Source organism: Frigoribacterium sp. RIT-PI-h (genome assembly GCF_001297205.1).
GTDB lineage: Bacteria > Actinomycetota > Actinomycetes > Actinomycetales > Microbacteriaceae > Frigoribacterium.
In genome coordinates this window covers 1-57291 of sequence record NZ_LHOZ01000088.1, presented here as the reverse complement: position 1 = coordinate 57291, position 57291 = coordinate 1, and the positions used below count along the sequence as shown (strand labels likewise).

51 protein-coding genes and 1 riboswitch are annotated in these 57291 nt (G+C 71.8%); of the genes, 27 read left to right on the top strand and 24 right to left on the bottom strand.

Features of this window, described 5'->3' with window-relative positions; translation table 11 throughout:
• Positions 1-324: 324 nt before the first annotated feature.
• Positions 325-1194, bottom strand: a complete 870-nt coding sequence (locus AEQ27_RS13415; protein ID WP_054147122.1) for a tetrahydrofolate dehydrogenase/cyclohydrolase catalytic domain-containing protein — start codon at positions 1192-1194, stop codon at positions 325-327.
• Between the two features lie 119 nt (positions 1195-1313).
• Positions 1314-2630 carry a serine hydroxymethyltransferase gene (gene glyA, locus AEQ27_RS13410; RefSeq protein WP_200908372.1) on the bottom strand — a complete coding sequence of 439 codons (1317 nt, stop codon included), beginning with the start codon at positions 2628-2630 and terminating at the stop codon, positions 1314-1316.
• Positions 2631-2674: 44 nt separating this feature from the next.
• Positions 2675-2758, bottom strand: a riboswitch (ZMP/ZTP riboswitch).
• Between the two features lie 60 nt (positions 2759-2818).
• On the opposite strand from glyA, the gene clpS reads away from it, so the two are divergent.
• Positions 2819-3124, top strand: coding sequence for an ATP-dependent Clp protease adapter ClpS (gene clpS, locus AEQ27_RS13405; protein WP_082060201.1), 306 nt, complete (start codon positions 2819-2821; stop codon positions 3122-3124).
• The gene (locus tag AEQ27_RS13400; RefSeq protein ID WP_054147114.1) at positions 3121-3597 is read left to right on the top strand and encodes a DUF2017 domain-containing protein; all 477 of its coding nucleotides are present in this window, start codon (positions 3121-3123) and stop codon (positions 3595-3597) included. Before clpS ends, AEQ27_RS13400 begins: the two co-directional genes overlap by 4 nt.
• Before the next feature lie 60 nt (positions 3598-3657).
• Here AEQ27_RS13400 and AEQ27_RS13395 read toward each other — a convergent pair whose 3' ends face one another.
• Positions 3658-3843, bottom strand: a complete 186-nt coding sequence (locus tag AEQ27_RS13395; RefSeq protein ID WP_054147120.1) for a PspC domain-containing protein — start codon at positions 3841-3843, stop codon at positions 3658-3660.
• Positions 3844-3974: 131 nt separating this feature from the next.
• On the opposite strand from AEQ27_RS13395, the gene AEQ27_RS13390 reads away from it, so the two are divergent.
• Positions 3975-6029, top strand: a complete 2055-nt coding sequence (locus tag AEQ27_RS13390; RefSeq protein WP_054147113.1) for a serine/threonine-protein kinase — start codon at positions 3975-3977, stop codon at positions 6027-6029.
• A 63-nt stretch (positions 6030-6092) separates the two neighbouring features.
• Here the strand turns inward: AEQ27_RS13390 and AEQ27_RS13385 are convergent, their stop codons facing one another.
• The 3 genes from AEQ27_RS13385 to AEQ27_RS13375 form a co-directional block, all read right to left on the bottom strand.
• Positions 6093-10487 (bottom strand): FtsK/SpoIIIE domain-containing protein, encoded by a 4395-nt coding sequence (locus AEQ27_RS13385; protein ID WP_369813661.1) that lies wholly within the window; start codon positions 10485-10487, stop codon positions 6093-6095.
• 85 nt (positions 10488-10572) lie between these two features.
• Entirely contained in the window at positions 10573-11970 is a 1398-nt protein-coding gene (locus AEQ27_RS18375; protein WP_054147112.1) for an ABC transporter substrate-binding protein, read from the bottom strand.
• Positions 11967-14792 carry a hypothetical protein gene (locus tag AEQ27_RS13375; protein ID WP_054147111.1) on the bottom strand — a complete coding sequence of 942 codons (2826 nt, stop codon included), beginning with the start codon at positions 14790-14792 and terminating at the stop codon, positions 11967-11969. The genes AEQ27_RS18375 and AEQ27_RS13375 overlap by 4 nt, the downstream gene beginning before the upstream one ends.
• A gap of 161 nt (positions 14793-14953) precedes the next feature.
• Between AEQ27_RS13375 and AEQ27_RS13370 the strand changes: the two genes are divergently transcribed.
• The 13 genes from AEQ27_RS13370 to AEQ27_RS13315 all read left to right on the top strand — a co-directional run bounded on the left by AEQ27_RS13370 (position 14954) and on the right by AEQ27_RS13315 (position 26670).
• Positions 14954-15235, top strand: coding sequence for a hypothetical protein (locus AEQ27_RS13370; RefSeq protein ID WP_054147110.1), 282 nt, complete (start codon positions 14954-14956; stop codon positions 15233-15235).
• Positions 15236-15372: 137 nt separating this feature from the next.
• A complete protein-coding gene (locus tag AEQ27_RS13365) occupies positions 15373-15810 on the top strand; it encodes a hypothetical protein (protein ID WP_054147109.1) in 438 nt (145 codons plus the stop codon).
• A 293-nt stretch (positions 15811-16103) separates the two neighbouring features.
• Positions 16104-16607 carry a hypothetical protein gene (locus tag AEQ27_RS13360; protein ID WP_054147108.1) on the top strand — a complete coding sequence of 168 codons (504 nt, stop codon included), beginning with the start codon at positions 16104-16106 and terminating at the stop codon, positions 16605-16607.
• A 302-nt stretch (positions 16608-16909) separates the two neighbouring features.
• Positions 16910-17146, top strand: coding sequence for a hypothetical protein (locus AEQ27_RS13355; protein WP_054147107.1), 237 nt, complete (start codon positions 16910-16912; stop codon positions 17144-17146).
• A gap of 30 nt (positions 17147-17176) precedes the next feature.
• Entirely contained in the window at positions 17177-17737 is a 561-nt protein-coding gene (locus AEQ27_RS13350; protein WP_152970375.1) for a hypothetical protein, read from the top strand.
• Between the two features lie 174 nt (positions 17738-17911).
• Positions 17912-18712, top strand: coding sequence for a hypothetical protein (locus tag AEQ27_RS13345; protein ID WP_054147105.1), 801 nt, complete (start codon positions 17912-17914; stop codon positions 18710-18712).
• 108 nt (positions 18713-18820) lie between these two features.
• Positions 18821-19102 carry a hypothetical protein gene (locus AEQ27_RS13340; RefSeq protein ID WP_054147104.1) on the top strand — a complete coding sequence of 94 codons (282 nt, stop codon included), beginning with the start codon at positions 18821-18823 and terminating at the stop codon, positions 19100-19102.
• 111 nt (positions 19103-19213) lie between these two features.
• Positions 19214-24571: a DUF6531 domain-containing protein gene (locus tag AEQ27_RS13335; RefSeq protein ID WP_054147103.1), complete on the top strand. Its 5358-nt coding sequence runs from the start codon at positions 19214-19216 to the stop codon at positions 24569-24571.
• Between the two features lie 104 nt (positions 24572-24675).
• Complete coding sequence (locus AEQ27_RS13330) at positions 24676-25053, top strand: hypothetical protein (RefSeq protein ID WP_054147102.1); 378 nt, start codon at positions 24676-24678, stop codon at positions 25051-25053.
• 138 nt (positions 25054-25191) lie between these two features.
• A complete protein-coding gene (locus AEQ27_RS17435; RefSeq protein WP_161805548.1) occupies positions 25192-25596 on the top strand; it encodes a hypothetical protein in 405 nt (134 codons plus the stop codon).
• A gap of 182 nt (positions 25597-25778) precedes the next feature.
• On the top strand, positions 25779-26012 hold the full coding sequence (locus AEQ27_RS17430) for a hypothetical protein (protein ID WP_152970373.1): 234 nt from the start codon (positions 25779-25781) through the stop codon (positions 26010-26012).
• Positions 26013-26038: 26 nt separating this feature from the next.
• Positions 26039-26416: a hypothetical protein gene (locus tag AEQ27_RS13320; protein WP_054147100.1), complete on the top strand. Its 378-nt coding sequence runs from the start codon at positions 26039-26041 to the stop codon at positions 26414-26416.
• A 5-nt stretch (positions 26417-26421) separates the two neighbouring features.
• Positions 26422-26670: a hypothetical protein gene (locus AEQ27_RS13315; protein WP_161805547.1), complete on the top strand. Its 249-nt coding sequence runs from the start codon at positions 26422-26424 to the stop codon at positions 26668-26670.
• A 36-nt stretch (positions 26671-26706) separates the two neighbouring features.
• On the opposite strand, the gene AEQ27_RS13310 is transcribed toward AEQ27_RS13315, so the two are convergent.
• Both AEQ27_RS13310 and AEQ27_RS13305 read right to left on the bottom strand, forming a co-directional pair.
• Positions 26707-27285 carry a hypothetical protein gene (locus AEQ27_RS13310; protein WP_054147098.1) on the bottom strand — a complete coding sequence of 193 codons (579 nt, stop codon included), beginning with the start codon at positions 27283-27285 and terminating at the stop codon, positions 26707-26709.
• Positions 27286-27388: 103 nt separating this feature from the next.
• Positions 27389-27826, bottom strand: coding sequence for a hypothetical protein (locus tag AEQ27_RS13305; RefSeq protein WP_152970372.1), 438 nt, complete (start codon positions 27824-27826; stop codon positions 27389-27391).
• A gap of 116 nt (positions 27827-27942) precedes the next feature.
• On the opposite strand from AEQ27_RS13305, the gene AEQ27_RS13300 reads away from it, so the two are divergent.
• Positions 27943-29634 carry an ABC-F family ATP-binding cassette domain-containing protein gene (locus AEQ27_RS13300; protein ID WP_054147096.1) on the top strand — a complete coding sequence of 564 codons (1692 nt, stop codon included), beginning with the start codon at positions 27943-27945 and terminating at the stop codon, positions 29632-29634.
• A gap of 58 nt (positions 29635-29692) precedes the next feature.
• Positions 29693-30862 (top strand): SGNH/GDSL hydrolase family protein, encoded by a 1170-nt coding sequence (locus tag AEQ27_RS13295; protein WP_152970371.1) that lies wholly within the window; start codon positions 29693-29695, stop codon positions 30860-30862.
• A 135-nt stretch (positions 30863-30997) separates the two neighbouring features.
• On the opposite strand, the gene AEQ27_RS13290 is transcribed toward AEQ27_RS13295, so the two are convergent.
• Both AEQ27_RS13290 and AEQ27_RS13285 read right to left on the bottom strand, forming a co-directional pair.
• A complete protein-coding gene (locus AEQ27_RS13290) occupies positions 30998-31618 on the bottom strand; it encodes a hypothetical protein (RefSeq protein ID WP_082383537.1) in 621 nt (206 codons plus the stop codon).
• A gap of 276 nt (positions 31619-31894) precedes the next feature.
• Complete coding sequence (locus tag AEQ27_RS13285; protein ID WP_054147093.1) at positions 31895-33463, bottom strand: cryptochrome/photolyase family protein; 1569 nt, start codon at positions 33461-33463, stop codon at positions 31895-31897.
• A gap of 153 nt (positions 33464-33616) precedes the next feature.
• On the opposite strand from AEQ27_RS13285, the gene AEQ27_RS13280 reads away from it, so the two are divergent.
• Both AEQ27_RS13280 and AEQ27_RS18560 read left to right on the top strand, forming a co-directional pair.
• Positions 33617-34099, top strand: a complete 483-nt coding sequence (locus AEQ27_RS13280) for an Asp23/Gls24 family envelope stress response protein (protein ID WP_082383535.1) — start codon at positions 33617-33619, stop codon at positions 34097-34099.
• Between the two features lie 130 nt (positions 34100-34229).
• The gene (locus AEQ27_RS18560; RefSeq protein WP_255349713.1) at positions 34230-34355 is read left to right on the top strand and encodes a hypothetical protein; all 126 of its coding nucleotides are present in this window, start codon (positions 34230-34232) and stop codon (positions 34353-34355) included.
• A gap of 91 nt (positions 34356-34446) precedes the next feature.
• On the opposite strand, the gene AEQ27_RS13275 is transcribed toward AEQ27_RS18560, so the two are convergent.
• Together AEQ27_RS13275 and AEQ27_RS16760 are read right to left on the bottom strand one after the other, a co-directional pair.
• On the bottom strand, positions 34447-35745 hold the full coding sequence (locus AEQ27_RS13275) for an MFS transporter (RefSeq protein WP_054147092.1): 1299 nt from the start codon (positions 35743-35745) through the stop codon (positions 34447-34449).
• Between the two features lie 313 nt (positions 35746-36058).
• Complete coding sequence (locus AEQ27_RS16760) at positions 36059-36739, bottom strand: DUF805 domain-containing protein (RefSeq protein ID WP_054147091.1); 681 nt, start codon at positions 36737-36739, stop codon at positions 36059-36061.
• 118 nt (positions 36740-36857) lie between these two features.
• On the opposite strand from AEQ27_RS16760, the gene AEQ27_RS17425 reads away from it, so the two are divergent.
• Positions 36858-37247 (top strand): DUF2256 and DUF3253 domain-containing protein, encoded by a 390-nt coding sequence (locus tag AEQ27_RS17425; RefSeq protein ID WP_054147090.1) that lies wholly within the window; start codon positions 36858-36860, stop codon positions 37245-37247.
• A complete protein-coding gene (locus AEQ27_RS13260) occupies positions 37244-38683 on the top strand; it encodes an MFS transporter (RefSeq protein WP_054147089.1) in 1440 nt (479 codons plus the stop codon). The genes AEQ27_RS17425 and AEQ27_RS13260 overlap by 4 nt, the downstream gene beginning before the upstream one ends.
• A 27-nt stretch (positions 38684-38710) precedes the next feature.
• On the opposite strand, the gene AEQ27_RS13255 is transcribed toward AEQ27_RS13260, so the two are convergent.
• Positions 38711-39256, bottom strand: coding sequence for an MOSC domain-containing protein (locus AEQ27_RS13255; RefSeq protein ID WP_054147088.1), 546 nt, complete (start codon positions 39254-39256; stop codon positions 38711-38713).
• 240 nt (positions 39257-39496) lie between these two features.
• Between AEQ27_RS13255 and AEQ27_RS16755 the strand changes: the two genes are divergently transcribed.
• The 3 genes from AEQ27_RS16755 to AEQ27_RS16745 are packed head-to-tail and all read left to right on the top strand — an operon-like array spanning position 39497 to position 42347.
• Positions 39497-40612, top strand: coding sequence for a hypothetical protein (locus tag AEQ27_RS16755; protein ID WP_082383533.1), 1116 nt, complete (start codon positions 39497-39499; stop codon positions 40610-40612).
• The gene (locus tag AEQ27_RS16750; RefSeq protein WP_082383532.1) at positions 40612-41754 is read left to right on the top strand and encodes a non-canonical purine NTP pyrophosphatase; all 1143 of its coding nucleotides are present in this window, start codon (positions 40612-40614) and stop codon (positions 41752-41754) included. The genes AEQ27_RS16755 and AEQ27_RS16750 overlap by 1 nt, the downstream gene beginning before the upstream one ends.
• Positions 41751-42347: a hypothetical protein gene (locus AEQ27_RS16745; RefSeq protein ID WP_082383531.1), complete on the top strand. Its 597-nt coding sequence runs from the start codon at positions 41751-41753 to the stop codon at positions 42345-42347. The genes AEQ27_RS16750 and AEQ27_RS16745 overlap by 4 nt, the downstream gene beginning before the upstream one ends.
• A 48-nt stretch (positions 42348-42395) precedes the next feature.
• Here AEQ27_RS16745 and AEQ27_RS13250 read toward each other — a convergent pair whose 3' ends face one another.
• Positions 42396-42914, bottom strand: a complete 519-nt coding sequence (locus tag AEQ27_RS13250; protein ID WP_054147087.1) for a DinB family protein — start codon at positions 42912-42914, stop codon at positions 42396-42398.
• Positions 42915-43175: 261 nt separating this feature from the next.
• Here AEQ27_RS13250 and AEQ27_RS13245 point away from each other — a divergent pair, with 261 nt between their 5' ends.
• Entirely contained in the window at positions 43176-44150 is a 975-nt protein-coding gene (locus AEQ27_RS13245; RefSeq protein WP_054147086.1) for a hypothetical protein, read from the top strand.
• 18 nt (positions 44151-44168) lie between these two features.
• Here AEQ27_RS13245 and AEQ27_RS13240 read toward each other — a convergent pair whose 3' ends face one another.
• Entirely contained in the window at positions 44169-44798 is a 630-nt protein-coding gene (locus tag AEQ27_RS13240) for an NTP transferase domain-containing protein (protein WP_054147085.1), read from the bottom strand.
• A 156-nt stretch (positions 44799-44954) separates the two neighbouring features.
• Between AEQ27_RS13240 and AEQ27_RS13235 the strand changes: the two genes are divergently transcribed.
• Complete coding sequence (locus tag AEQ27_RS13235; protein WP_054147084.1) at positions 44955-45929, top strand: XdhC family protein; 975 nt, start codon at positions 44955-44957, stop codon at positions 45927-45929.
• Positions 45930-46002: 73 nt separating this feature from the next.
• Here AEQ27_RS13235 and AEQ27_RS13230 read toward each other — a convergent pair whose 3' ends face one another.
• The 9 genes from AEQ27_RS13230 to AEQ27_RS13190 form a co-directional block, all read right to left on the bottom strand.
• Positions 46003-48135 carry a xanthine dehydrogenase family protein molybdopterin-binding subunit gene (locus AEQ27_RS13230; protein WP_054147083.1) on the bottom strand — a complete coding sequence of 711 codons (2133 nt, stop codon included), beginning with the start codon at positions 48133-48135 and terminating at the stop codon, positions 46003-46005.
• Positions 48132-49259: a xanthine dehydrogenase family protein subunit M gene (locus AEQ27_RS13225; protein WP_082383530.1), complete on the bottom strand. Its 1128-nt coding sequence runs from the start codon at positions 49257-49259 to the stop codon at positions 48132-48134. Before AEQ27_RS13225 ends, AEQ27_RS13230 begins: the two co-directional genes overlap by 4 nt.
• Entirely contained in the window at positions 49256-49861 is a 606-nt protein-coding gene (locus AEQ27_RS13220) for a 2Fe-2S iron-sulfur cluster-binding protein (RefSeq protein WP_054147082.1), read from the bottom strand. The genes AEQ27_RS13225 and AEQ27_RS13220 overlap by 4 nt, the downstream gene beginning before the upstream one ends.
• A 124-nt stretch (positions 49862-49985) precedes the next feature.
• A complete protein-coding gene (locus tag AEQ27_RS18115; RefSeq protein WP_152970369.1) occupies positions 49986-50225 on the bottom strand; it encodes a hypothetical protein in 240 nt (79 codons plus the stop codon).
• A 115-nt stretch (positions 50226-50340) separates the two neighbouring features.
• Entirely contained in the window at positions 50341-52449 is a 2109-nt protein-coding gene (locus AEQ27_RS13210) for a hypothetical protein (RefSeq protein WP_054147080.1), read from the bottom strand.
• 70 nt (positions 52450-52519) lie between these two features.
• Complete coding sequence (locus tag AEQ27_RS13205) at positions 52520-53575, bottom strand: glycosidase (protein WP_054147079.1); 1056 nt, start codon at positions 53573-53575, stop codon at positions 52520-52522.
• Positions 53576-53749: 174 nt separating this feature from the next.
• Positions 53750-54640 (bottom strand): carbohydrate ABC transporter permease, encoded by an 891-nt coding sequence (locus AEQ27_RS13200; RefSeq protein WP_082383529.1) that lies wholly within the window; start codon positions 54638-54640, stop codon positions 53750-53752.
• A 1-nt stretch (position 54641) separates the two neighbouring features.
• Complete coding sequence (locus AEQ27_RS13195; protein WP_054147116.1) at positions 54642-55652, bottom strand: carbohydrate ABC transporter permease; 1011 nt, start codon at positions 55650-55652, stop codon at positions 54642-54644.
• Between the two features lie 11 nt (positions 55653-55663).
• Complete coding sequence (locus AEQ27_RS13190; RefSeq protein WP_369813660.1) at positions 55664-56965, bottom strand: sugar ABC transporter substrate-binding protein; 1302 nt, start codon at positions 56963-56965, stop codon at positions 55664-55666.
• Between the last annotated feature and the right edge of the window lie 326 nt (positions 56966-57291).

Genomic DNA, 57291 nt, shown 5'->3' with positions numbered 1-57291 from the left:
ATGTTTGTGCGGGGGCGGGAGGGGGCCCTTCCCCCACCCCGGCCCCAGGAGAGGGGCCCCGCACCCGGGGGGGGGCACAGCCACCAGGGGAAAACCTGGCGCTGTGCCCATCTACTGGCGTGGTGGGCCAGCGGCGGCGTTCCCCGCCACGAGGTAAACACCCCGCCACACGATTGCATGGCGGCATGTTTGGTTCGTGGCGGGATGAGGGCACTTCCCCGACCCAGCACCACGAGATGGGCACCGCACCACGGGATGGGCACAGCACCAGGGGAAAACCTGGCGCTGTGCCCATCTTCTGGCGTGGTGGGTGCAGCCGGGCCGTCAGGGTCGCTCGGCGGCCTCGACCACGTTCTTCAGCAGCATCGCCCGGGTCATCGGCCCGACCCCACCCGGCACGGGCGACTGGAAGCCCGCCACCGCGGCGACCGCGGGGTCGACGTCCCCGCGCAGCTTGTACTTGCCCGTCTCCTCGTTCAGCACGCGGGTGATGCCGACGTCGATCACGGCGGCCCCGGGCTTCACCCAGTCCGGCTTGACCAGCCCGGCGACACCCGCGGCGGCCACGACGATGTCGGCCCCGCGCACCTCGGCGGCCCCGCCGCCCGCCCGCGAGTGCGTCAGCGTCGCCGCCGCCTCGAGGCGGGGCAGCAGCAGGCCGAGCGGGCGCCCCACCGTCAGCCCCTGCCCGATGATCGTCACGTGCGTCCCCCCGATCGGGATGTCGTAGGCACGCAGCATCTCGACGATGCCGCGCGGCGTGCACGGCAGGGGCGTGTCGATCGAGCCCTTGCCACCCGGCACCGCCAGCACCAACTCGCCGAGGTTGACCGGGTGCAGGCCGTCGGCGTCCTTGGCCGGGTCCATCAACTCGAGCATGGCCGTCGGGTCGATGCCGGCGGGCAGCGGCAGCTGGATGATGAACGCCGTGACCGCGGGGTCGGCGTTCATCGTCTCGATCGCCTGACGGATCTCGTCCTCGGTCGCCGTCTCGGGCAGGTCGATGCGGATCGACTCGATGCCCACCTCGGCGCAGTCGCGGTGCTTGCCCGCGACGTACGACAACGAGCCGGGGTTCGCCCCGACGAGGATCGTGCCGAGCCCCGGCGCGATGCCACGGGATTTGAGGGCGTCCACCCGGAGGCGCAGGTCGTCCTTGACGGCGGCGGCCAGAGCCGTCCCGTCGATGGTCACCGCCGACGAGTCGTCTCCGGGGACGAATCGGGTGCGTTCGACGCCCCCCGCGCCTCCCGCGCCTCCCGCCGAGGCCCTGCCCCCGACGCCCGCCGGAGCCCCGGCCGTGACGTCAGTGCTCACGCGTAGAGCGGGAACGCGTCGGTCAGTGCCTTGACGCGGGCCGCGAGGGCCTCGATGTCGGGCGACGGCATCAGCGTGAGCGCGATGATGTCGGCGACCTCGGCGAACTCGTCGTCCGAGAAGCCGCGGGTGGCGAGCGCCGACGTCCCGATGCGCACGCCCGAGGTGACCATCGGCGGGCGAGGGTCCCACGGCACCGAGTTGCGGTTCACCGTGATGCCGACGTCGTGCAGCAGGTTCTCGGCCTGCTTGCCGTCGACCTCGCTGGCGCGCAGGTCGACGAGCACCAGGTGCACGTCGGTGCCACCGGTCAGCACGTCCACCCCGGCGGCCTTGGCGTCGTCGGCGGTCAGGCGGGCGGCGAGGGCCTGGGCACCGCGGATGGTGCGCTCTTGACGGTCCTTGAACTCGGGCTCGGCGGCGAGCTTGAACGCCGTCGCCTTGGCCGCGATGACGTGCATCAGCGGGCCACCCTGCTGGCCGGGGAACACGGCCGAGTTGAGCTTCTTGAACAGCGGCTCGTGGTTCGAGAGGATCACGCCCGAACGGGGACCCGCGAGGGTCTTGTGCACGGTCGACGAGACGACGTGCGCGTGCGGCAGGGGCGACGGGTGCAGGCCCGCGGCGACCAGGCCGGCGAAGTGCGCCATGTCGACCCAGAGGTAGGCACCCACCTCGTCGGCGATGGCACGGAAGGCCGCGAAGTCGAGTTGACGGGGGTAGGCCGACCAGCCGGCGATGATGACCTTGGGCTGGTGCTCGATCGCCTGGCGACGGACGACGTCCATGTCGATCAGATAGGTCTCGGGGTCGACCTCGTAGGCCACGGCCTTGTACATCTTGCCCGAGAAGTTGAGCTTCATGCCGTGGGTCAGGTGACCGCCGTGCGACAGCTCGAGGCCGAGGATCGTGTCGCCGATGTCGGCGATCGCGGCGAGGACGGCGGCGTTCGCCTGGGCGCCCGAGTGGGGCTGCACGTTGGCGAACTCGGCGCCGAAGAGCGACTTGGCGCGCTCGATCGCGAGGTTCTCGGCGACGTCGACGAATTCGCAGCCCCCGTAGTAGCGGCGACCCGGGTAGCCCTCGGCGTACTTGTTGGTCAGCACCGAGCCCTGCGACTCGAGCACGGCGCGCGGCACGAAGTTCTCGGAGGCGATCATCTCGAGGTAGTCGCGCTGGCGCCCGAGCTCTTGCTCGAGGACGGCCGCGATCTCGGGGTCGACGACCGAGAGCGGCTGGTTGAAGGTCGACGGCTGGCGGTCGGTCGACTCGGCGGACGAGGCGGCGGTCTGGGCGCTGGTCTGGTCGGAGATGGTCACGGAGGACTCCTTGGCACACGGGACGGACGGAGGTCGGATGTCGTGGCCCAGGCGTACGGCCACGCACGTGTGTCAGTCGCTCCCCGATGGTGACCATCTGAACGCCAGTCGCGACCCGCCCAGCATAACAAGACGACCTCCGGCCGGGAACCCGCTCGGCGACCGTGTGACACCCTGGACGGGTGAGCCCCACCCTCGACGACACCCGCACGGGAACGGAGGCCGACCCGCGCCTCCTGACCTCGCCCGACACCCCCTGGGTGACGCTCGTCTGGGACGACCCGGTCAACCTGATGACCTACGTCACCCACGTCTTCGAGACCTACTTCGGCTTCGGCCGGGCCGAGGCGAAGCGCCTCATGATGCGCGTGCACACCGAGGGCCGTGCGGTCGTCGCCACGGGCAACCGCGAAGAGATGGAGCGGCACGTCGAGGCCATGCACGACTACGGCCTGTGGGCGACCCTCGCGAAGCAGGACGAGGCGTGACGCTCGTGCCGTTCGTCCGCTCTCGGGGCGGCGACGAGGTCCGCGTGCGGCTCGACGCCGACGAGCGGGCGCTGCTCACCGACCTGGTCGGTCAGCTGGTGTCGCTGCTCGAGGCCGGGGACGAGGGCGATCCGGCCCTGGCGCGCCTCCTGCCGGCGGCGTACCGCGACGACGCCGAGGCGGCGGCGGAGTTCCGCCGGTTCACGGCCGACGACCTGACACGGCGCAAGGTCGAGAACGGCCGCGCGGTGCTGGCGGCGCTCGGCGAACCGGGCTCGACGCTCGACCGCGCGGCACAGCAGTCGTGGCTGCGCACCCTGAACGACCTGCGGCTCACCCTCGGCGAGCGCCTCGGGGTCACGGGCGAGGGCGTCCCCGCGAGCGACGACAGGCAACTGCAGGCGATGGGGCACGTCTTCGACTGGCTGGGCTACCTGCAGGAGGCGCTGCTGCGGTCCCTGCCCGAGGGCTGACGCAGCGCCCACCGCCGAGCGGCCTGCGGCCCGCGATCACGCGCGCCGCGAGGTGAGGGGCTAGCGGTTCTCCTTCGGGAACACGACCCAGAGCACGAGGTACACGAGCACCTGCGGGCCGGGGAGGATGATCGACAGCACGAAGATCAGCCGCACCAGGAAGGCACTGATGCCGAAGCGGTTCGCGAGGGCGGCGCAGACCCCGGCGATGATCTTGCCGCGGCGGGGACGAGTGAGGGAGGCCATGCCCCCGAGCATGCCAGCCACGCCTGCCCGACGCCCGGGAGCCGCGGCCGGACGGCTCGCGGCCGCCGCCCTAGGATGATGCCGGGGGCAGACAGGTCGGCCCCGTCGTCGTGTCGAGACAAGGGGAAGCAGTGGCGCAGTCGCGGTCCGGTGACGCCCTCGGCGCGTCGTACCGTCTGGTCGAGCTGATCGGGTCGGGCGCCGCCGGCGAGGTCTGGCGCGCGACGGTCGCCCCCGACGACGACGAGGTCGCCGCGAAGCTGCTCAAGCCCGAGCACGCGGCCGACCCCGGCCTGGTCGAACGCTTCGTGCGGGAACGCTCCGTGCTCGTCTCGCTGCGCCATCCCGGCATCGTGCGCGTCCGCGACCTCGTGGTCGAAGGCGAGCGCCTGGCCATCGTCATGGACCTCGTGCCCGGCGGCTCGGTCGGCGACGTGGTCGCGGCCGACGCCCCCCTGGCCGCCGCCGCCGCCCTCACCGTCGCCGCCGAGGTGCTCGACGCCCTCGCCGCGGCCCACGCCCTCGCCGGCTCGCACCGCGACGTCAAGCCCGACAACGTGCTGCTCGCCGAGACCTGGCGCCCCGGGCTGACCGGTGCGGTGCGCGTGACCGACTTCGGCATCGCCTCGGTGGTCGGCGAGCGCGCCCGCCAGACGACGGGGCTGCTCGGCACGCCGCAGTACATGGCCCCCGAGCTGATCAGCACGGGTCGATCCGGGCCCGCGGGCGACGTGTACGCGACCGGGGTGATGCTCTACGAGCTGCTCGCCGGCCGCACGCCCTTCGCCGGCCCCGGCACCGACTTCTCGATCGCCTACCGGCATGTGACCTCGAGTCCGCCCCGCATCGACGTGCCCGACGACGTCTGGGCCGCGGTCGAGGCGATGCTCGCGAAGGACCCGTCCGCGCGACCGGCCGCCCCGGTCGCCGCCGCGCGCCTCCGTCGGCTGGCGCAGGCCCATGCGGGTCTGGCCGCCCTCCCCCGGGCGACCGCCCCGGACGGCTTCGACGAGATCGAGCGACCGGCCACGATCGTCCGTGGTGCTGCGGCCGGGCCCGTCGCCGGAACCGGCCCGGACTCCCCCGACGGAGGCGCGGGTCGAGACGACCACGCACCCCGCGACGGCGAGGCCGCGGACCAGGAGGCGCGCCCCGACCTGGGCACGGACGGCTCGGCGACCGTCGTGCGGCCCCTCCGCCGCCCGGTCGTCGCCCCGGCCCCGGTCAAGGAGGCTCCCCCGGCGACCCGGGTCGAGGCCCTGCTCCGGCACCGCCCGGAGTGGCTGACCAACAGGATCGCCGCGTGGGCCGCCGGTGGCGTCGTGCTCGCCGCGGCCCTCGTCGTCGTGCTGGTCGTGCTGGTGCCCGGCTCGTCGGCCCCGAAGAAGGACGGCGGGTCCGGCGCCGAGGCGGCCCGGTCGAACCAACAGGACCCCGCCCTGCCGAGCGGTCTCGGGGTCAGCCGGACGGCGACCTCCGATTCCGACGCCGGGACGGTGACGCTCACCGTGACCTACTCGGCGCAGGCCGCGCCGCTGACCGGACCGCTGCTCGAGGTCGTGCCGGGGGCGACCGAGGACGACAGCTGTCCGCCGGTCGACTGGCGCGCGCCCTCGGGCACGGTGTCGGCCGCGCGCAACCAACCGTCGCTGACGGGGTTGACGGTGGCCTGCGGCTGGACGTTGTCCGACCTCGAGGTGCCCGCGGGCGGCCGGGTCGAGGTCGAGGCGACGGTGCCGCTCGAGCTCACCGACGCCGCGGCGCTCGACGAGTGGCTGCAGACGGCCTCGACGGCCACGGCCGACGCCGTCTCCGACCCGGCCGTGACCGGGACGGCCTACCCGGTGCAGCGCCTGGTCGACGTGCAGGTGTCGACCCCGTCGCGCACGGTCAGCCAGACGACGTTGCCCGTCACCCTGCTGCCGGTGTGGCCGAGCGGCCCCGACCAGCTCAACCCGCTCTACGCGAGCCCGAGCACGGGGTCGCCGTCCACCATGCTGACCGACGTCGCAGGAGGCGAGGCCGGTGTCCGGTTCTCGGACGGGTGCTCGGGCGCCCTGGCCGTCTCGTCGGACGGCCTGGTCGTCACCGCGCTGTCGGTCGCCCCGCAGTGCGTGGTGCGGGCCACGGTCGGCAACTTCACGAACCTCGAGAGCCCGACGTTCGGCATCACGACCCGCGAATGACCCGCGGGGCCGAGCCGACGAACGCCGGCGCGGCGAACCTCGGCGCCACGGCGCCGCAGCCCGTCAGGCGCTGGGGCTGATGGTCTGCACGAGCCGCACCGCGCCTCCCACGCAGGAGTAACCGCGCCCCGTCGTCAGGGCGACGGGTGCGCGCCTCGGCAGGGTCACCCCGAGCAGCTCGCCGTCGTAGTCGACGTCGGGCTGCAGCAGGACGCCGCAGCGGGCCTTGCGGACGGTCTTCGTCCAGTGGCTGTAGAGGGTGCGCAGGTCGGCCGAGCGCCCGGCGGCGATCACCGTGAGCTTCGACCGGTTCGACGACAGCAGCGACGCGATCGCCTGGTCGGTGTCGTCGAAGCGCTCGGCGTCGTCGATCAGCAGCACGACGGGGCCGCGTTCGAGGCGCAGCGAGGCGAGCAGGGCCGGCACCTCGTCGGCTCCGACGGCGACCCGGTCGAGGTCGGCCGAGGCCAGCGGCGAGCGTCGGTCGACGATGGCCCAGAGTGCGGGCCGGCCACCCGGCGAACCTGCGGCCGAGCCCCCCGGCAGCGACCGGATCGACTCGGCGAGGGCGCACAGCACGGTCGACTTGCCCGACCGCGCGGGCCCGGCGACGAGGACGTGCTCGCCCTCGTAGACCTCGAGCGTCGCGGGCGTGAGGTCGTCCTCGCCGAGGCCGATGGGCAGCAGCCACGGCTCGCCCGAGAAGTCGGGGGCGACGTCGAGCTCGTCGACGCGCACGTCGTCGGGCAGCTGTCCGATGGCGTTGGCCTTCTGCGGCGTGCCGGCCCAGCGCTCGCGCACCCGGGCCACGGCCTGCTCGAGCGTGCCCGGGGGCGTCGCCACGTGCATCTGCAGACCGGTCAGCGCGCTCACGCAGCGCCCCGGAACGGCCGCGGGGACGCTGCCGCCGCGGAGGCCGTACGTCGCGTAGTCGTACTGGTCGGCCAGGCGGAACAGCCACTTCTGCGTGGTCACCTCGTCCATGGCCGACGGCACGGCCTTGGCGCGCGTCGTCGAGACCGCGAACGAGATGCCGAGCCCCGGACCGTCGGCGTAAACGCGGTACAGCACGTCGAGCAGCTGCTGACCCTCGTAGTCCTGGTACTCGTCGCGCAGGGCGGCGAGGCCGTCGAGCAGGACGATCGCGCGCCTCCTGGTCCCCGGTGCGGCACGGCGCAGCTCGAGCTCGGTGCGTAGGTGCCGGAGGAACCGCGCCTGCTGCTCCTTCGCTCCGGCGCCCGTGCCGACGTAGGCGACGGTGTGCGGCAGGTCGGCCAGCGGGGCGAGCCCCCGAGAGCCGAGGTCGAGCACGTAGAGGTCGAGCTCGTCGGGCGGGCTCTCGAGCGCCGTGGTGAGGGCGATCGTCGCGAGCGTCGTCGTGGTGCCGCTGCCGGCGATGCCCATCAGCATGAGGTTGCCCTCGTCGAGGCGCCAACCGGCCGGACTCTGGCGTTGCAGGTCGGGCTCGTCGACGAGGGCCGCGGCGACCAGGGGGCCGCGGACTCCCCCGACGACGGGGACCGGGGCCGAGGCCGGGGCCGTCTCCGACACGGGCCCGTCGGGCGTGCCCTCGCCGGCCTGCGCCGTCTCGAAGCCCGCCAGCGCGACCCGCTCGCCCAGCGCCTCCGGCCAGACCTTGCGCGGCGGCGCGAAGCCCGCCTCGGCGTCGGCCTGCACGATCGCGTCGATCAGCAGGTCGAGGTCGTTCGCGTCGGACGCCCGGGCCTTCGGAGGCGCGGGGGGCCGGTCGGGGACGCCGAACGTCCCGATCGGACGCACCTCGACCGGCTCGGCCGCGACCGTCTGGGCGCGGCCGGTGACGAGGGCGGTCTGCACCGGCGTGATGTCGTCCTGGCCGAGCTTCACGTAGGCGCGACCGGTCTGGGCCCGGCCGATGCCCGCGGCCGCGGGGACGCCGATCACGTTGCTCGAGTCCTCGCGGCTCTGCACCCGCAACGCCACGCGGAGGTTCGTGTTGGCCAGGATGTCGTCGTTGACCACGCCGGCGGGCCGCTGCGTGGCGAGGATCATGTGCACGCCGAGCGGGCGCCCGACGGCCGCGACGCTGACCAGCGAGGTCAGCACGTCGGGGAAGTCCTTGGCGAGCATCGCGAACTCGTCGACCACCAGCAGGAGGCGCGGCATCGGTTCCGCAGGACGCGTCGCCAGGAACGCGTCCAGGGTGTCGACGTCGTCGCCCGCCTGGGCGAAGACGCGCTGGCGGCGCTCCATCTCGGCCTCGAGCGAGCGCAGGGCGCGGTCGGCGAGCTGCTCGTCGAGGTTGCTGATCGTGCCGATGGTGTGCGGCAGGCGTTCGCAGGCCTTGAACGCGGCCCCGCCCTTGAAGTCGATCAACACGAAGTTGAGGCGGGTCGGGTCGTTGCGCGCCGCGAGGCCCGCGACGAGCGACCGGAGGAACTCGCTCTTGCCCGAGCCGGTCGTGCCGCCGACGAGCCCGTGCGGGCCGTCCTTCACGAGGTCGAGGGTGAGCACGCCGGTCTCGGCCGAGCCGATCGGCGTCGAGACGCCGGACGGTTCGGACCACAGGGCGCGGATCGCCGCGGCGTCGGGTGCCCCCGTCGCCTCGGCCGCCTCGGTGCCGAGCAGCTCGGGCAGGCGCACGAGGGAGGGCAGCGAGGCACCGGGCACGATCAGCTCGGGGTCGTCGAGGTGGGCCAGGTGGCGGGCGCAGTCCTCGGCGTCGGCCAGGGAGACCCCGGCCAGGACGACGTCGTCGACGCGGGAGCGGTCCTCGGGGCGGTGGACGGTCGCGGCCGCGTCCTCGCCGACGACGATGACCGAGGTGCAGGCCGCCGGAAGCTGCTCCTCGGTGGTGGCGATGACGATGCCGCTGACCCGGTGCGGGCGCTCGTGCGGACGCAGCGTGAGGCCGGGCACCGAGCGGCCGTGGCCGAGCAGCGACCGGGCGGGGGCGTCGCGCCCCTCGGTCAGCACCTCGCTGTCGAGGACGACGAGCAGGGCCGGGGTCGGCAGCTCGTCGACCGACTCGCGCAGACCGCGCAGGATCGACGCGCTCGCCTCGCGCTGGTTCGACATCCACCGTTCGCCCGTGCTGCTGCCGGCGCGACGGGTGTGCGGCAGCCAGGACGCCCACTCCCAGTCGGCCTCGCGACCGCGGTCGCAGAACACCCCGACGGTGAGGTCGGCGGGGCCGCCGTGCACGGTCGCCTGGGCGAGCAGGCTGCGCGCCAGGGCGAGGGCACCTGCGCGGTCGCCGACGATGCCGACCACGCCCGCGTCGGTCAGGTCGACGACGACCGGGGCGGCCGGCAGACGGCCGGCGGCCAGCGCCTCCTTGACGGCCTCGTCCTGTCGCGAGACGCCGCGGTCGTCGACCTGCGGACGCCAGGGCACGTCGCCGATGCCGGCGTGTAGGGCGAGGAAGTCGTCGTCGGCCGCCCGCCGCTGCCAGAGCTGCGTCGTGGGCAGGGCGGCGCGACGCAAGACGGTCGCGGGGTCGGGTGCGAGCTCCTGTCGACGCCGGACCTCGTGGGCGGCGGCCGTCGCGATCTCGCCGCGGAAGTCGTCGACGGCCGCGTCGAAACGCTCCTCTTCTTCCTTGAGGTTCTTCTTGCGGCGCTGCTTCTGCTCGAACCACATGCCGATCGCCATGACCGGGCTGAGCAGCGCGAAGAGCGCGAACCGGGCGTCGCCGAGCAGCAGGACCATCGCCCCGGCCAGCACCAGCGGTGCGGCGACCGTGATGATGCTGAACTTCGAGGCGGGCGGGACGTCCTTGCGCGTCGGCGGGAGCACCGGCTCGGTGTCGTCCACGCGACCGGGGCGGGGCGGACGGTTGAAAGGCGCGGTCGCGGCGGGGGTCAGGTTGTGCAGGGCGCCGGGTGCCGGGGCGGGCGTCTCGGCGAGCTCGGGCCGCACGATGAGCACGGCACCGCCGACGAGGACGGTCGTGGCCTCGTCGACGTGCACGCCGTCGGCGTCGACGCGTTCGCCGGCGACCACGGTGCCGTTGGTCGAGCCCGCGTCGCGGATGCGGACGCCGTCGGTCGCGGCGCGGTCGCCCGCGCCGGCGTCGTCGCCCGCGTCGGCGTCGCCCTGGTCGAGCTCGATCGTGCAGTGCTCCCACGACGCGCTGGCGGTGGGCAGCACGAGGTCGGCCTGGGGCGCGCGACCGACGACGAGCGGTCGGCCCCGGGGCACCTCGACGACCGGGCCGACGGTGAGTCCCCCGGCGAGGGTGACGCTCCAGCCGGTGACGCGGGTCGGTCGGCGGCTGGGCGTGCGGGCGACGCGCGACCCCTCGAGCAGCGTGAGCTCGCGCAGCGGGGTCGCCACCGGGACGGCCGAGCCGTCGACGTAGAGGTCGCCGTCGGCGGCGACCGTGGCCCCGGTCGACTCGACCAGCTCGCCCAGGGTGGCTGCACCGCGCCACCGGTCGACCGCGACGCTCTGCCGCTGGTCGGCCAGCTCGATCACCAGGCGCGTGCGGGTCGTCCTCTCGTGCGGTCGGGGCGGCGTCGGGGCGACGCGCTGCGGGTCGGCCGACCGGCCCGCGGGGGTGTCAGTTCGTGGCCGGGTCGGCGAACCAGACGATGCGCGACTCGCCGTCGGCGGTCGGTCGCAGTCCGAGCGGCTGCGACGAGGCGTGCAGCACCTCGAGCTCGCCGCCGCCGGCGGCCGTGCCCGCGGTGAAGTCGAGCGCGGGGCCCGCGACGCCGTCGGCCGCACCGAGCGAGAGCGACGACAGCGCGGGGGGCACCTCGGCGGGGGCGACGCAGGCGGCGGTCGCGGCGGCCCGGCCCAGGGCCGCGGCGGCGTCGGGGCTGCGCGGGTCGGCCGGGGCGGCGACCGCCGAGAAGGGTTGGTCATCGGTCAGGTTGGTCGCCGCGTCGTCGGAGGCGAGCACCCGGACGGCGCCGAGGTACGCCGACATCGATCGCCCCGCGGCGTCGGAGCGCAGCGCGACGGCGTCGTCCGAGTCGACGCCGACCGTGACGAAGCCGCTCGAGAGACTGCCACCGCCGGCACTCAGCGCCGTCGAGAAGGCCGGGCTCGTCGCATCGGGGGTGAGCAGGACGGGGACGCGGAGGTCGGTGGCCTGCAGCGCCGAGACGAGGCCCGCCTGGCGAGCGGCCGAGCCGCTGAGCACCACGGCGTCGGACGGGTCGGTGACGGGCTCGGGAGCCTCGGTCGTGGCGTCGGGGTCGTCGAGCGGCGCCGCGGAACCCGTCAGTCGGGCGACCTCGTCGGCGACGGCGGTGTCGTCGCCGATCGTCGAGGCCGTGAGCACGCGGGCGACCTCGACGCCGACCGGTGAGCCGCCTCCGAGGTCGACGACGAGCGTCTTCCGGGCGTCGCCCAGGGCCGCGGCGAGGGCCGCCCCGGTGGTGGCCTGCGACGGAGCGGTGGACCAGGCGCCCGAGACACCGTCGGCTTCGTCGGACGCGCCGTAGGGCAGCACGACGGGGACGCCGGCGTCGCTCGCCGCGTCGAGGGCACCGGACACGTGCGAGCCCGAGGTGGCGAGGGCGATGCCGGCGACACCCTGGTCGACGAGGGATTCCACGGCCGCGCGGGCGCCGTCGGTGGTGCCGCCGTCGTCGACGGTCACGAGCGAGACGTCGGCACCACCGAGCTCGAAGCGGCGTTCGGCGACGCGGGCCCCCTGGGCGGCCCCGTTCCACTCGGAACCCTCGCCCTGCCCCAGCGTCAGGACGACGCCGAGCCGGGTGTCGTCGGGCAGCCCGGAGGCGGTCAGTGCGACGGGCACCGAGGCCGGCACGGGGGCCGCCTCGGGTTGGCGGTCGGCGCGGACGGCCACGCCGGCGGCCACCGACGCGGCAGCGACCACGGCCACCCCGGCCACGATGGCGACGATGGTGAGGCGCGGTGTGCGCCGACGACGCGTCGCCGCGTCGCTGGGCGTGTCGGTCGTCACGTCGTCGGCCGCGTGGCTCATCGGGTCGCTCCGATCGTGAAGGCGTACAGCGTGGTCGACGTGGCACCCGAGGGCACGTCGAGGTGGAACGCGGGCAGGCTCGCGGCCGCCTCGACCGACGCCGTGAACTGTGCCTGGCGCAGCATGATGCCGGCGATGTCGTCGGCTCGGACGTTCGCGTAGCCCGAGGCGTTCTTCGACGCGAGGGCCAGCTGGTAGTCGGCCGTGTCGGCCTTCGCGGCGCTGGTCGCCATCGCCCCGAGGATGCCCGAGCCGTCGACCTCGCGGTCTCCGAGGTCGAGCAGCACCGCGGCGAGGTCGGCGGCCAACAAGGTGCGGGCTCCCTCGACGTCGCGGGTGGACGACGCCGTGCTCTGGCCGATGCGCTCCAACGACGCGACGGTCTGCTGGTCGAGCGCCGCGGTCAGGCCGTCGGTCTGCTCGCCGAGGGCACCGCGCTGCTGCTCGATCGTCGCCTTGGAGTCGCCCATGACGACGTCGGAGGTCGACTCGAGGCCGGCGATGGACCGGTCGAACGCGTCGACCACCGTCTGACGGCTGATCGCGCCCTGCTCGGAGACGACGCGGACCTGCTGTCCGACGACGGCCTTCACCTGCTCGTCGGCCTCGCTGCCGGCGTTCTCGAACGCGTCCTGCACCTGCGCGGCGAGGGTGTCCTGCTGGGTCTTGACGTCGTTCAGGCGGTCGAGGAGGCGCGCTCCGTCGGTCAGGGCGGCATCGGTCTCGGCGCGCAGCCGGTCGACCGAGCCGCCGACCGAGCCGTCGTTGCCCTCCACCGCGTCGTGGACGTCGTCGACCGCGTCGCGCAGCGTCTGGATGCGCTCGTCGAGGGCCGTCAACGAGGCGCCGAGCCCCTGCGTGGTGTCGCGGGTGTCCGTCGCGGTGACCACGGCGTCCCACGCCGCGGCCTGGTCGGCCAGGCGGGCGTCCATCGGTTGCGAGTACGGGAACGGCGGCCGGAGGGTGGCGGGCTCGGGAGCGGGTTCGCCCGACCCGTCGTCGGCCACCGGGCAGCCCTGATCGGTCAGGTACGACCGCAGGCGCTCGACCTGGTCGAGCGAGAGACCGGTCTCGTCCCCGTCGGCGCGCACGACCTCGCAGAGCTCGTCCGCGATCTCGGCGTTCTGTGCCTGCATCGAGCCGAGCGTGTCGGCGTCACCGATCTGCTGACGGGCCCGCGAGGCACGGTCGTGCAGGTCGCTCACCTGGCCGCGGACCGTGCCTGCACCGGTCGCGACCGACTCGACGGCCGTGTCGAGGGCGGCCAACGACGTCGCCACGTCCGCCCGCGAGGGGTCGGTGGCGAGGCCGGAGAGCTCGGTCTGGATCGCCGTCAGGTTCGCCTCGAGGTCGGTGTACCGGTCGATGGCGTTCTGGGCGAGCTCGGGCTGAAGCGAGTCGGCGAGGTCGGTCCCCTGGTCGACGAGGCCGATGAGGGCGTCCGTGACGAGGTAGGACGACGCGAACAGCGAGCAGGTCAACGACTGCTGGTCGACGCACGACTCGAGGTCGGGCTCGGCCGGGCCCACCGTGCGGTCGAGGGCCGCGGCGACCTCGTCGCGGCAGGCCTCGTTCGACTGGGCGTACCCGTCGAGCTGGGCCGACACCTGCAGCAGGCTGCCGTAGACGCTGGAGGCCTGGGCGGGCGGGGCGACGACCGTCGCGCACCCCTCGCCGTCGAGCGTCACGGTCGGGGCCGTCGCCGTCGTGTCGCCCAGCAGCGAGTCGACGCTGGCGACCGTCGTCTGCAGCTGCGACCGGACGGTCGACTGGGTCGACGTGACCGTCGAACCGAGGTCGGATTCGAGTGACGTCAGCTGACCGGTGAGCCCCTGCATCGTGCTCGCCAGCGACGAGCTGCTGTCCCGCAGTTGCTCGGCCGTCCGGACACCGAGGGTGTCGGACGTGCTGACCAGGTTGGTGCGCACCTCGGTGATGGTCTCGCCGGCGCGGCTGAGCACGAGGTTGACGTCGGACACCAGGTCGATGGTGCGCTGCTGCAGGGCCAGGTCGGAGGTCGGGCTCGAGTCGAACGCCGACGCGAGCACGCCGTCGACCGAGAGGTCGGTCGACAGGCCCGCCTGTGCGGCGAGGTCGAACGTGGGAGCCGCGAGGTCGTCGGCGTCCACGACGAGGGGCAGCGGCGTGCTCGCTCCCGAGCGGGGCGGGGCCAGCAGGGCGCCCCACTGGACCACGGCGTCGCCCGAGGCGTCCGCGCTGACGATGCCGTCGGGCGTGGCACCGCCGGCCGCCGAGTCGGGCACGACGGCGCTCGGCGAGCCACCGGGCAGCACGGGCGCGGCCGCGGCGCTGCGGGGGGCGCCCACCCGGGCGGGGCCGGCGCGCGCGGTGCCCGCCGCGTCGTGGGTGAGCTGCTGCGGGGCGACGGTGAGGTTCTCGACGGTGAGGTCGATCTCGACCCGGCCGTCGTGCCCCTCGAGGTCGGCCAGGTCGGAGCCCGAGCCGTCGGCGGTGCGGTACGACGTGGTGACGCGGATCGGCAGGGCGTCGGCGACGTCGGACGGCGTGTGCACGGTGGTCGCGGACGTCGACGTGCCGGTGCTGTCGTCGACCGAGATCGCGGTGCTGTCGACGGCGGTGATCGACCCGTCGCTCGACAGCGATGTCTCGACGGTCTGCAGGACGCGGGTCGGGGTGGCCCCCGCGGGCGCGGCCGAGGTGCAACCCGTCGCCACGGCGGCGACGACCCCCACGACGCCGACCAGGGCGATCGCCCGGCCGTGTCTCCGTGGCGCGACGACGCCGTGCGTCGCTCGGTTCGAGCGCGCGACGGCGTTCTTGTGTGGTGCTCCCCAGGTCATGACGACCAGTCCCCTCGTGATGACAATCTTGCCGCCACCCTACTGGACCCCCTCCACAGACGGATCGGTCAGGTACCCCCAACATGAGGTACTGTCGGACGCGTTCGAGCCCCCGGGGGAGGTCTGACGCGGGGGCGTCATCAACCACAGGGGAGTCCCACATGTCACGCGTTCTTTCGACCGAGCAGGCCAAGACGGCCATCAACCAGGTCCAGGGCATCATCAACGGCGGTTTCACCGACCAGATCAGCCAGCTCGACGCGCAGGGCCGCATCCTGTCCGACCCCAACGTCTGGGACGGCCCCCTCGCCGCGACGTTCCGTGGTTCGACCTGGCCCGAGACCAAGGCCGCCCTCGACAAGGCCAAGACCGAACTCGAGCAGCTGCGCACCCAGCTCGACAAGATCTCGCAGGACATCTTCTCCGCCGGCGGCGGCGCCTGACCGGAGAGCACCACCCGGCGCGCAACACCGCCAGCACCACGCACCACCAGCACCACCGGACGTCCCCGCCACCCGACGCAACACGCTCGGGAGGCGGGGACGTTCGACCACGGGACGGTCTCTAGGGGGAGAACACCATGGCTGATCCGGACGGCAACGAGCCGGTCCCGTTCGACGACGCGACCGCCGACGCGCTGACGGAGGCCTTCGACGCCGCGGCCGACGACCTCGACGCCCAGACGGCATCGCGCGCGAGCCTCATCACGACGGCGTCGACGGACTTCCGCGGACTCTTTTCGGAGCTGTTCGCCTCGAACGCCGACACGGCCCGGCAGGGCGCGTCGAACCTCGCCGAGTGCCTCCGCACCGTCGCATCGTTCGCCGGCGACCTGAAACAAGCCGCGAAGGAAGAGAACACGCGTCGCCGCCTCGCTCGCGAGTGGCAGCAACGGATGGACGGCCGCAACGGGGTCGAGGTGGTCCTGCAGGACATCTTCGGCAGTGAACCCCCGCCTCGCGGCGAGCAGAGGCGGCACCGGTCATGCCCCCGGTCGACGTTCGGGCGGCTCGCGTGAGCCGCCGGCGCCCGGTCCGGGCGGGGGCGGGGGGGGGGGTGCCTCGTCCGCCCGCCCCGACGACCTCCGCTCGTTCGCGACGGGCAGCGTCGGCCTCAACGCCCAATTCTCGGGCCGCCCGGGCGAGCTCGACGGCAAGCTGGCCGACTTCGCCTCGCAGTGCGAATGGGGAGCCATCGACGCGAGCGGGGTCACCTCGGCCTTCGCGACCAAGTCGAATCCGGACGGCCTCTTGTCGAACAAACGTAACGAGATGAGCCGCCAGAGATTCTTGGCTGCTGGAGGTCCGTCCTATGAAGTTGACCCAGGGTGACTTGTTCACCATTCCTGTGGGTGACGGCACGGTATACGTTGCGCATGTCGTTAGCATCCTCAGGAAGAAAAACTTCTATTTTGTCGTCTACGACTTCCGAACTGACGAGACCTCGGCCGAACGCGACGCTGAGGAAGCGCTTCAGCACGACGTGGTTCTCGCTGGTCAGACAATGAGCACTTTGTTCGTCGACATGGGTTGGCGGGTCGTTGGAACAGCCCCCGTCGATGCAGACAGATGGCTTCCCGCGTACAAGGTGACCATCGGCGATGCCGACTCGTGGTTCGTGGTGGATTTTTCCGAAGAACGTCGCCGGCCTGCGACAGCCGAAGAAGTCGAAGATCTGCAGTTCCGGACGACGAGAGCCCCGGCGGGAATCGCTGCAGCTGTCCGCGCTCTGGCAGGCAAGGCACCCTGGGAGGATCGCTTCGACGAGCTGCTCCCCGCCGACGCCCGGCGCGCAGCCACCGTCTTCCGAGATTGAGTCCACCTGCCGAAGTCGCCGTCCACGAAGATGGCACACCAGACGCCGAGCGCTCCCGCGAGTACGTCGCCTTGGTCGACGACAGCCGAAGGCCCGCCAAGCGGATGTCTTGACGAGCATCGAAAGACCTCTTCACCGCCGGCGAGTGACCCGCCCCCGACGTCGCGTGGAGTTCTGGAGTAGAGGTCAGGATGGACGACAGGCGAGAGTGCGCACCCACGAGGCGACTGATCGGACCGGATGATGAACGACGACGAGACGCTGCGTGCCTTGCACTCGTTACTCATCACGAAGGAGAGACCATGGAGCTGACCAGCGGCGCGGGGGCTTCGTCCCGTGACGACGACCGCAAAGCTTACGCCGAGCGGACGATGGAGAAGGCTAGGCGGCTGACCGCCGAGGGCCACCCCGACCTCGCTCTCTCACACCTCGAGAGCCTGGCGCATCAGGTAGTCGACGAGTGGCCGTTCGACTCGGCACTCGGCGTCGAGATCCTCGCGGCGACGCAGGCGGCACGACAGAGGACGTCGAGCCCATGACGGGAGCGTCAGAATGATCGGGATGCGCAGTTGACCGAAGAAGACCACGCTGAACGCCGCCGTCCTGCGACGCCGGCGGAGGACGGACGCGAACCGACACCTGCAGGTCTCGTCTTCGAGATCCCCGTGGGTGACGGCCGGGCCTACCTCGGCCAGGTCGTCACCGAGCACTTCGCGGGCATCTACGTGGTCGTCTTCGACCTCGTCGTCGGCGGGGTCGATCCGGGGCAGGACTCCCTCGACGAGCTGGCCACCGCCCCCCCGCCCTTCGCCGCGCTGCCCCTCAGCAGCCCCCCCGCCCGGGGTTCGTGGCGGGCCGCGGGGCGCGCCGCCGTGGCCGCGGAGCGGTTCCTGCCGGCCTACAAGATCACGTCAGGCGACCCGGTCCGGTTCTTCGTCGAGGATTTCCCGGGAGCACGTCGTCGATCGGCGACCCCGCTCGAGATCGAGACGGTGCCCTTTCGGACCACGTCGAGCCCGGCCTACCTCGACCGGGCCGTCGCTGCACGAGAGGGACTGACACCGTGGCTTCCGGCTCTGGACCGCGTGAGGGCCGGCGGGGTCATCCTGGCGACCGACGTGTTCCGCTGAGCGACCCCGGAGCACCTGCCGCGCGGGCGCCGACAGCGACCCGCGCCAGGACAGGACGGAGAGGCACCCCGACAGACCTGTTCGTGCCAAGATCGTGTCCGGGGGCGGCTCGACACGGGCGAGGTCCTGACGAGCACGGACGCCCCGGCCCACGGCCGGGCACCCAGGGGGACCATGAGCACCGACCGCACCTCGGCACCGACCGAGACGAGACCCCGCCGGCTGACCCCGACGACGGCGGTCGCGATGCCGTCGTCCACGCGCCTCCTTCTCTCGACCCTGGGATTCGTCGCCGGCGTCGCCATCGCCCTCGTGGGCGGTGCCACGCCGGGGCTCGTGATCACCCTCGGGCTCGTGCTCCTCGCCGCGTCGTTCCTGCTGGGCCGGCTGCGCGATCGGGCCCGGGCCACCACGATGCCGATCGTCCTGGCCAGCACCGCGAGCATCCCGATGGTCTCATCGGGACCACCGAACATCCTCATGGTGCTGACCTTCGCCGGTTCCGCCGTCCTCGGCCACGCCCTCGGCACGGCCAGCCGCGCCCGACACGAAGCCCGTGAACCCGCCGCCCCGCCGACCGACCCCGCCACCGTGGCCGGCCGCACCGTGTTGCTGTGGCGCATGGGCCGCGAGCAGTTCGAGGTGATCGACCCGACCGAGAAGCGGCTGCGCACCGTGATCCGGGGGCCGAAGGGCAACGTCCCGAGCAGCATCGAGCTGCGCCGCGACACCGCCGGGCTCGACGTCCTGCGGCCGGCCGACGTGCCCGTCGCCGTGCTGCACACGATGGACGTCCGCACGGGTCCCTGGTACGAGATCGTCGACGCCGTCGCGGCCCCGGGCCCCGGACAGCCGGTGCCGGCCAACCCCTCCCTCGCGGCGTACCGAGACCGGGCCGTCGAGGCGGCCGTCCATTTCAGCCGGACCGGCGGCCCGCTGCCCTCGGCCCCGTGGGCCCCGACCGCCCGCGGCTGAAAGACCAACAGACTGTTCTGCACCCTCGGCACGATTTCAGGCTAAAGTCGAGCCGTTCGAGCCTCGGGGGCGCGTCTCGCTCACCGGCCAATCCATCAGGGGGTAACCATGTCACGCGTTCTTTCGACCGAGCAGGCCAAGACGGCCATCAACCAGGTCCAGGGCATCATCAACGGCGGTTTCACCGACCAGATCAGCCAGCTCGACGCCCAGGGCCGCATTCTGTCCGACCCCAACGTCTGGGACGGCCCCCTCGCCGCGACGTTCCGCGGCTCGACCTGGCCCGAGACCAAGGCCGCCCTCGACAAGGCCAAGACCGAACTCGAGCAGCTCCGCACCCAGCTCGACAAGATCTCGCAGAACATCTTCTCCGCCGGCGGCGGCGCCTAGGCATCACCGAAGACACCGGCTGCTCCCCACGGGAGCGGCCGGTGTCTCCTGCCTCCGCGGCCTGGGGACGCGGCGGCTGACCGATCCATCTGTACCGGGGGAAACGACGACATGACCGATCTGCACGGCAACGAACCGCTGAAGTTCAGCTTCTGGGCGGCCGACAACCTGAAATCGGCGTTCACCAACGCCGCGAGCGACGTCGAGGGGCAGACGGCGTCGCGCGCCGCGGCGGTGACCACGGGTTCGCAAGAGTTCGCGGGGCTGTTCGCCGACCTGTTCAAGGAGAACGCCGACACCGCCGCGGTGGGTGCGTCCGGTCTCTGCCAGACCCTCCGCGAAGCCGCGGACTTCGTCGACCAGATCATGGAGTCGGCCAAGCGGGAGAACGCCCGCCGTCGAGAGGCGCGGGAGTACTACGAACGCCTCGAGGCCCGCAGCGGCTGGGACAAGTTCATCGACGGCTTCGACGGCGTCGAGCAACCCCCCACCACGAAGAAAGAGGACCAGCTGGTCCTCAGTTCGACCTACGTGCCGCCGGCACGCGAGGTCCCCACGGGCGGCGGCTCGGCCGGGCCCACGTCGTCGGCCCTCCCTGCGAACCTCCGGTCCTTCTCCTCGACGACGACGGCCCTCGACGGCGAGCTCGCCTCGCGGCCGGGCACGCTGACAGCGGCCCTCGACACGTTCGCGACCCAGTGCGACTGGGGCTCGTTCACCGCCGACGGCCTCGTGCGAGCCCTCTCGGACTGGCTCGGCGCCAACGCCAACGATGCAGCGTGGGCCACCACCGTCGCCGACAAATTCGCCCAGGCCGGTGGTGAGGGATCGGTCTCGACGCTGTCGAACGCCGCCATCGCGGCCTCCCTGCAGGCCTCCGGCATCGCGCTCGGCCGCGACGACCTCCTCATCGAACCGACCCAGGCCTTCGGCGGGGCCCCCACGAGCGGCTACTCGGTCGACCCGGTGAACACGACCACGGGCAACTTCCTCGAGACCGAGGTCGACCTCGCGTTCTCGGGCGCGAGCAGCACACTGCGCCTCAGCCGCATGTACAACAGCCTCGACCCGCACGTCGGCCTGTTCGGCCCCGGCTGGGCCTCGGTGCTCGAGACACGCCTCACCCTCGACGACGAGGGTGCCGCGTTCACGATGGCCGACGGCCGCCAGGTGCTGTTCCCGCGGCTCGGCGAGGGCTGGGACCGCGGAGTCGGTGAAAACTTCTGGCTCGCCGCCGAGGGCTCGACCCTCGTCGTCCGCGACAACGCCGGCAGCCGGTGGCGCTTCACCCCGTCCGGCGTCTGGCTGGGCAGCGAAGGAGGCGCGGGTACGGCCGTCGAGGTCGCCCGCCACCCCGACGGCCTGCCCGCGCGCCTCACCCACGACCGCGGACGCTGGATCGAGATCGACTACGTCGACGGCCGCGTCGCGGTCGCCACCGGCTCGGACGGCCGCCGGGTCGAGTACGCCTACGACGACGCCGGCCGCCTGGTCGGCGCGACGAGCGAGGTCGGCACCCGACGCTACGGCTGGAACGACGCGGGGCTGATCGAGAAGGTGACCAGCGCCTCCGCGGTGGTCGAGGCCGTCAACACGTACGACGACCGCGGACGCGTCGTCGAGCAGCTCACCCCGCACGGACGCACCGTGCGCTTCGCCTACCTGCGCGGTCGCGTGACCGTCGTGTCGGACACCGACGGCAGCCGCTCGAACACCTGGATCTCGGACGCCAAGGGCCGCCTCGTCGGCGTGCTCGACACCGACGACCACCGCCAGTCGATGAGCTACGACCCGCACGGCAACCTCGTCTCGGTCGTCGAGCGCGACGGGTCGACGACCGTGAACGGCTACGACCAGCGCGGCCGCAAGGTGCGGACGGTCACCCCGGCCGGTGCCGACCTCACCTGGGGGTACGACGACCTCGACCGCGTCACGACCCTCGTCACGGAGTCGGGCTCGGTCGTGCAGTACGAGTACGACGGCGACGACCGCGACCCGTCGGTGATCGTCGACCCCGAGGGCGGGCGTTCCGAGCTCGTCTGGCGTGACGGTCTGCTCGAGCGCGTGGTCGACCCGACCGGGGTCACGGTCGTCTGCGCCTACGACGCGTTCGGCGACCTCGTCTCGACCACGAACGCGGTGGGCGACGTGGCCCGGATCGAGCGCGACCACACCGGACGACCGGTCGTCCCCACGAGCCCGTCCGGGGCGCGGACGACCTTCACGTACGACGCCGCGGGGCTGCTGACCGGACGCCGTGCCCCCGACGGTGCCACCTGGCGGTTCGAGCACGGGCCCGGCGCCCGCGTGACGGCCGTGGTCGACCCCCTCGGTGCGCGCACCGACTACGGCTACGGCCCCCACGGCGAGCTCGAGACCACCACGGACCCGCTCGGTCGCGTCGTCTCGCGGCGGTTCGACGACCAGGGCAACCTGTCGGCGATCGTCCTGCCCGACGGTGGCGAGAACCGCTTCGGCTGGGACGCTCTCTCGCGGCTGCGGACGGTCACCGACCCGGCCGGGCACGACTGGACCCGCGAGTACGACGTCACCGGCGCCCTCACCGCGACCGTCGATCCGACGGGCGTGCGTCAGGAGGCGCGGGTCGACCAGATGGACGGCACCGGCACCCTGCGTGACGCGTTCACCACGACCACCGTCCGGTTCGACGAATACGGCCGCCCCGTCGCGACCGAAGCGCCCGACGGATCAGCCGAGCTGACCACCTACGACCGGTGCGGACGCGTCGTCGAGCTCGTCGACGGCGAAGGCGGCCTCACTCGCCTCGAACGCGACCTCGCCGGACGCGTGACCGCCGTCGTCACCCCGACCGGCGCCCGGCCGACCTACGAGGACGACGCCTGCGGACGCCCGGCGGCGAGCACCGACCCGCTCGGCGCCCGCACCACCCTGAGCTACGACGCCGACTCCCGGGTCGTCGCCCGCACCCTGCCCACCGGCGAGGTCGAACGCATCGACCACGACGCCGCCGGACGCATCGTGGCCCGGCGCGTGCCCGGCCAGGGCACCGCCCGGTTCGGCTACGACGCCGCCGGACGACTCACCTCGACCCAGGACACCCGCTACGGACGACGCCGCTTCCGCTACGACGCCGCCGGCCAACTCGTCGAAGCCGTCAACGGGCTGGGCGGGGTCACCCGCTACGAGTACGACCTCCGCGGCCGCGTCGTCGCGATCACCGACCCGCTCGGTGGTGTCACGCGTCGCGAATACGACGCGGTCGACCGTGTCACGAGCGTCGTCGATCCCCTGGGCCGCACGACGACCGCCGAATACGACGCCGCCGGACGGCAGCTGAAGCAGCGCGACCCCGACGGGCACGTCACCGAGTGGCTGCACGACGCCGCCGGACGACCGGCGACGACGCGCGTCGACGGACGCGAGACGAGCACGGTCAGCGTCGACCCCGTCACCCGCGCGATCACGGTCACCGACCACACGAACGGAGCGGGCCACGACGTAGAGCACCGGCTCGAGTACGACCGGCGCGGTGGGCTCGTGCGTCGTTCGCGAGGCGACTCGGCGATCGCGTGGGAGTACGACGCCGACGGCCGCCGCACCGCCCGGGTCGACCCGGCGGGCACCCGCACCGAGTACCGCCGCGACACCGCCGGGCGGGCCGTCTCGATCGTGCACGCCGGGGTCGAGTCGACCGTCTCGTACGACGCCGCAGGCCGCATCGTCGCCTCGACCGGTGGTGACCTGCTGCAGGCCTGGCGCTACGACGACGGCGCGCTCGTCGAGCACACCACGACCAGCGCCGACGGTGCCGTGACGACCACGATCACCCGCGACGCGTCAGACCGCATCGCCCACATCGACGGCCCCTCGGGCACCGTCGCATACGGCTACGACGACGCCTGCCAGCTCACGTCGCTGCGCACGGGCTCCGGCGGCCTCGCCACCTGGACGTACGACCTGGCGGGCCGTCTCGTCGCCGAGACCCGCGACGGGTCCACCACGACGTCGACCCATGACGCCGCAGGGCAGATCACCAGCCGCGACCTGGCGGACGGGCGACGGGTCGAGTACGTCCACGACGGCCTCGGTCGGCGCGTCCGCGAGATCGCCGACGACGGCGCCTACACCGAATACGCCTGGTCCGACCTCGGCTGGCTAGAGGCCGTGGTCCGCCACGACGCGGACGCCGTCGTCCTCGAGCGCACCTCGCTGTGGGTCGACGCCCTGGGCGAGCTCGCCACCGTCGACGGAGCCGACGTCTGGTGGGACACCGCCAGCCCCCTCCCCTCACTTGTCTCGCTCGGCGGCTCGTCCGTGACGACGCTCCCGGGAGGCGCGACCCGCGTCGGCGAGGACTGGCTCGCCCCGGCCTGGCGCGGGGCCCATGCGACCGACGCGACGGACCCCCCGGGCGCCGACCGCGCCTCCTCGGCGCCCGGACCGGAGCTGCCCGGCGGACTGGCGCTCACGGCCACGGGTGGTCTGCAGGTCGCCGGCCTCGACTGGCTCGGGGCCCGGGTCTACGACCCGACCGCCCGAGGGTTCCTCTCGGTCGACCCGCTCGCACCGGTGACCGGTGCGGCCTGGGCGGGCAACCCGTACTCGTACGCCGGCAACGACCCCCTGCACGCCCTCGACCCCCTTGGACTGCGCCCGGCCACCGACGCCGACCTGGCCGACTACGCGAAGGCCACCCAGGGCGCCTGGGCCAACGCCGGCGACTGGTGGGGTGAGTACGGCGATTACGTCATCGCCGGCCTTGCCATCGCGGGCGGAGTCGCCCTCATGTGCACCGGCATCGGCGGCCCGGCAGGCGTCGCCCTCACGGCCATGGCCTCGGGAGCTCTCATCAGCGGCGGGGGGAACGTGGCGGAGCAGAAAATGACCAAAGGCTCGGTGGACTATGGAGAAGCGATGGTCCAGACCGCGATCGGAGGCGTCACCGGCCTGGTCGGAGGTGGAGTGGCCACGGGACTCGGGAAGATCGCCAGCCCCCTGGCCGCCCGAGTGGCGACTCCGGTGGCACAGCGGGTGGTCACCCCGGCGCTCAGCAAGGCCGGTCAGGCGGCGATCTCGGCGGGCACGGGCGGTGCAACAGCCAACGTCCTCGACTACGGCATCAACGGAACGAACCAGACTCCTCTGGGCTATGCAGGAGCCGCCGCGACCGGTTTCGTGACCAGCGCTGCGTTCTCGGCCGGGTCGCACGCGGTGAGTTCCAGCGCGTTGTCGAAGCTGGAGATCACACCGCACATCCCCGATGGCCTTCGAGCGCACGTGCAAGCGCCGAATGTGACCTGGGGAAACCGGGTGGTGTCCACGACCATCGACAGCTTCGCAGGTGGGTTCCAGGCAGCGGCCAACGAGTACATTCGTCCCGGCGGCAACGTGAACGACATTCCGTCGCAATTCGTGACGGGGATGCTGTCCGGTGCCGAGGGGCCCGTGGCTCCTACCCCGGCGCACCGAGCTGTACCTGCTGGATAGCTGACGAACGGAAGGCCGCAAGGCGACACATGAAGCCCACGAGTTCTGCATCGGATTCCAAGAAAGCCAGTAGACGAACGACCCTGAGAAACAGGGCGTATCTGGTGGTGGTGCTGTTCGTCGTACCCGTGATGGGCATCGCACTCTTCGTTGTCGGCCCGACCGTCCTGAGCAACTACGACACGAGCAACCGTCTCACGGTCGACTGCGAGGTGACCACAGCCACGTACGGAGTCCGTTCCTCCGTCAACCGCGTCGGTGCAGGAAGTTCGCGAGCACAGATCGAGATCGTCACGCCCGATTGCGGAACACTTCTGCTGCGCGAGGGAGTGAACGAGAAGGACGGCCCCGAACTAGCCGCAGCTCTGGCCCCGGGAACCAGCTACGAGTTCTCGGTCGGCAAAGGTTCATGGGCGATCCGCGGATTCCTGAATTCGATCAAGAAGTACCCCTTCACCTACGGGTATGAACCTGCGGCCTGACACGGCCGGTGGGCAGAGGCACATCGAGATCGACCACAGCCGAGCAGGAGGGTTCATGGCGAACTCGACAACACCTGGGTTCGGCGGAGCCTGGTCGCCGCTCTCTAGGATCAGAAGGCAATCGTTCATCATGGACACGTGAGATGCAAGAGAGACCGGACAGCGCCCCAGGCCCGAGACGACGCGGCCGAGGCATTCCGCCTCCGCAGTCGGACGTTGGTCGTCGGAATGCGGGCAGCGATGCTCGTGGGCCTGGCTGTGGATCTCGTCGTCGCTCTCTACGTCCTGACACAGGTGCCACCAGGAACGACGATCTCGTACACCCGACTCTCGCGAGAGTGGCGACTGCCCATCGTGGCACTCGGACTTTTTCCGGCACTGATCCTCAGCTTGTGGGTTCGGTCTCGCAAGGCACCCGATGAAGATCTACCCCCCGTCGAGCGAGTCATCCTGGTCGTCGGCCTGCCCCTCCTGTTGCTCGTCTTGGTCGGCGGGCAGTTCGTCCTCGGTCATGCCTACCTGCAGGCTGGCCAACCCACCTAGCCGGGACGAGACCAGGGCGCATGCGGGAACAGAGCACCAACAGGGAGGCGTCAGCGATGGCCACAGCCGATCCTGACGATGCGGCCAGGGCCAGGAGAGCCTTCGTGCTCGGCCGCAGGGCTCTCGCCGTCACGTGTTGTGCACTTCTCGCCCTGGCTCTGGGCGTGTTCACCCAGGTCCCCATGTCCACGACTCTCGGCTACAACCGGCTGAGCAGCGACTTCCGCATCCCCGTCGTCGGCCTGCTCGTCGTTCCGGCCATCTTCGCCATTGCATGGCTCCGAGGCAGGAAGCAAGATCTCTCCGCGATCGTCCCCGCCGAACGCCTGGTGATCTACATCGTCTACCCCATCATGATCGCTGCCTTCACCTGGGCCCAGGTGACTCTCGCCACCGCGTTCCTCACCCACGGCTGACGAAAGAGCACGGAGGTACTGGAGCCGTGGCATCCCCGAACAGATCCCTGACCGACGACGAGATCGCGAAGGGCACGGTCGTCGCGACCTGGGTCCGTCGAGCCCTAGTCGCGGGACTCGCGGCGTCCGTGGCGGTCGCCGTCGTGGTCGCGTTCAGCGTCCCCCTCGACACTACGATCTCGTACCGTCGCAACAGCACGGACTTCGGGCTGCCCATCGTCGCGCTGTTGCTCGTGCCTGTGATCTTCGTGGTCGGACTGTTCAAGTCCCGGGGGCCGGACGCGGGCAAGGTCCCGACGGCAGAACGCCACTTCCTGATGGTGGGCTACCCGATCTTCATCGTGCTCGCGATCGCCGCCCAGCTCTACTTCGCACGCCAGTTCTTCGACGCCGCCGGGGCGTGAGCGACATGCCCTCGCCCGACCACCGTTTCATGAACCGCATCAGGCTCGTGAACGGGATCGCGGCGCTGATGGACACGGCCCTGCTGATCGTGGTCCTCGTCCAGGTCCCCTGGACGACCACCGTCACCTACAACAGGCTGGCGAGACAGTTCAGCATGCCGGTGTACTCGCTCGTCGCGATCCCGATCGTCCTCACGATCACGTGGTGGCGAGGAACGACCCCGGCGAGCGCGACCGCGACGCGAGGTCCGTGACGGTCTGGCACGCGTCGGGCCGTGCCGCGCCGGTTCTCAGCTCAACGGCTCGTAGGGCATGACCGTCCCGTTGCCGCACCGGACGGAGTCCGACGTGCCGCTGACCGAGTAGATGACGTTCGGGTACCAGCCGGTCGGCTCGACGTCGGCCAGGGCTCCCGTGCTCTTCGGGTAGACGGCCGTGACGACGTCACCCGAGGCCGTGGCCGCGTCGGGCACGTCGACCCGCTCGCCGTCGACTCCGACCGTCACGGTGGCCGAGCGGAAGGTGCCGGCGCTGTAGTCCGACGACAACACCGTCTCGTCGTCGCCGCTGAGGACGAGCATGAACGTCGCGTTGTCCGTGTCGCCGTCGACGGGCAGTCCCGTGAAGACGACCTCGTAGGCGTCGGCCGTCTCGGTCAGCTCGACCGTCCCGGTCACGCCACCCTCGAGGTCGCACGACGCCTGGCCCGGAGTCGCCGCCGGGGTCGAGGCGCTCGTCTCGGCGGCGTCACCCCCTCCGGCCGCCTCCTCGGACGAGCCCGCCGAGCACCCGGCGAGCAACACGCTCAGCGCCACGGCCCCGATCGCCCCGAAGGCCCGCGTTCGCGTGTTCGTCGTCGTCGTCGACATGGTGGTCTCCCCTACAGGTGGCGTGTCGCGGCCGGATGCCGACCGCCCCGTTGACGCTAGCAGCCCAGGACAGACCGGTCCGGTGACGACAGAGGACCCTCGGTCAGGACGGCAACGCCGCGACCCAGGCCCGGAACGACTCGAGTTCGGCCCCGCGCAGCACGACGCTCGGCGGGGCGTCCACCGCAGCCCCCAGGAAGGCCAGCCCGCCCGGGGCCTCGCCCTCGAGCACGTCGCCGACGGCCGTGCCCGACCGCTTCGGCCACGCCTGCGTCCACACGGCGTAGAGCGTCGGCCCGTGGGTCGACTCGAGCACGACGCTCTCGTCCCCGAGGAAGCGCACGAGCTCGTCGAGTCGCACCCCGGCGCGCCCCTCGGGCACCGTGACGACCACGCCCGGCACGCTCGGCCGGCGCTTCGAGGGCACCGCGACCGGCACGGCCTCGGCGGTCGCGCCTCCTCCGCTCCACGGCGCCACGGGCACCCGCGGCCACGGCTCGGCGGGCACCGCATCCGATCGGTCTCGTCTGAACAGCCCCATGACGTCATCCCCTCTCGGCCCCCGGCGGGCGGGACCCCGGACCGACCCTAGCGACACCGACCGCAGGAGGCGCGGGTGACGCCACCCGCGCCTCCTCGGTACGCGAGAATGGCCCGATGAGCGCTTCACTCGTGGCCAAGGGCCTGGCCGGGGGCCACGGGCACCGCACCCTCTTCGACGACCTCGACCTGACCGTCGCCCCGGGCGACGTCGTGGGCGTGGTGGGCGTCAACGGGGCCGGCAAGTCGACGCTGCTGCGCCTCCTCGCGGGGGTCGACGAGCCGCAGGCCGGCACGATCACCTTGAACCCCGGCGACGCCTTCGTCGGCTGGCTGCCACAAGAGCATGAGCGCGTGCCCGGCGAGACCGTCGCCGACTACATCGGTCGCCGGACCGGCAGCACGCAGGCCACCACCGAGATGGACGCCGCCGCGGCAGCCCTCGGCGACCCCGACCCGGCCCCACGTCCCGACGGCCTCGAGCCGGCCGACGTCTACTCGACCGCCCTCGACCGGTGGCTCGCCAGCGGCGCCGCCGACCTCGACGACCGTCTGCCGCAGGTGCTCGCCGACCTCGGTCTCGACCGTGACGGCGACGGAGCCGTCGGCCCCGACAGCCCCATGACCGGCCTCAGCGGAGGCCAGGCCGCCCGCGTCGGCCTCGCCGCCCTGCTGCTGAGCCGCTTCGACATCGCCTTGCTCGACGAACCCACCAACGACCTCGACCTCGACGGCCTCGAACGACTCGAGCGCTTCGTGCAGGGGCAGCGCGGGGGCGTCGTCCTCGTCAGCCACGACCGCGAGTTCCTCGCCCGGTGCGTCACGAAGGTGCTCGAGCTCGACCTCGCGCAGTCGTCGAACCGCGTCTTCGGCGGTGGCTACGACGCGTACCTCGACGAGCGCGAGACGGCCCGCCGTCACGCCCGCGAGGCCTACGACGAGTTCGCCGAGAAGAAGGCCGACCTCGTCGGTCGTGCCCGGACGCAGCGCGAGTGGTCGAGCCAGGGCGTCCGCAACGCGATGAAGAAGGCGCCCGACAACGACAAGATCCGCCGCAAGGCCTCGGCCGAGTCGAGCGAGAAGCAGGCCCAGAAGGTCCGCCAGATGGAGAGCCGCATCGCCCGCCTCGACGAGGTCGACGAGCCCCGCAAAGAGTGGCAGCTCGAGTTCACCATCGGCGCGGCACCCCGGTCGAGCTCGGTCGTCTCGACCCTCAGCGGCGCCGTGTTCCGCCAGGGCGACCCCGCCACGGGCGAGTTCGTGCTCGGTCCGGTCTCGCTGCAGGTGGACGGCGGCGACCGCATCGGCATCACCGGCCCGAACGGCGCCGGCAAGTCGACCCTGCTGCGCGGCCTGCTCGGCCGACAGGCCCCGAGCGAAGGAGGCGCGAGTCGCGGAGCCAGCATCGCCGTCGGCGAGATCGACCAGGCCCGCGCGCTCCTGGCCGGTGACGTGCCGTTGGCCGACGCATTCGAGGCGCTCGTGCCGGACTGGCCCCAGGCCGAGGTACGGACGCTGCTCGCCAAGTTCGGGCTCAAGGCCGACCACGTCTCGCGCCCGGTCGACGAACTCTCGCCCGGCGAGCGCACCCGCGCCGGCCTCGCCCTGCTGCAGGCCCGCGGCGTCAACGTGCTCGTGCTCGACGAGCCCACGAACCACCTCGACCTCGCCGCCATCGAACAGCTCGAGCAGGCCCTCGAGTCGTACGACGGCACACTGCTGCTCGTCACCCACGACCGGCGCATGCTCGGGACGGTCCGCCCCGACCGCCACTGGAGGGGCGGGGGCGGCACCGTCACCGAGTCGTGAGCCCGTGGACGAAGCCGCCGGTGAACGACTCCCACGCCCCTCGACTACCGTCGTCGTCATGACCCGAACCACCCGACTGGTCGCGGTCGCCGTCGCCCTTGCCCTGCTCACGGGCTGCACCGCGAACCCGACCACCCCGAGCGAGCCCACGGGCGGCGCCTCCGCCGACGAGACCTTGTCGGCCCTGCCGACCCGCGCCTCCTCGGAGCTCGCCGACTGGGCCGTCGCCCTCGACGATCGTGACGACTACCCCGCCCGCTGGGTCGCCGTCGGCGACTCGATCTCCGAGGGCATGGGCGCTTCGACCGTGGACTCCCGCTGGATCGACCTGACCCTCGACGGCCTGCGCGAGCGCTACCCGACCGACGACGTGCCGGGCGGGGTCGGCTACCGGCCGGCCGCGTTCGCCGTGGCTCCCCCGGCGTCGACCTGGGCGCGCTGGGCCTCGAGCAGCGAGGGATCGGTGTCGGCGTCGTCCCGCACCGCCGACCTCGGCTACCGCTCGGTCACGCTCGGCGCCGGCGCGACCACGACGTACCCGTTCACGGGCACCGACCTCGACCTCTGGTGGTCGAGCGGCCGCGGCACCTTCAGCTACACCGTCGACGACGGCGACGCGGTCGAGGTGGACACGCGCGACTCGATGGCCACCAGCGGCATCTCGTCCGTGACCGGGCTCGACGCGGGAGCCCACACCGTGACGATAAATGCCGAGACGCCCGTCGACATCGAGGGCCTGACCGCTTTCGACGGGGATCGCGACCGCGGCATCACGCTCTTCGACTCGTCCCGCTCCGGCGCGACGGCCCGCACCTTCACGGCCGACCTGCCCGGCTACCTCGACTCGATCGCCGCGACGAAGCCCGACCTCGTCACGATCACGCTCGGCGCCAACGACGCGTTCAGCCGCACGCCGGACCAGTTCGAGGACGACTACCGCACCCTGATCGAGGGTCTGCAGAGCCTCGACGACCCGCCGTCGGTCATGCTGATGGGCGAGTTCGTGCCCGGGACGAACCTCACCGAGGGACTGGCCGGGGACGCGTCCGAGTACGACGCGGTCGTGCAGCGCCTCGCCGACGAGACCGGCAGTGCCTACATCGACCTCGCCGACGCCCTGCCGGCCGACGGGGTCGCCTCACTGCTCTCGGCCGACGGGGTGCACCCGAACGACGCCGGCCAGCGCGTCATCGCCGACTACGTGCTCGACCAGCTCAGCGTCCGCTGACCCGCGGCCCGTCGAGTGGTCCCGAATCGTGGTTCGGCCCGCGGGCGAGGACGTTTCGGGACCACTCGACCGACGCATCGAGGCGGACGAGGAGGCGCGGGCGCGTCACCAGGACGACGCCCGCCCCGGCGCGGCTCAGTCGAAGAGGCCGTAGGCGGCGTCGAGGGTCTCGTCGGTGCTGAGCGGGGCGGAGTCGCCCGCACCCGTCGCCGTGACGGCGATCAGTCCGTGCGGCGAGAGGATGGTGCTGGCCGAGGCCGTGATGCCCTGCTGCGTCACCGACTGCGAGAACGCCTGGCCGCCGAACGCCCCGACGCGCGAGTCGTCGACGGTCTCGACGCCCTCGGTGCCCTCGATCTGCGAGGTCTGGGCGCTGATGTCGTCGGCGCTGAACTCCTGGCGCTGGGCGAGCACGACGATGGCCGTCACGTCGGCGGCGTCGGTGGCCTCGGTGGTCGGGGTCGCCCACTGGCAGTTCGCCTGGTCGCCCGAGAACGTGCTGTCGTCGCGCAGCTCGAGGCCGCCCCCGGCGCCGCGGAGCGCCGGGCCGGCGTCGTCGCAGCTGGCGAGGTCGTCGAAGGTGCCCCCGCGGGACGCGGGCGCCCCCGGGCCGCTCGAGCCGGTCGACGACCCGTCGGATCCGGCGTCGTCGCCGCCACCCGCGCCTCCTGAGGTGCAGCCAGCGAGCAGCAGGCCGAGGGCGAGCACGCCCGTGGTGGTGGCCGTCACGGCCGTTCTGCGCATGGTCGTGGTCATCGGGAGCTCCCTCGTGATCTGCCACGGGCTCGCTGCGCCCGGTGCTGTCGTCACCCTAACGAGGAGCGCCTCCGGGGACCCCGACGGGGCCGACTCGACCGCCGTCGCCCCCACCACCGCCAGCGCCACCGCCGCCACCGTCACCGCCACCGCCACACCGCCGATGTGCCGTCGAACCACAGATGTGCGTGGTTCGACGGCACAGGGGTGGTTCCACTCCGACCGGTGCTCGCGAGGGGAGGCGATGGCCCGGCCCCGACGCCGACGCGCCGCCGCTCACCAGGTCGTGCGGGTGCGCTCCTGCTCGACGACGGCCTCACGGTCGGAGAGCCCTCGCAGACCGGCGAACTGCTGGCCCATCCGCGGGTTGCCCGCGAGCACCGGCTCGACGCGGTCGAGGAACGCCCAATACCCGGCGGTCACCGGGCAGGCGTCCTCGCCGAGCCGCTTCTTCGGGTCGAACCGGCACGAGCCGCAGTGGTCGGTCATGCGGTTGATGTACGCGCCACCCGACGCGTACGGCTTGGTCGCGACGATGCCCCCGTCGGCGTGCTGCGACATGCCCACGACGTTCGCGGGCATCACCCAGGGCGTGCCGTCGACGTACATGTCGACGAACCACTGGTTGAGGGCGGCCGGGTCGACCCCGCGCTGCAGGGCCCAGTTGCCGAGGATCATCAGCCGCTGGATGTGGTGGTTCCAGCCGTGCCGTCGCAGACCGTCGAGCGTGTCGCCGAGGCACTCGGCCTCGACCGCCTCGACGTCGAGCCCGGCGAACACCTCGGGCAGGGGCTGCGTCGCCCCGAGCGCGTTGCTCGTCGTCGCGAAGTCCTCGCCGAGGTGCCAGTAGAGGTGCCAGACCCAGTCGCGCCAGCCGACGATCTGCCGGGTGAAGCCCTCGACGCTGCGCAGGGGGGCGTCGCCGGCCTGGTACGACGCGACGGCGGCCTCGACGACCTCACGCGGGTCGAGCAACCCGAGGTTCATGGGGGCGCTGAGCAGCGAGTGCGCCATCGTCCAGTCGCCCGACAGGGTGGCGTCCTCGAACGGGCCGAAGTCGGGCAGCCGCACCTCGACGAAGTCCGCGAGTGCGGCCGTCGCCTCGGCCCGGGTCGCGGCGAACCGTCGGGGCGCGTCGTCGCCGACGAGCCGGACGACCCCCTCGCGCTCCCAGCGCTCGAGGTCGGCCCGCACCTCGGCGTCGATGTCGTCCTCGGCGGGCCACTCCGGCGGCGGCAGGCCGGGCGTCGCGGCACCCTTCGGCGGCTTCTCGCGGTTGTCGTGGTCGTAGTTCCACTGGCCTCCGACGGGCTGCGGACCCTCCATCAGCAGGCCGGTGCGCTGGCGCACGGCCCGGTACCAGTCCTCCATCAGGAGGCGCGGTGCCGGTCGACCGCCGGACACGCCGGGCGGTCGACCGGCGCCTCCTCGGCGGGGGTCGTCGGCGTCCGCCGCGGCGCCGCCGGACCGACCCGAGCCGCGACCGCCCTGGCGGCCGGCGGCCCACCCGGCGCACTCGGCCGCGCTCGGGACGAGGCCGCGGCGCGGCAGCGCCTCGGCGCCGGCCGACCGCACGGGGCGGCGGGCTCGGTGCGAGGTGGGGTCGACGACCTGCAGGTCGTCCCGCCCCTCGAGGGCCTCGGAGTAGTGCTCTACCTGCCGGAAGTCGACGCGGCCGCCCGGTTCGGCCGCCCGGTGCCGGATCGCCGACAGGATCAACTGCAGCTTGGCGCGGTGCAGGGTGCGACCCTGCCACGACGAACGGCTCTCGATCAGCAGCATCGGGTCGCCGTCGTCGAAGTGCGGGCCGAGCTGGTCGAGGAAGATCCACCGGGTGCGCTGCATGCCCCGACAGTAGACGCGGGCACTCAGGGGGTTGCCAGCATGTTCACCGTGACGAACGGGACGGGCACGGCGTCTCATTGACGTGCAGCCCGGGTCACGGCCCGCTCGCACGACGACCACCGCACGACTCCCCCAGCCGAAAGAGGACCCGAGATGTCGAACACCGCCACTCCCACCCCCGCCACCACGAGCTCGCGCGTCGACGGCGTCGCCCGCGTCGACGGTGCGTCCACCGTGTCGTCCGACGCCGCGGGCACCACGCAGATCGCCGACGGCGTCGTCGCCAAGGTCGCGGGCATCGCTGCCCGCCAGGTGCCCGGCGTCCACTCGATCGGTGGCGGTGCCTCGCGTGCCGTGGGTGCGCTGCGCAACGCCGTCGGCCAGCAGGACCACGGCCAGGGCGTCAAGGTCGAGGTCGGCGAGACCCAGGCCGCGGCGGACCTCAGCATCGTCGTCGACTACCCGCTGTCGGTGCAGAAGGTCGCGGACGACGTCCGCCAGGCCGTCGCCGACGCCATCACCCAGCTGGTCGGGCTCGAGGTCGTCGAGATCAACATCGAGGTCAGCGACATCTTCATCGCCGGCCAGGACGACGACGACAAGGGCGACAAAGCCGACGCGCAGCGGGTTCGGTAGACAGCGAGTTCACTAGGACGTGCGGCGGTCGTCCCGACACGATCGTCCCCCGCAGCACCGCGGGCCGCACCCCACCGAGCCGACCGGCTCGATCGCACGACCCGTGCACCACAGCCCCAGGAGGCACCCCATGGCATCACTGCTCCGACGCTTCGCCCCGCTCATCGTGGGCTTCGTCATCAAGAAGATCATGAACAAGCGCGGCGGCGGCAACGGCCAGGCCGGCGGCTACCAGCAGCCCGGTCGGCGCCGCTGACCCACCGCACGCCCCGCAGCGCTCAGGACGCAGGAGGCGCGACTCACGCGAGTCGCGCCTCCTGCGTCTTTCGTCGTCCCGGCTCCAGGGCTCAGGCGACGCGGCGGGCCGAGCGGCGCGCGAGCAGACGGTCGCTCGCGAGCACCGCGACCAGCACCACTGCGGCGACCACGATGTAGAGCACGGGCAGCGAGTCGAGCCCCGACCCGTCGAGCACGAGCGCGCCGATCAGCGCACCTCCGCCGATGCCGGCGTTGAAGCCGGTCGTGTAGAACGCGCTCGCCAGGTCGCGCATCCGCTCGGGGGCGACCTGCAGCATGCGCGTCTGGAACAGCGGCGGCAGCGCCCCGAACGTCACGCCCCACAGCACGAACGCCACGAGCGACGGCACGAGCATGCCCTCGAACAGCAACATGCCGGTCACGGCGAGCCCGACCACGGCCACGCCGATCGGGATGCTCACCCGCGGCCGCGCCCCGAGGAACCAGCCGACCATGCCGAGCCCCACGGCCCCGGCGATGCCGAACGCGAAGAGCCAGCCGGCGAGGCCCTGCGCGGGCACCCCGGTCGACCGCACGAGGTACGGCGTGATGTAGGTGAAGAACGAGTAGTGACCGATCATGAACACCGCCGTGATGACGCAGCTCAGCACGACACCGAGCACGCTCGGCTTCGGCAGCGACCGACGACGACGAACCGCGGCACCCGTAGGAGGCGCGGTGCCGTCGACCAGCGTCGGGACCGCGTCGGTCACGGGGTCGGGGGTCGGCTCGTGCGCCGTCCCCGGTCCCACCGGCGGCAGGAACTTGTAGACGAAGACCGCCCCGAGCGCCATGAGCCCGGCGAGGATGCCGAACGCCTCCCGCCAGCCGAGGGCCTGACCGAGCGCCGTGCCGAGCGGGACGCCCAGCACGAACGCGAGGGTGCCGCCGCTCATCGCCACGGCGAGCGCCCGGCCGACCTCGGCCCGAGGCACGAGGTGCCCGGCGTAGGCCCCGCCGATGGCCCAGAACATGCCGTGGGCGAGACCGCCGAGCACGCGGCTCGCGAGCACGAGCTCGTAGGTCGGCGCGACGGCCGTGAGTCCGGCGCTGATCGCGAGGACGACGATCAGGCCGACGACGATCAGGTGCCGGGGCAGGCGTCGGGTGAGATGGGTCAGTCCGGTGCTCGTGAGGACGACCGTGAAGGCGAAGACGCTGACGAGCAGGCCGATGCTCGACTCGGTGACGCCGAGGTCGGCGCTCATCTCGGGCAGGAGGCCGGTCGGCAGCATCTCGCCCGAGATCGAGAGGAACGTGGCGACGGCGATGGCGATCAGGCCGGCCCACGGGAAACGGGCGGACGGGGTGGACGTGGGCGCCGTGGGGCGCGGGGGTGCGAGTGTCATGGAACCTGGGGTGGTCGGCGGGCGCCGTTCTCTCGACCCGATGGCGGCCACGGGCCGGCTGATCGTGACGATCTGTCGGCGGCACGGCCCTCGCGACTCGTGCCGCTGGTGACCGTGGGTGGCTCGGGGAGGATGGTGATCCCGACTGCGCGCTGTCGTGCACGCCCGGGGCCGGGAGTACCGCCCGACCGAGGTCGAGTGTACCCGCTGCCGTCCGGCCTGGCCAGGGGCCCGGTGTGCGGCGGCGCACCGCGTTCCGTGCACCGCACCTCGAGTGATCGCGGTGCGGTGCACGGGACGCGGTGCGCTGGTGTCAGGAGGCGCGGGGTGGGTCGGGGTCGGGGTCGCGGTCGCGGTCGCGGTCACGCTCGCGCTCGCGCTCGCGCTCGAGGAAGCGGGCGCTCGGCGGCTGTGTCTCGCGGGCGAGCAGGAACACGACGACGATCTGGAGGAACGGGATCAGCGCCCCGAGCCAGAACCAGCCCCACCCCCAGGCCCGGGCGCCGTGCAGGCGCCGGATGGTCAACGTCGCCATGGGCACGAAGGTCATCAGGCACCACAGCCCCCAGACCAGGGCGACCCAGGTCATGCCTCCCCACGCCGGGCCCGCGGGCCCGAACGGTCCGATCGAGAACTGCCCGACCTCGAGGGAGGCACCCTGGCTCAGACTGGCGCCCGGGCCCGCACCGGCCGGGCGACCGAGGACGACGACCGGCCAGGGCGCGAACAACGACGAGCCGTAGGCCCCGACCGACCACGAGACCACGCTCGCCCCGCGCACGAGCGACCCGACGCCGACGTTGACCACGAGCCCGAGCACGGTCTGGAAGAGCCAGATCCACCAGAACTCGGCGCGGCCAGCCCGGGCGTGCACCACGTACGCGTTGCCGACGAACCGGCGCACCGCCTGCATCGGCGTGGCCCCGGGCAGCGGCAGCCGGTCGACCTCGAACCACGAAACCCGGGTGCTGCCTGCCGTCGTGACCCCGCTCATCCGTACGACGCTACGCGGACCGGGCCCGCGCCTCCATCCCCCGGGCGGCCGAGATCGTGCGGACGGGAACCGAGCGTCCCCGGGAACGCTCACCGCGCCTCCCGCGTTGACTGTCAGCATGAGCGCCGCGACCCCCGACCCGAAGACCTGCCGATCGTGCGGACGCACCATCGAGTGGCGCAAGAAGTGGGCGTCGAACTGGGACGAGGTCGCGTACTGCAGCGATGCCTGCCGCAAGCGCAAGGTGACGGCGCAGGATCGGGAACTCGAGCAGCGCATCCGCGACCTGCTGGCGGCCCGGGCGGCGACCTCCACCATCTGCCCGTCGGACGTCGCGCGCTCGCTGCACCCCGACGACGAGGACGCCTGGCGCGGCCTCATGGAGCCCGTGCGCCGTGCGGCCCGACGCCTGGTCGCCGCGGGCGAGGTCGACATCACGCAGGGCGGGTCGGTGGTCGATCCGTCGACGGCGAAGGGTCCGATCCGCATCCGCCGCCACCGGTCGTGAGCCGGGCGCCGCAGGCCCGGGAACACCAGGGCCGCGCCTCGCGCGTCGCCCGCACCTCGCACGACGCCCGCCCGTTCGGGCCGCGCTTCGTCGTGCCCCTGCTCTTCGGGCCGCTGCTGAACCCGATCAACACGACGATGATCGCCGTGGCCCTCGCCCCGATCTCGACCGACCTCGACATCGGTGCCGACCAGGCGATCTGGCTCGTCGCCGCGCTCTACCTGGCCAGTGCCATCGGCCAGCCCACCATGGGCAAGCTCGCCGACCGCGTCGGACCGAAGAAGGTGTTCGTCAGCGGCATGGTGATCGTCATGCTCGCCGGCGTGCTGCCCGAGCTGCTGCCGTCGTTCGGCGGCGCGGTCGCGGCCCGGGTGCTGATCGGCATCGGCACCTCGGCCGCCTACCCCGCGGCGATGACGGCGATCCGCAACCAGTCGGACCGCTTCGGCGTCGCGACGCCCCCACTCGTGCTGGGTGGCCTCTCGATCTCGTCGCTCGCGTCGGCGGCGGCCGGCCCGGCCCTCGCCGGCGCACTCATCGGCCTGTTCGGCTGGCACTCGATCTTCCTCGTGAACGTGCCGCTCGCCGGCGTCGGGCTCGTGCTCTCGCTGCTGTGGATGCCGAGCGACTCCCTGCGTCCGCCCCGCGACGGCCCGGCCACCCGGCTCTCGTTCGCCCGTGCCGTCGACCTGCCGGGTCTCGCCCTCTTCGCCGTGACGATCGCCGCGCTGCTGGTCTTCCTGCTCGACCTGCGGCAGGGCTGGTGGTGGCTGCTCGCCGTGGCCGTCGCCGCCCTGGCCGGCCTGATCGCCTGGGAGCTGCGTGCCGTCGCCCCGTTCATCGACGTCCGCGTGCTCGCCCGCAACGGACCGCTCACCCGCACCTACCTGCGACTCTTCCTCGTCTACGGCATCGCCTACACGGTGACCTACGGCTTCTCGCAGTGGGTGCAGCAGGTCGGGGGCATCGGCAGCGCGCAGGCCGGACTCATCCAGCTGCCCGGTGCGATCGTGGCGGGGGTCGTGTCGTTCGCCTTCGCCCGGCGGTCGGGCGTGCGGCTGCCGTTGATCGTGGCGGCGACCGTCCCGATCGCGGGAGGCGCGCTGCTGCTGGCCACCGCCTCCGGGTCGCCCGTCTGGTTGCTGGTGCTCGTGCCGGCCCTGTTCGGCCTCCCGCAGGGCCTCGCCTCGGTCTCGAACCAGGCCGCGCTCTACCGCCAGGTGCCGTCCTCGATGATCGGCACGGCCGCCGGGCTCTCGCGCACCGCGATCTACGTCGGGGCGATCGGCGCGTCCAGCCTGATCGGCGGCGTCTACGGGGACGCACCCACCACGGTCGGGCTGCACACGCTCGCCGGCGTCGTGATCGGGCTCGCGGTCGTGGCGACGGCATTGACCGTGTTCGACCGGTCGCTGCGGACTCCGACCCGGGGCTGAACGCGTCGCGGTGTCGTCGGGAGGCGGTCAGACGGGTTGCAGGGCGGACCAGGGCTCGGCGGGCAGGTCGACGCCGACGGGGTCGCCGGGGCGCACCTCTCCCCCGGCGAGCACCACGCCCATGACCCCCGCCTTGCGGACGAGCTCGCCGGCCTCGTCGCGCCCGACCACGGCCTTCAGCAGGCCGGACTCGAAGCGGTCGATCTGCAGGCACGGGTTGCGGAGTCCGGTGATCTCGACCCGCGCCTCCTGACCGAGGGTGAGCACCGTGCCGACGGGCAGGCCGAGCAGGTCGACCCCGTGGGTGGTGACGTTCTCGCCGAGGTCGCCGGGCCCGACGTCGTAGCCGACGGAGGCCAGCTCGGCGAAGAGCTCGGCGTGCATCAGGTGCACCTGCCGCAGGTTCGGCTGGCTCGGGTCGCGGGCGACGCGGGAGCGGTGCTGCACCGTGCGCCCGAGGTGGGCGTCGCCCTCCACGCCGAGCCCGGCGAGCAGGGTGACCCGCTCGACGGGCGGCTTGCTGAACCGGTGGGCGTCGTCGACGTTGACCGAGAGGACGGAGGCGCGGGTCATGTCGCCATCGTGGCCCGGCCGTGAGCGCATGTCGAGTCCCGACACACGACTTTCGTGGGTGGCGTATCAGGGGGGCGGAAGCTTCTGACTGACGATTTTGTGTGCGATCGCGCTGGCCTTGCTTTTCGCTCGCACTCACTCTCAAGACAGTCCTACTGACGGCGTTAGTTCGCCTCTGCCCTGTCAACCTCCCGCCCAGCATAGGAATGGCCATAGGTTCGTCTGTAACCGGGAGGAATCATGCTCAGCAAAACCGAGGTCGAACAAGCGATCAGACGGGGTGAAATCCGTTTGACCTACACGAGCGGACTAGAGAATATCTCTGAGACCGAATACATGACGAACGGCGTGGACCCGGGCCAGGTCGACTCACTTGCGGGAAAGGCATTTGGACAGAATTTCTCGGGCAACCGTCTTTCACTAACCCTGGGTCCACTCGTTTACTCGCATAATTACAAGCGCAAGTGGGGACGCAAAAAGTACAAGGACACCCCGCGGGTATTTGACTTGCGGTCATCAAAAAATACTGTGATCGTGCAGCCAGGCGAGAGCATGACGGTCAACACGGCTGAGGAAGTCGAGTTCGATAAGCACATTGGCGGGCTGACTTTTCCACGTCTCACGCATGCGACCGCAGGTTTAGTCTTGAGCGCCTCCTATATCGACCCACTCTGGTCGGGGCTTCTTGTTCTCGAATTAGCTAACCTCAGCGACAGCCCTATCGAGCTTAGAATTGGCGAAAAAATCGGGGCACTGCACTTCTACCGGGTTGATAACACCTCATTATCGCAAAATGATAAGGATGTTTTTCAGAGCAAGAGCCACCACTTTGGCCTCACTTGGCAGGGAATCCTCCGAGACGGCCGCGAACCATTTCCATTCAAAAAGCGGCCATCGCCGGCAAACACCCTGCGGCAGGTTAGAACTTGGGCTACGGCACACTTACCAACCATAATTACAGGTGGGTTCGTGCTGGCCCTGTTCACAGGTACGTTCTGGCTCGGCCAAACATCCCAAGATGTCGCTGAAGCTCTGCGAGCATCTGAGACGGTTCCTTCTCTAGAGGCGAGAGTCGAAAAGGTCGAGAAATCCCAGCCGCTGGCCGGAACAATTACCGTTGTGATTCCCGCAGGGCAAACAACGGCTACGGCGAATCAAGAGCTTGAGACAGGAAATCGTAAGTCAACGATTCTCACGAGCCTCAATCAGGGCTATGCCGACGTCGAAGCCCGGGCGAACGTCAGCTCTGGCACCGAGCCAAGTAGGACTAAGATATCCGTTCAACTTACGGTGCCGGAAGCTTCACTGCTAGACAGGCCAGTGCCAGTCAACTTCGTTATAACAGGGGACAATTGATGCCTGGTTATCAAATGCGCCTAGTACCGACGGGGAACTTACACCACCGAGAGGGCACCTGGACGGACTCGGAATTCTTAAGTTTGCGCTCGAGCACCCTGTCGATACTGGTCTATCAGGAGCAGCAGGTCGGCCAAGTTCTGGCTATAGAGGCACCGAGTGGAGACGCGTTTTCCTTATACGGAACATATGTTAGTTTTTCAGACCGCGCATTGCAGTTCTTATCTGACGGTCAGGCTAGCAGCGAAATGCAAGACCTTCTCCTCGAGCGCTTCAACGGTCCAATCCTTGCTCGAGTGGCCTCCAGCGCCCCCCACGTAGCCAACATTCTGGAGGTGCATGGCTTCCGCTGGTGCGAGTCCAGTGAGGACTATCGGTATCGCATCCTTGAATTGGCTCAACCCGTTAACGCTGGTCTTCAAATGAGCGGGTCCTCATTTGCTGTCAACCCAGACTTCCCAACTATTCACCTGGCAACCGGAAGCGCTGTAAAGAAAAGTCAATATGCACATCTCTTCCGACGTTGGGGCCTTAACACGCAAATTTCAAACTTATCTCGCTGGGCCTATGAGCCCCAGGTTGATGGGGACGGCACAGACGAGGAACGGGCTCTTGTCGAGGCACCCCTTCGTCACATCGCAAAGTTATCAGCGCGTGCTAACAGTTTTCCCATCGTCGTCGAAGACACAATGCTTTTTATCGAACATTTTAACCGGGACTACTTGCGACCCCTGCTGCCCGGACCGGACACGAAGAGGTGGTGGGGTGCCCTAGGATCTGACGGACTGCTTGACTTGATGCGGGGATCTAAGCGGCGTCGAGCTCGCTTTGTGGCGCAGCTGGGGATCAGCTATGAGAGCGGCTCTTATCAAACCTTCAGAGCAGAAGTTGACGGTTTCATTAGTGAACAGTCGCGCGACTCTGAAGCCCAACAGCGGAATTTCCCATTTTCCAACCCGTTCAATTTCCACAACATTTTTGTTCCTATAGGATCTGAACTGGCTTACTCAGAAATGGACCCGGGAACATTTCGACGCCACGATTATCGCACGGCTTGCGTTGACAAAGCGGCTCCCTCGATACGAGCAAGAGTCCTGGGTAACAGGCCCACGCAGGTTGCCTTCGACTGGGACGAACTATGATCCTCATCATTTCCGGCCCAACTGCGGTCGGCAAAAGTCACCTGTGCGCGCACATCGAGCAGCTGGGCGTGCCCTTTATAACTCCCTATACGACTCGGGACATGCGGCCGGGCGAACGTAATGGCAGGGACTACCACTTCGTTACCAAAGTTGAGTTCCAAGCCATGGTTACGAGCCGACAAATTGGCAACTGGGACTACGCCATGAGCAACTACTACGGAACTAGTCGAGCAGAACTCATAGCCGCTATCGGGTCGGATGAATTGTACGTCGTTCACTGTCTAGCTCGAATGGCCGTGCGGATACTTCATCAATGGCCTCAGCGTGTGTGGTCTGTATCGCTGATGCCAGAGTCGAAGGACATGCTCCTCACCAGGCTGGCAACGCGCGACATGACAGGAAGCGAGAGACTGCAGCGAGAGTTGCACATCAAAGAAGAGTCTGAGCATGCCGTTATGTTTGATCAAGTTATACCAACAACGAGCGACAACTCCGCCCAAGCTCTGCTCAGCCAGATCGTGGAGGCCGTACTTCGAAGTAGTTCGAAGGCTCCTGCGTGGTCCCAGGCAGTCACCCGTCTTCAGCTTCCTTAGCTGGTTTTACCTTGGCCCAGGCAGCTGAGGGGAGGACAGCGCCTGGCATCAGCGGCGGACGTCGTGCAGGTGGTGCACGGGGTCGTGCACGAAGTAGCGGGCGAGCGAGTCGACCGTGAAGGCCGAGCCGTCGCTGCGCAGGCCGGTGCGACCGAGCTGGTCGTCGGGCACCGACTCGAACGCGTCGGCCACGACGGCGGCGGCGGCCGCGAGCTCGTCGGCCACCACCGCGGGCTGCTGGGCGGCGTAGTCGTCGTCGAGCGCCGTGGCGTCCTGGTCCCAGTTCGCGAAGGTCGGCGCGTCCTCGGCCAGCATGAGCCGGAGGCGCGTGTCGAAGACCCGGAACACGTCGCGGACGTGCGCCGCGTACTCGAGCGGCGACCAGGTGTCGTCGTCCGGCCGGGTGCGGGCGTCGGGCCGGGCGAGCTCGGCGAGCCAGGCGGCGGCGTTCTCCCGGACGAGGCGCGGCACGTCGCGGAACGCGACCTCGGCGGGGTCGAAGCCGCAGTCGGCGCAGGGGCGTTCGAGCACCCAGGTCCAGTTCTTCGTGTCGGGAGTGATCGGCATGGGACCGACGCTAGGACGCACGGCCCGGCACGCACCATCGAGATCCTGCCGACGTCGGTGCCCCCGGCGCCAACCGCGACCACGCGATGAACCCGGTCTCGAACCCTGCACCCAGTTGCTACCGGGTGCGCGGTTCGAAACCGGGTTCATGGCGGGGCGGGGGCGTGCTCGCAGGACGGCGGCTCGTGCCGGGGCCGTCGCACGACCGACATCCGCCTCCGGGATGACGTCTGCCCCGCGACCCGCCGCTAGCGTCGACCCATGACGAACACTCGGCAGGAGGGCCGGCTCGCGGGGGCGGCGGCGAGCCTCGGGCGGCGGGTCGACCGCCGTGAGGTGGCCTGGGTGATCGGCACCACCGCGGCCCTGTTCGTCGTCGGCGGGGCACTCTTCACCGTGACGGCCTCGGCCGGCCGCGTGGTGGCGTCGTTGCTCGAGCTGCCGGCCGCGCTCGCGCAGACCACGCTCGTGCCGTTCGTGGTGTGGTCCGTCCTCGTCGTGGTCGTCGCGTGGCGGTGGTCCGACGTCCCCGCGTCACGCCGGGCCTGGCTCTCCGTCGCCGCGGCGGCCGTGGCCCGGGCTGGCGTCGAGCTCACCGTCGGGTCGGGCGTCACGTCGGGCCTGCGGGCGGGGTTCTCCCTCTACACGCTGCCCACCGTGGTCTTCGTCAGCCTGCCGTTCGTCGCGACCGTCGGCCTGGCCTCCTTCGTCGTGCTCGCCGCGCGCTCGGGCCGTGGCAGCCGCGACGGGTCGTCCGACGCCGGAGCACGTCTGGCCGAGCACGCGTCCGTCCACGCAGCACCTCCGGCCGACCGCGCGCCCGCCGACGCACCCGCGGCCCGGGCGTCCCGACACCTCGTGCACCGCGTCGCCGTGATCGTCGAGGCGCTCGCCCTCGCGGCGGGCATCGTGCTCACGCTCTCGCTGGCCGGGCAGTGGTTCTCCGCCGAGTTCAGCCTCGTCGGTTCCCCCGTGACCGTCAGCGAGGAAGCCGCGCAGAGCTGGCTGACGACCCTCGTCGCCTGCCTGGCATGCCTGGTCGTGGCGCTGTTCGCCGCGATCACCGCCGGGCACCGAGGCGTCGTCGTGGCGACCGTCGTCGTCGCCGGGCTGGTCGTGATCGGTGCCGTCGGCGCACCCGTCCCCGGCGACCGGTGGGAGCCCACCACGCCGCGCCAGGAGCCCCTGCCCGCGAACTACACGCCGTGTTACAGCGGCAGCGGGAAGTGCAACTGACCCCCGGGTGCAGCCAGGTCAGGCGGGCGCGTCGACGTCGCGGCCGTCCCAGAGGTCGGAGCAGTCGACCGGCTCGGCGGCGTGAGCCCGCAGGTAGGGGCCCGCCCCGCGATCCCCGGTGAGGGACGCCGCGAGTGCCGACCAGTGGGAGCGACCGACCACGACGGGGTGACCCGGGCGTCCGTGGAAGACCGACTGCCGCAGCGCACCCGGGCCCAGCGGCACGTCGGCGGCCGGGGGCGACAGCAACCGCGCGACGGCGGGCGACGGCAGACCCGGGTAGTCGACCAGCGTGATCACGGCCAGCCGCGCCTCCTCGGGGTCCCCCGCGGAGAGCGCCTCCAGCCCGGCCCGCAGGGACGCCGCGAGGCCGTCGGCCCAGTCGTCCGCGACGACGACCGACACCCTCGCCCGACCGTCGACCCCGAGGAGGCGCGGGTCGGCGGCCAGCAGCGCTCGCGCCTCGGTCGCGCCCGCACCGAGCACGACGACGACGCGGTCACAGCCCCCGTCGAGCAGCGTCCCCACGGCCCGGGTCAGCCCGGGCCCGTGCTCGTCGACCACGAGCGCCTTGGGGCGGCCCATGCGCGTCCCGGCACCGGCCGCGAGGAGGAGGCCGACGGACGTCGAGGAGTCGTCACCGGGCATGAGGTCAGGCTAGCCAGCCCCCGAGAGCACGTCGTCCGCGTCGACGGCGTCCGACGTCTCGGTAGCTTGCGGGGCCGAGGCCGTGACACCATCAGAGCCTGGCTCCACCCGACGCCACCCGCTCGCCCGCCCGCCCGCCCGCACCCCAGGAGCCCCGTGTTCGAGATCGCCGACCGCCTGCTGGCCCGGCTCGACGCCGGCGAGCGCCTCGCCGTCGCGACGGCCGTGTCGGTCGTGGGCAGCGCGCCGCGCACGGTCGGCACGTCGATGGCCGTCACCGTCGACGGCACCGGCGTCGGCAGCGTCGCGGGCGGCTGCGTCGAGGGCGCGGTCTACGAGATCTGCACGCAGGTGCTCGACGACGGCACGCCGCAGCTCGAGACGTTCGGGTTCAGCGACGAGACGGCGTTCGAGGTCGGGCTCAGCTGCGGCGGGCGCATCGAGGGGCTCGCCCGGCTCGGCACCCCCGATGACACCGAGACGATCGCCGCCCTGCGCGCCGCCGCTGCCGGGCGGGAGGCGTCGGCCCATGTCGTGCTCGGCCCGGTCCGCACCGGCGAGGTCGTGCCGACCGTCGACGACTGCGAGGGTCTGCGGGTCTTCAGCGAGCGCTCGGTGCCGCCGCCGCGCCTCCTCGTCTTCGGGGCGGTCGGGTTCGCCGTCGCCCCCCGCACCGCCGGGGCCGTCCTGGGCTCCCGCGTGACGGTGTGCGACCCGCGCCCCGTGTTCATGACCCGCGCGCGTTTCCCGTCGGCTGACGACGTCATCGTCGAGTGGCCGCCGAACTACCTGGCGCGCACCGACGTCGACGAGCGCACCGTGATCGCGGTGCTGTCACACGACGACCGGTTCGACGCCGACCTGGTCGAGGCGGCACTGGCGTCGCCCGCCGCGTACGTCGGGGCGATGGGTTCGCGGACGACCCACGACCGTCGCATCGCCGCGCTGCGGTCGCGCGACGTGGGCCCGGACGCGCTCGCACGTCTGCACTCCCCCATCGGGCTCGACCTCGGCGCGAGCACGCCCGAGGAGACCGCCGTGTCGATCCTGGCCGAGGTGCTCGCCGTGCGTTCGGGTGCCTCGCGGGCCCCGCTGCGCGACCGCGACGGCAGCATCCACCTGATCCGCTGAGGCGAGACCCCAGGTACTCGCCGAGACCCCCGTGCGCGCACGGGGGTCTCGGCGAATTGCTGGGGTGTCGGCGCTAGTACCGCGTCGGCAGGCCGGCGAGCAGCTTGTCGGGCTGGATCGGCAGGTCGCGCACCCGGATGCCGGTCGCGTGGGCGACGGCGTTCGCCACCGCGGCGGCCGCGCCGACGTTGCCGATCTCGCCGATGCCCTTGCCGCCCATCGGGGCGAGGTGCGGGTCCTCCTCGTCGAGCCACTCGACCTCGATCGAGCCCACGTCGGCGTTGGCCGTCACGTGGTACGTCGCGAAGTCGTGGTTGCCGTAGTCGCCCTGGGTCGGGTCGAGCATGCCGTGCTCGTGCAACGCCATCGACAGGCCCATGGTCATGCCACCGATGAACTGCGACCGGGCCGTGCGGGCGTTCATGATGCGCCCGGCCGCGAAGACGCCGACCATGCGCGGCACGACGACCTCACCCGAGTCGAGGTCCACGCGCGCCTCGACGAACTGGGCGCCGTAGGCGAAGCGCGAGTGGTCGCTCATCGCGGCGATGTCCTCCTCGATGTCGACGACGACCTCGAGACCTTCCGGAGGCACGGGCTGGCCCTGCGAGAGCAGCTCGGTCACCTGCCGACTCGCCTTGGTCACCGCCCACCCCCACGACGCCGTGCCCGACGAGCCGCCGGCCACGCCTGCGGTCGGAAGCCGGCTGTCGGCGATGTGCAGGTCGACGAGGTCGAGGGGCACCCCCAGCTCGGCCGCGGCGATCTGCGCCATCACGGTGCGGGCCCCCTGGCCGATGTCGGTCGCGTTGACGCCGACCTCGAAGCGACCACCCGGCAGCGCGGTGACCCGGGCACCCGCGGGCATCACGCTCGCGGGATACGTCGCGGCGGCGACGCCCGTGCCGACCAGCCAGCGTCCGACCCGGTGCACGGCCTGACGCGGGTCGCGGCCGTCCCAGCCGAACAGCTCGGCCCCACGCCGCAGGCAGTCGACGAGGTGCCGGCTGCTGAACGGCTGCCCGGTGTGCGGGTCGACCTCGGGCTCGTTGCGGACGCGCAGCTCGACCGGGTCGAGGTCCAACTTCAGCGCCAGCTCGTCCATGGCGGACTCGACGGCGTAGATGCCGGGGGCCTCGCCGGGCGCACGCATCCAGCGCGGCGTCGGGACGTCGAGTCGGGCGAGCCGGTGCGTCATGAGACGGCTGGGCGCGGCCCACAGGTGCCGGGTCGGCTCGGCCGTCTGCTCGGTGAACTCCTGCAGCGTCGACGAGTGCGACCACGTCTGGTGCGACAGCGCCGAGAGGTGCCCCTCGGAGTCGGCGGCGAGACGGATGCGCGAGATCGTCGGCGTGCGGTAGCCCGCGATCGCGAACATCATCTGACGCGTGTAGGCGACCTTCACCGGACGACCGGTGAGCATGGTGCCGATCGAGGCGAGGACGACGACCGGGCGGGCCGAGCCCTTCGAGCCGAAGCCGCCGCCCACGTGCTCGGCACGGACGCGCACGGCGGACGGGTCGAGCGAGAACAGCGTGGCGAGAGACGTCGCGACGCCGCTCGTGCCCTGGTTCGAGTCGAGCACGTCGAGCTCGCCGTCGGACCAGGTGGCGACCGTGGCGTGCGGCTCCATCGGGCTGTTGAACAGGGCCGCCGTCTCGTACGTCTCGTCGATCACGACGGACGAATCGGCCATCGCCGCGTCGACGTCACCCTGCGAGGTGTCGGTCTCGAAGCCCGCGTTGACGGTCTCGGGGGCGTACAGCGACGGGTGGTCGATGCTCAGCACGACGTCGATGCCGCCCTCGTCGTACTCGAAGGCGAGCGCCGACGCGGCCTCGCGGGCGGTGTCGAAGGTGTCGGCCACCACGAGCGCGACGGGCTGGCCGCGGTAGGCGACCTCGGCCGACTGCAGGACGAGCAGCTCACCGTCCTCGGCGTCCTCGAGGTGCGGAGCCTGCTCGTACGTGATGACGTCGTGAACGCCGGGCATCGCGAGCACCTCGTCGCGGTTCGAGCCGGTGATCGTGCCGGTCGTCACCGTCGACTGCACGATCCAGCCGTACAGCACGCCGTCGGGCGTGTGCTCGTAGGCGTACCGGGCGGCACCCGTCACCTTGTCCCGACCCTCGAGCCGGGCGACGGGGGCGCCGAGACCCGTGGGGACGCTCGTGTCGACCGGCGTGACGACGTCGACGGCCGTCACGACGCGCTCCCCTCGGTGCCGGTGGCATTCCGGGTGCCGGGCTCGACGTCGGCCGCGACGCGACGGGGCGACCCGTTGGCGCCGGTCGGGCGGAACGGTGACGGGTCGACGTCCTCGGCCGGGTCGTCACCCTCGTGGTCGAGGCCGGCGAGCTCGCTCAGCACGCCCACGACGAGCCGGGTCAGCAGCGGCACCTTGAAGGCGTTCTGCTCGGTGGTCGTCGCGGCGGCCAGCTCGAGTCGCGCGGCGGCCGCGAACGAGGCGAGCGTCGCCGGAGAGCCGACCAGCGCCTCCTCGGCCTTGCGGGCACGCCAGGGCACGGGCGACGCGGCGCCCAGGGCGATGCGCACGTCGGTCACGAGACCGGCCTCGTCGACCGAGAGGGCGGCGGCGACCGAGCCGAGGGCGAAGGCGTACGACCGGCGGTCACGCGCCTTGCGGTACGTGGAGTTCGTGGCGACCGGCAGGGACGGCAGCTCGACCGCGGTGATCAGCGCTCCGCCCGGCAGGTTCGTGTCGCGGGTCGGGTCGTCGCCCGGCTCACGGAAGAACTCGTCGATCGGCAGGCGCTGCTCGCCCTCGACGGTCTCGAAGACGACGACCGCGTCGAGCGCCGCGAGGGCGACGGCCATGTCGCCCGGGTGCGTGGCGATGCACAGGTCGTTGACGCCGAGGATGCCGAGTTCGCGTGACAGCCCCGCGATCGCGCCGCATCCCGTGCCGGGTTCGCGCTTGTTGCAGGGCTTCGTGGTGTCCATGAAATAGGTGCAGCGGGTGCGCTGCAGCAGGTTGCCGCCGGTCGTCGCCTGGTTGCGCAGCTGACCCGAGGCCGCGCTGACGAGGGCACGGGTCAGGGCCGGGTAGCGGGTGCGGACGAGGGGGTGCGCGGCGAGGTCGCTGTTGCGGACCCCCGCCCCGATGCGCAGGCCTCCGTCGGGCAGCTCGTCGACCCCGCCGAAGTCGACGCGGCTGACGTCGACGAGCAGGTCGGGACGCTCGACGCCGAGCTTCATCAGGTCGACGAGGTTCGTGCCGCCGCCCAGGGGCTTGGCGTTCGGGGTGCGGTCGAGGGTGGCGACGGCGGAGGCGACGTCGGTCGCGCGCTCGTACTCGAAGGTCTTCATCGGGTGGCTCCCCCGGTCGCGTCGGCGTCGTGCGCGCAGGCCGCGTCGTGCACGGCCGGGACGATGTTCATGTAGGCCCCGCACCGACACAGGTTGCCGCTGAGACGTTCGCGGACCTCCTCGTCGTCGAGGTCGATCTCGCCGTTGGTGATGTCGGTGGTGACGTGGCTCGGCATGCCGGCCCGCGCCTCCTCGAGCATGCCGACCGTCGAACAGATCTGGCCCGGCGTGCAGTAGCCGCACTGGTAGGCGTCCCGGTCGAGGAACGCCTGCTGCACCGGGTGCAGGGCGTCGCCGTCGGCGAGCCCCTCGACGGTCGTGACGTCACTGCCCTCGGCGCTGACGGCGAGGACGAGGCAGCTGTTGGTGCGTCGTCCGTCGACCAGGACCGTGCAGGCACCGCACTGGCCGTGGTCGCAGCCCTTCTTCGAGCCCGTCAGGTCTAGGCGCTCGCGTAGGGCGTCGAGCAGCGACGTGCGGTTGTCGACCTCGAGCCGGTGCGGGCTGCCGTTCACGTCGAGCGTGATCGTCGTCGTCGGGACGCCGGGCGGGTTCGCGCCCGCGCTCGGTGGACTGGTTTCTACGCTGACCTGGGACACCATGCGTGCACGGTATGCCTGGGGGCAGGCGGGGGCCCGTGTGCTGTCCCGTTTGCGAAGCCCGGGGGGGCCCCACCGGGGAGGCGCGGGCCGGCCGCCGCGGACGGCCCGCCGCCCGGCCCCCGCGTCAGTCGGCCTTGCCCGGGCGGACCTTGGCGGTGTCGGCGACGTCGATGCGGGTGACGCCGTCGCCGCGGTCCTCGGTCGTGATGCGCGGGGCGGCGTCCGACTCGTCCGACTTCGGGGCGCGGGTCAACTGGTCGTGCCGCTTCTCGTCGTCGGTCATGCCGGTCGGGTCGTGGTCGACCTCGTGCCCCGGGCTCGTGTCGCGGTCGGCGGGCCCGGGGGCCTGCGTGTCGTCGCTCATGCGCTCGACCGTCCCCGCGCCTCCTCGGGTCACGGCGCGACGAGACCCCAGGAACCTGCCGAGACCCTCGCGCGCGGCGTGGGGTCTGAGCGGGTTCCTGGGGTCTCGGGGCGCGCTACCGGGTGACGACGGCGAAGCCGCCGGGCTTGACCAGCACGATGCTGCGGCCCTGCACGTCACGCTGCTGCACGAGACGGCCCTGCGCGTCGTACGACGAGGCCGACGACCGGGTGCCGCGCACGCCGACCGAGGCCGGCAGCGGCAGCCGCGAGGTCGACGACAACAGCTCGGTCGTCGTCGCCCGCCCGTCGGCCGCCGTGCCCGCGAGCACGAGTCGCTGCACGAGCGGCCGCACGATCAGGGCGTCGACCACGGTCGCGTTCCGCCCGGCGGTCACGGTGATCGGCGTCCCCCCCGCGCCGATCGGCACCGGCAGCGTCTGGGGCAGCCGCACCCCGGAGGCGGCCGTCCCGCCCCGCGCCCCGGCCTGCGTCGTCAACGTCCCCAGGGGTACGCGCCCCGCCTTCCAGGCCGACGTCGACCGCACTCCCTCGGCGGCCAGCAGCACCGGCTCGACGTGCCGCAACCCGGAGCCCGCGGGCACCGTGATCGTCGCGCTCTGCCCGGGCTCGAGCCGCAAGGCCGAGCCGCCGCTGTACTGCGACTCGCCCGTCCACGCCGAGTCGGGCGTGACGACCGTGCCCGTCGTGGGCGCCGCCGTCTCGGCCTCGACCACCGTCAGGCCGTCACGCGAGGTGACGCTCGTCAGCCCCTGCGCCTCGGCCGAGACGTCGGGAGCACCGTCGAGGGCGATCATCGACAGCAGGCCGTGGATCGTGCTCTCGGCCCCGCTGTTGCGGTTCACCGTGCCGTCGGCCTGCACGCCGTCGAACGTCACGCCGGTGGCCGGGTCGTACACGGGGGTGCCCGAGCGGTTCGTGCCGAAGTACCAGCTCGCGGCGACGGCCGCGATCCGCTTCAGGCCCGGCGCACCCGCACCGGCGCCGGCCACGGCGAGCGCCGACTGCAGCCGCGAGTCGGCCCCGTAGGCGATCTGCGTCTGGTCGACGGGCGTCGGGTACCAGGCGTTGTCGGGCCCGCTCGCGCTGAGCAGCGTCGTCGTGAACGAGGTCTGGTCGAGCACGGCGGGCTTCAGCAGGTCGGGTCGGCCGAGCGTGGTCGACGCCCGGGCCAGGGCGACGGGCATCTGCGACGACCAGGCGTGCCACATCGAGCGGGACTTCGCCCAGGGCAGCACGGCTCCGTACGGCCAGGTCTGCCCGTCGCCGGACGACATCGCGGCGACGCCCTCGGCGAGCTGCGTCAGCGCGGTGCGCGAGGCCGCGTCACCCGGCACGACGGCCGAGTAGGCGGCCAGCCCGAGGACGGCCTCGGCCGAGGCGTCGGCACCGGAGCCGATCAGCCACGCGGGCACCTTCGCCCCGTCGGCCACGTCGTACTGCCCGTAGCGGGCGAGCGTCTCGCGGTTCAGCGCCGTCACGCCGAGTTGCAGCCGCTGCTGCAGGAACGCGGCGAACTCGGGGTCGTCGTCGGCGAACGCGGCGTATCCCTCGCCGAACGCCCAGATGCTGCGGGCCAGCCAGTAGCTGTTGCCGCTGTCGGAGGGGTCGGGCAGCTCGACCGGCACCGGGCTGCGGTTGAAGGTGCCGTCGGGCTGCATCCAGAGCACGACGTTGCCGGCGTCCTCACCGGTGGTGGTCTGGAAGTACGCGGTCGCGCGCAGCAGCTCGTACGCCTTGTCCCGGCTCGCCTCCGAGCCGGTCTGCCGCCAGTCGCGCAGGTACACGACGGCCGTCCGCGAGACGTCGTCGCTGTTGTAGGCGCCCTGCCCCCAGTACCCGGTCGCGGGGTCTAGGGGGCCGCCGCCCACCCGGGCGAAGGTGCCACCGTCACGGGCGTCGGCGTAGGTCCACGGCACCGTGAGCGTCGGCTCGCTGCTCTGCCGGTAGGTCGAGTGGCCGGCCTCGGGCGCGGGCGTCGTCCGGTCGAGCAGGAAGTCCAGGTGCGCCAGGTTCGTCAGCGGCGCCACGGCCGGTGCGGCCGTCGGCGGGGCGGTCGGCGCGGTCGGCGCGGCCGTCCCGCTCGGCGCGGACGCCGGTCCAGGAGGCGCGGCGGCAGCAGGCAGCGCCCCCGTCACCCCCAGCACGGTCGCCAGGGCCGCGGCCAGTGCCGCGCCCGTCCATCGTGAGTTGCGTGCGATCATCGTCGACCGCCTCCTTCTTGTCGTGGTCTGCTGTCGTCGGGCCGTGCTCGACGTCGGTGTGTGAGGGAGCTCAGGCCCGGTCGAGGCGGGCGACGCCGATCTTCGAGTCAGCCATGCCGTAGAACACGTACCGGACGCCGTCGACCTCCTCGATCGCGGTGGGGAACACGACGTTCGGCACGATGCCGTCGCGTTCGTCGGCGGTCTCGGCCTCGAGCAGCGGCACCTCCGACCGGGTGACGACGCGCGACGGGTCGTCGGCGTCGAGGATGATGCCGCCCGCCGCGTAGTTCACGTTCTGCTGCTGGGCGAACGCGTCCTCGATCACCCCGGTGACACCGTGGTGCAGCAGCAGCCAGCCCTCGTCCACGCGCAGCGGGGGCGGGCCGCCACCGATCTTGAGCTCTTCGAACGGGAACTCCGGCCCCGCGACGAAACGGTGCTGCCCCCACCGGGCCAACGCCCGCGGGTCGGCGGCGACGGCGTCGACCGGCACGTAGCTGATCCAGATCGAGTGCCGCCCGTCGGTGACGCCGGCCGGCAGCGGGCTGCCCTCGCCCGGCACCGTCGCCCCGATGTGCCACATCGGCCGGTGCAGCACGGCGAAGCTGCGCACGCCGTCCGGCGCGGTGACCGGCGACGGGAAGAACACGGTGTCCTTGTTGTGGAACAGTCCGAGGTCGGTGTCGAGCTCGTCGACGTACTCGAAGGTGGCCGGCCCGAGTCGTCTCCAGTCGCGCAGGTCCCCGCTCACGGCGACCGCGGTGCGCGGCCCGAGCGGTCCGTAGGCGACGTAGGTCATCACGTGCAGCCCGAGCGCGTCGATCCACGTGACGCGCGGGTCCTCGACGCCGGCGTGGGTCGCGCCGCGTTCCCACCCGCGGTCGGGGGCGAGCACGACGCCCTCGCGGGTGACGCCCACGGGCACGCCGTCCTCGACGACGACCCGGGCCAGCCCGATCCGCGACACGTTGCCCGTGGCCACGAGCCGCGGCAGCAGGTAGAGCTCGCCGTCCGGCCCGCGACCCGAGCCGGGGTTGAGCACCCCCTCGGCCTCGTCGGGCGAGTCGGGGTCGGGGGTCATCACGACGCCCAGGCGGGTCAGTCGGTACGGGAAGTCAGCCATGGGAGGCCCTTTCGAGAGGCGGGAGGCGACGGAGGCGCGGCGCGAGGGGGGATCGGACCGCGCCTCCTGCGGTGGGGGCCGCCGGCACGGCGACCCGGTCTGAGGGTGGGGAGCCGAGGAGGCGCGGCGAACGGTGGTCGCGCACCGCGCCTCCTCGAGGCCGGGGGTTGTCGGTCAGCCCTTCACGCTCGAGCCGACGTCGGTCGAGATGAAGTAGCGCTGGAACACGATGAACAGCAGCACGACCGGTGCGGCCAGGACGACGGCGCCCGCGAGGGTCGCGCCGAACGGGTTCGCCGCGGTCGCCGCCACGTTGCTGATGTAGTTCGCCAGCGACACGGCGAGCGGCTGCATCGACGCCTCCTTGGTGATGAGGAACGGCCAGAGGAACTCGTTCCACGGGCCGATGAAGGTCAGCAGCAGAGCCGTGACCAGCGCGGGTCGCACGAGCGGCAGCGCGATGTTCCACAGCAGCCGGAACTCACCGGTGCCGTCGATGCGTGCCGCCTCGAACAGCTCCTTCGGCAGCTGCAGGAAGTACTGCCGGAAGATGATCACCGCCGTCGAGTTGATCGCGAACGGCAGGATCATGCCGAGGTAGTTGTCGCTCAGCCCGTAGTTGCGCGCGATGAGCACGTACAGCGGGATGATCAACAGCTGGAACGGCACCACCTGCACCAGCAGCGCCAAGGCGAAGGTGACCCCGCGACCGCGCCACTGCAGCACGGCCAGCGCGTACCCGACCAGCACGCCGAACACGAGGGTGCAGGCGAGCACGCCGACCGTGAAGATGCCCGAGTTGAGCAGGCCGCTCAGCAGCCCGATGCGGCTGTCGATGGCGGCGTAGTTCTCGACCGTCAGGTTCGACGGGTGCGGGAACGCCCCGGCCACGGTCGGGTCGGGCTTGGTCTGCAGCGAGCCGATCACCATGTAGTAGAACGGGAACAGGAACGCCAGGGCGCCGAGGGCGAGCACGACGCCACGCAGAGTGGTCTGGGCCCGGGTCAAGGGCGGCCTCTTCGCGATCCGCCGGGGGCGGGCGGTGGTCTCGTCGGAGACGGTCATGTCAGTCCTCCTTTCCGCCGGCGAACCGGTTCTGCAGCAGGGCGATGACCAGCACGAGGATCACGAGCACGACGCCGATCGCGGCGGCCTGGTCGGGGTTCCCCTGCTCGATGCCCTTCTGGTACATCAGCAACACGGGCGAGGTCGACGCGCCGTTCGGCCCGCCTCCCCCGGTCAACAGGTACGGCTCGGTGAAGAGGTTCGCCCCCGTGACGGTCGAGACGAGCAGCACGAGCACGGTGGCCGGCCGCACGCCCGGCACGGTGACGGTGAAGAACGACCGGATCGGGCCGGCGCCATCGCTCGAGGCCGCCTCGTACAGCTCTTTCGGCACGTTCTGCAGCGCCGCGAGGTACAGCAGGATGTAGAACCCGAGCTGCTTCCACGTGACGAACAGCGCGATCGAGGGCATGGCCCACGCCGAGTTGATCAGCCACGACGGCGTCGGGGCCAGCGGTCCGAGCAGGTTGTTGACCAGACCGTCGCCGTTGAACAGGAACAGCCAGACCGCGACGACGGCGACGCTCGCCGTCAGGTACGGCACGTAGAACGCCACCCGCAGGAAGCCCCGGAAGTGCGCGACCTTGTCGAGGGCGGTGGCGAGCACCATGCTCAGCACCACGGTCAGCGGCACGTTGATCACGAGGAAGACGCCGACGTTGCCGAAGGACCGGATCACGGCGGGGTCGGTGAACGCGGTGACGAAGTTCTCGAGGCCGACGAAGGGCCGCGCGACGACGGCACCGGGCGCCGTGAAGAAGTAGTCGTGGAACGCGATGTAGACCGCGTAGACCAACGGGTACGCGAACACCGCCAGCACGAACACCAGGTAGGGCGCGCTGAACAGCAGGCCGAGCGGGTGCTTGCCGAGCAGGCCGCCCCGCCGACGCCCGCGCGGGTCGTCACCTCGGCGACGGCCCGCCCGGTGCCCGGAGCCGGGACCCCCCGAGGAGGCGCGGTGCGCCTCCTCGGCTCGTCCGGCGGTCGGCGACGCTGCCGCCGCCTCGTGCACGGTGGACACGATCAGCCCTGAGCCGCGAGCTCGTCGATCTTGTCCGCAGCGTCCTTCAGCGACGAGTCGACGTCACCCTTGCCGAAGATCACGCTGCTCGACCACGCGTCGCGGAACGCCTGCAGCTCGGCCACGGTGTTCGGGCCGGCCGGCACCTCGACGGTCCGGGCCGCCTGGTCGCCGAAGAGCGCGTACGAGGGGTTCGCGTCGAAGTAGTCGGCGTAGGTCGAGGCCAGGTCGGTGCGGATCGGCATCTGGCCCGTGGTCTCGAGCAGGGCGCGGTCCTGGTCGCTGCTGGTCGAGAACTTCAGGAAGTCCCACGCCGTGCCCTGGTTCTCGCAGGCCGTGTACATGCCGACGTTCTTCGCGTCGCTGAACGTGTAGGTCTCGTCGGCGCTCGTGCCGTCCTTGGTCGGGACGGGCACGGCACCCCAGTTGACGTCCTCGTACACGGAGACGGCCCACGGCCCGACGATCGACATCGCGGCCTCGCCGTCGGCGAACGAGTCGCCCGTGTACTGCTCCTGGCCGGCCAGTCCCTGCTCGTAGAGCGAGCGCCAGAAGGTCGCGACGTCCTCGCCGGCGGTGTCGGCGAAGGTCGCCTTGCCGTCCTCGACCAGGCCGGTGCCGCCGGTCTCGGCCGCGTAGAGCGGCATGAAGTCGAACTGCGACTGGAAGAACTCGCTCGTCGGCGCCGGGTGGATGGCGTATTTCGAGACGCCCGCGTCGACCAGGGTCTTCGACGTCGCGAGGAAGTCGTCGTAGGTCGACAGGTCGGGGTTCTCGGCGTCGAGGCCGGCCTTGGTGAAGAGGTCCTTGTTGTAGAAGATCATCACCGGGTTCGACTTCCAGGGCAGCTGGTAGTACTTGCCGTCGGCGTCCTGGTACTGCTTCGCGAGGTCGCCGCTGCGCTCCTCGATGTAGCTCGCGCCGTCGTCGAAGCTCGACAGGTCGACCAGACCGCCCTGCTTCTGGAACTGCCCGACCGCGCTGGGGGCCGTGTTGTAGACCAGGCAGGGAGCGTTGCCGGCCGTGATGGCGGCGCCGATGACCTCTTCGCTGGACTTGCCGGCGGGGATCTCCTGCCCCTTGACCTGCTCGTCGGGGTGGTCGGCGTTCCAGGCCTCGACCATGGCCTTGCCCCAGGTGACCTCCTGCTCGTTGTTCGAGTACCAGATCGTGATGGGGCCCTTGGCGGTCAGGGCGTCGCTCGAGGCTCCGCCGCCGCCCGAGCAGGCGGTCAGGCCGAGGGCGGCGACCAGGACGGTCGCGCCGAGGGTGGCACGGCGGGTGAAGCGTGTGCGTCGTTGCACGGTGTTCTCCTTGGGTGGGGTGGTGCTGCGGGTGTGACTAGGGGGTCGTGTGAGGTGCGGGGGTGTGGGGGTCGGCGGGGTCGGCGCGGGCTGCGTCGGCGCGGTAGAAGTACAGGTCGCGGTGGCCGGCGGGGACGCCGGCCGCGGGCGAGGGTGACGTGCCCGCGGTCCTCCGGGCGGCCGGCCGGGCCGGGCGGGCCGCCCGTGGTCAGGGCGAGTTGGTCGCCCGGGCGGTCGACGTCGTACAGCGCCTGGCTCGCCGCGAAGACCCCGGCGACGTCGTGGAAGGCGTCCAGACCGATGTGGCCGTCGCCCGTGTCGGTCGG

Excerpts from the sequence above, each read along its gene's own strand:
- AEQ27_RS13255 (WP_054147088.1), bottom strand. The coding sequence starts at position 39,256 with ATGACCCGCGCCTCCGTCCTCTCGGTCAACGTCGACGACGCCCACCGG.
- AEQ27_RS13345 (WP_054147105.1), top strand. The coding sequence starts at position 17,912 with ATGAGCACCGACCGCACCTCGGCACCGACCGAGACGAGACCCCGCCGG.
- AEQ27_RS13375 (WP_054147111.1), bottom strand. The coding sequence starts at position 14,792 with ATGACCTGGGGAGCACCACACAAGAACGCCGTCGCGCGCTCGAACCGA.
- AEQ27_RS13280 (WP_082383535.1), top strand. The coding sequence starts at position 33,617 with ATGTCGAACACCGCCACTCCCACCCCCGCCACCACGAGCTCGCGCGTC.
- AEQ27_RS13305 (WP_152970372.1), bottom strand. The coding sequence starts at position 27,826 with ATGGGGCTGTTCAGACGAGACCGATCGGATGCGGTGCCCGCCGAGCCG.
- AEQ27_RS18560 (WP_255349713.1), top strand. The coding sequence starts at position 34,230 with ATGGCATCACTGCTCCGACGCTTCGCCCCGCTCATCGTGGGCTTCGTC.
- AEQ27_RS16750 (WP_082383532.1), top strand. The coding sequence starts at position 40,612 with ATGCCTGGTTATCAAATGCGCCTAGTACCGACGGGGAACTTACACCAC.
- AEQ27_RS18375 (WP_054147112.1), bottom strand. The coding sequence starts at position 11,970 with ATGAGCCACGCGGCCGACGACGTGACGACCGACACGCCCAGCGACGCG.
- AEQ27_RS13395 (WP_054147120.1), bottom strand. The coding sequence starts at position 3,843 with ATGGCCTCCCTCACTCGTCCCCGCCGCGGCAAGATCATCGCCGGGGTC.
- AEQ27_RS13210 (WP_054147080.1), bottom strand. The coding sequence starts at position 52,449 with ATGATCGCACGCAACTCACGATGGACGGGCGCGGCACTGGCCGCGGCC.
- AEQ27_RS13285 (WP_054147093.1), bottom strand. The coding sequence starts at position 33,463 with ATGCAGCGCACCCGGTGGATCTTCCTCGACCAGCTCGGCCCGCACTTC.
- AEQ27_RS13365 (WP_054147109.1), top strand. The coding sequence starts at position 15,373 with ATGGCTGATCCGGACGGCAACGAGCCGGTCCCGTTCGACGACGCGACC.
- AEQ27_RS13240 (WP_054147085.1), bottom strand. The coding sequence starts at position 44,798 with ATGCCCGGTGACGACTCCTCGACGTCCGTCGGCCTCCTCCTCGCGGCC.
- AEQ27_RS13295 (WP_152970371.1), top strand. The coding sequence starts at position 29,693 with ATGACCCGAACCACCCGACTGGTCGCGGTCGCCGTCGCCCTTGCCCTG.
- AEQ27_RS13355 (WP_054147107.1), top strand. The coding sequence starts at position 16,910 with ATGGAGCTGACCAGCGGCGCGGGGGCTTCGTCCCGTGACGACGACCGC.
- AEQ27_RS13340 (WP_054147104.1), top strand. The coding sequence starts at position 18,821 with ATGTCACGCGTTCTTTCGACCGAGCAGGCCAAGACGGCCATCAACCAG.
- AEQ27_RS13205 (WP_054147079.1), bottom strand. The coding sequence starts at position 53,575 with ATGGCTGACTTCCCGTACCGACTGACCCGCCTGGGCGTCGTGATGACC.
- AEQ27_RS13310 (WP_054147098.1), bottom strand. The coding sequence starts at position 27,285 with ATGTCGACGACGACGACGAACACGCGAACGCGGGCCTTCGGGGCGATC.
- AEQ27_RS16745 (WP_082383531.1), top strand. The coding sequence starts at position 41,751 with ATGATCCTCATCATTTCCGGCCCAACTGCGGTCGGCAAAAGTCACCTG.
- AEQ27_RS13200 (WP_082383529.1), bottom strand. The coding sequence starts at position 54,640 with ATGACCGTCTCCGACGAGACCACCGCCCGCCCCCGGCGGATCGCGAAG.
- AEQ27_RS13315 (WP_161805547.1), top strand. The coding sequence starts at position 26,422 with ATGCCCTCGCCCGACCACCGTTTCATGAACCGCATCAGGCTCGTGAAC.
- AEQ27_RS13220 (WP_054147082.1), bottom strand. The coding sequence starts at position 49,861 with ATGGTGTCCCAGGTCAGCGTAGAAACCAGTCCACCGAGCGCGGGCGCG.
- AEQ27_RS18115 (WP_152970369.1), bottom strand. The coding sequence starts at position 50,225 with ATGAGCGACGACACGCAGGCCCCCGGGCCCGCCGACCGCGACACGAGC.
- AEQ27_RS16760 (WP_054147091.1), bottom strand. The coding sequence starts at position 36,739 with ATGAGCGGGGTCACGACGGCAGGCAGCACCCGGGTTTCGTGGTTCGAG.
- AEQ27_RS13225 (WP_082383530.1), bottom strand. The coding sequence starts at position 49,259 with ATGAAGACCTTCGAGTACGAGCGCGCGACCGACGTCGCCTCCGCCGTC.
- AEQ27_RS13335 (WP_054147103.1), top strand. The coding sequence starts at position 19,214 with ATGACCGATCTGCACGGCAACGAACCGCTGAAGTTCAGCTTCTGGGCG.
- AEQ27_RS13250 (WP_054147087.1), bottom strand. The coding sequence starts at position 42,914 with ATGCCGATCACTCCCGACACGAAGAACTGGACCTGGGTGCTCGAACGC.
- AEQ27_RS13360 (WP_054147108.1), top strand. The coding sequence starts at position 16,104 with ATGAAGTTGACCCAGGGTGACTTGTTCACCATTCCTGTGGGTGACGGC.
- AEQ27_RS13370 (WP_054147110.1), top strand. The coding sequence starts at position 14,954 with ATGTCACGCGTTCTTTCGACCGAGCAGGCCAAGACGGCCATCAACCAG.
- AEQ27_RS13300 (WP_054147096.1), top strand. The coding sequence starts at position 27,943 with ATGAGCGCTTCACTCGTGGCCAAGGGCCTGGCCGGGGGCCACGGGCAC.
- AEQ27_RS16755 (WP_082383533.1), top strand. The coding sequence starts at position 39,497 with ATGCTCAGCAAAACCGAGGTCGAACAAGCGATCAGACGGGGTGAAATC.
- AEQ27_RS17425 (WP_054147090.1), top strand. The coding sequence starts at position 36,858 with ATGAGCGCCGCGACCCCCGACCCGAAGACCTGCCGATCGTGCGGACGC.
- AEQ27_RS13275 (WP_054147092.1), bottom strand. The coding sequence starts at position 35,745 with ATGACACTCGCACCCCCGCGCCCCACGGCGCCCACGTCCACCCCGTCC.
- AEQ27_RS13245 (WP_054147086.1), top strand. The coding sequence starts at position 43,176 with ATGACGAACACTCGGCAGGAGGGCCGGCTCGCGGGGGCGGCGGCGAGC.
- AEQ27_RS13290 (WP_082383537.1), bottom strand. The coding sequence starts at position 31,618 with ATGACCACGACCATGCGCAGAACGGCCGTGACGGCCACCACCACGGGC.
- AEQ27_RS17430 (WP_152970373.1), top strand. The coding sequence starts at position 25,779 with ATGTCCACGACTCTCGGCTACAACCGGCTGAGCAGCGACTTCCGCATC.